General features: G+C 60.1%; 55 protein-coding genes (1 of these 55 only partly in view). 33 read left to right on the top strand and 22 right to left on the bottom strand.

The window, feature by feature from the left end; translation table 11 throughout:
* Both ACN0WV_RS15385 and ACN0WV_RS15380 read right to left on the bottom strand, forming a co-directional pair.
* Positions 1–549, bottom strand: partial view of a YVTN family beta-propeller repeat protein gene (locus tag ACN0WV_RS15385; RefSeq protein WP_417606947.1) — the 5' portion only. The gene continues 411 nt to the left of window position 1, outside the view; 549 of the gene's 960 nt are visible here — the first part of the coding sequence; the start codon lies at positions 547–549; the stop codon falls past the left edge of the window.
* A 59-nt stretch (positions 550–608) separates the two neighbouring features.
* Positions 609–1769, bottom strand: a complete 1161-nt coding sequence (locus ACN0WV_RS15380; RefSeq protein ID WP_417606945.1) for an ABC transporter substrate-binding protein — start codon at positions 1767–1769, stop codon at positions 609–611.
* 190 nt (positions 1770–1959) lie between these two features.
* Here ACN0WV_RS15380 and pedF point away from each other — a divergent pair, with 190 nt between their 5' ends.
* The 6 genes from pedF (at position 1960) to ACN0WV_RS15350 (ending at position 8188) form a co-directional block, all read left to right on the top strand.
* Complete coding sequence (gene pedF, locus ACN0WV_RS15375; protein WP_417606944.1) at positions 1960–2658, top strand: cytochrome c-550 PedF; 699 nt, start codon at positions 1960–1962, stop codon at positions 2656–2658.
* A 152-nt stretch (positions 2659–2810) separates the two neighbouring features.
* Complete coding sequence (locus ACN0WV_RS15370) at positions 2811–3689, top strand: substrate-binding periplasmic protein (protein WP_417606942.1); 879 nt, start codon at positions 2811–2813, stop codon at positions 3687–3689.
* A 75-nt stretch (positions 3690–3764) separates the two neighbouring features.
* Positions 3765–4295 carry a CoxG family protein gene (locus ACN0WV_RS15365; protein ID WP_417606941.1) on the top strand — a complete coding sequence of 177 codons (531 nt, stop codon included), beginning with the start codon at positions 3765–3767 and terminating at the stop codon, positions 4293–4295.
* Positions 4296–4340: 45 nt separating this feature from the next.
* Positions 4341–4826 carry a (2Fe-2S)-binding protein gene (locus ACN0WV_RS15360; RefSeq protein ID WP_417606940.1) on the top strand — a complete coding sequence of 162 codons (486 nt, stop codon included), beginning with the start codon at positions 4341–4343 and terminating at the stop codon, positions 4824–4826.
* Between the two features lie 87 nt (positions 4827–4913).
* Entirely contained in the window at positions 4914–7277 is a 2364-nt protein-coding gene (locus ACN0WV_RS15355; RefSeq protein WP_417606938.1) for a xanthine dehydrogenase family protein molybdopterin-binding subunit, read from the top strand.
* A 122-nt stretch (positions 7278–7399) separates the two neighbouring features.
* Complete coding sequence (locus ACN0WV_RS15350) at positions 7400–8188, top strand: FAD binding domain-containing protein (protein WP_417606936.1); 789 nt, start codon at positions 7400–7402, stop codon at positions 8186–8188.
* Between the two features lie 132 nt (positions 8189–8320).
* Here the strand turns inward: ACN0WV_RS15350 and ACN0WV_RS15345 are convergent, their stop codons facing one another.
* The 11 genes from ACN0WV_RS15345 to ACN0WV_RS15295 all read right to left on the bottom strand — a co-directional run bounded on the left by ACN0WV_RS15345 (position 8321) and on the right by ACN0WV_RS15295 (position 22179).
* Positions 8321–9190: an FAD:protein FMN transferase gene (locus ACN0WV_RS15345; protein ID WP_417606935.1), complete on the bottom strand. Its 870-nt coding sequence runs from the start codon at positions 9188–9190 to the stop codon at positions 8321–8323.
* Positions 9187–11298 carry a 4Fe-4S binding protein gene (locus ACN0WV_RS15340; RefSeq protein ID WP_417606933.1) on the bottom strand — a complete coding sequence of 704 codons (2112 nt, stop codon included), beginning with the start codon at positions 11296–11298 and terminating at the stop codon, positions 9187–9189. Before ACN0WV_RS15340 ends, ACN0WV_RS15345 begins: the two co-directional genes overlap by 4 nt.
* Positions 11299–11454: 156 nt before the next feature.
* Positions 11455–12921, bottom strand: coding sequence for a mannitol dehydrogenase family protein (locus tag ACN0WV_RS15335; protein ID WP_417606931.1), 1467 nt, complete (start codon positions 12919–12921; stop codon positions 11455–11457).
* Position 12922: 1 nt separating this feature from the next.
* Entirely contained in the window at positions 12923–13696 is a 774-nt protein-coding gene (locus ACN0WV_RS15330) for an L-iditol 2-dehydrogenase (RefSeq protein ID WP_084350240.1), read from the bottom strand.
* The gene (locus ACN0WV_RS15325; RefSeq protein WP_417606929.1) at positions 13693–14697 is read right to left on the bottom strand and encodes an ABC transporter ATP-binding protein; all 1005 of its coding nucleotides are present in this window, start codon (positions 14695–14697) and stop codon (positions 13693–13695) included. Before ACN0WV_RS15325 ends, ACN0WV_RS15330 begins: the two co-directional genes overlap by 4 nt.
* A gap of 10 nt (positions 14698–14707) precedes the next feature.
* Positions 14708–15538 carry a carbohydrate ABC transporter permease gene (locus ACN0WV_RS15320; RefSeq protein WP_084350238.1) on the bottom strand — a complete coding sequence of 277 codons (831 nt, stop codon included), beginning with the start codon at positions 15536–15538 and terminating at the stop codon, positions 14708–14710.
* Between the two features lie 14 nt (positions 15539–15552).
* Complete coding sequence (locus ACN0WV_RS15315; RefSeq protein ID WP_084350237.1) at positions 15553–16416, bottom strand: carbohydrate ABC transporter permease; 864 nt, start codon at positions 16414–16416, stop codon at positions 15553–15555.
* Between the two features lie 113 nt (positions 16417–16529).
* Entirely contained in the window at positions 16530–17831 is a 1302-nt protein-coding gene (locus tag ACN0WV_RS15310; protein WP_417606926.1) for an ABC transporter substrate-binding protein, read from the bottom strand.
* 111 nt (positions 17832–17942) lie between these two features.
* Positions 17943–18968, bottom strand: a complete 1026-nt coding sequence (locus ACN0WV_RS15305; protein WP_417606924.1) for a LacI family DNA-binding transcriptional regulator — start codon at positions 18966–18968, stop codon at positions 17943–17945.
* Positions 18969–19387: 419 nt separating this feature from the next.
* Complete coding sequence (locus ACN0WV_RS15300; RefSeq protein WP_417606922.1) at positions 19388–21016, bottom strand: peptidoglycan-binding domain-containing protein; 1629 nt, start codon at positions 21014–21016, stop codon at positions 19388–19390.
* A gap of 47 nt (positions 21017–21063) precedes the next feature.
* Positions 21064–22179, bottom strand: a complete 1116-nt coding sequence (locus ACN0WV_RS15295) for a hypothetical protein (RefSeq protein ID WP_417606920.1) — start codon at positions 22177–22179, stop codon at positions 21064–21066.
* Positions 22180–22244: 65 nt separating this feature from the next.
* Here ACN0WV_RS15295 and ACN0WV_RS15290 point away from each other — a divergent pair, with 65 nt between their 5' ends.
* A complete protein-coding gene (locus ACN0WV_RS15290; RefSeq protein WP_143514466.1) occupies positions 22245–22946 on the top strand; it encodes a HEAT repeat domain-containing protein in 702 nt (233 codons plus the stop codon).
* On the opposite strand, the gene ACN0WV_RS15285 is transcribed toward ACN0WV_RS15290, so the two are convergent.
* Positions 22947–24008, bottom strand: a complete 1062-nt coding sequence (locus ACN0WV_RS15285; RefSeq protein WP_417606919.1) for a hypothetical protein — start codon at positions 24006–24008, stop codon at positions 22947–22949.
* An 80-nt stretch (positions 24009–24088) separates the two neighbouring features.
* On the opposite strand from ACN0WV_RS15285, the gene ACN0WV_RS15280 reads away from it, so the two are divergent.
* Together ACN0WV_RS15280 and ACN0WV_RS15275 are read left to right on the top strand one after the other, a co-directional pair.
* Entirely contained in the window at positions 24089–24856 is a 768-nt protein-coding gene (locus tag ACN0WV_RS15280) for a hypothetical protein (RefSeq protein WP_417606917.1), read from the top strand.
* A gap of 145 nt (positions 24857–25001) precedes the next feature.
* Entirely contained in the window at positions 25002–25859 is an 858-nt protein-coding gene (locus tag ACN0WV_RS15275) for a hypothetical protein (RefSeq protein WP_417606916.1), read from the top strand.
* Between the two features lie 48 nt (positions 25860–25907).
* Here the strand turns inward: ACN0WV_RS15275 and ACN0WV_RS15270 are convergent, their stop codons facing one another.
* The gene (locus tag ACN0WV_RS15270; protein ID WP_084350228.1) at positions 25908–26372 is read right to left on the bottom strand and encodes an Lrp/AsnC family transcriptional regulator; all 465 of its coding nucleotides are present in this window, start codon (positions 26370–26372) and stop codon (positions 25908–25910) included.
* A 110-nt stretch (positions 26373–26482) separates the two neighbouring features.
* On the opposite strand from ACN0WV_RS15270, the gene ACN0WV_RS15265 reads away from it, so the two are divergent.
* The 16 genes from ACN0WV_RS15265 (at position 26483) to ACN0WV_RS15190 (ending at position 43565) form a co-directional block, all read left to right on the top strand.
* The gene (locus ACN0WV_RS15265; protein ID WP_417606914.1) at positions 26483–27943 is read left to right on the top strand and encodes an aminotransferase class V-fold PLP-dependent enzyme; all 1461 of its coding nucleotides are present in this window, start codon (positions 26483–26485) and stop codon (positions 27941–27943) included.
* The gene (locus ACN0WV_RS15260; RefSeq protein ID WP_417606912.1) at positions 27940–29277 is read left to right on the top strand and encodes an MFS transporter; all 1338 of its coding nucleotides are present in this window, start codon (positions 27940–27942) and stop codon (positions 29275–29277) included. The genes ACN0WV_RS15265 and ACN0WV_RS15260 overlap by 4 nt, the downstream gene beginning before the upstream one ends.
* A 39-nt stretch (positions 29278–29316) precedes the next feature.
* Positions 29317–30789: an NAD(P)-binding domain-containing protein gene (locus tag ACN0WV_RS15255; protein ID WP_417606910.1), complete on the top strand. Its 1473-nt coding sequence runs from the start codon at positions 29317–29319 to the stop codon at positions 30787–30789.
* The gene (locus ACN0WV_RS15250; protein WP_417606908.1) at positions 30786–31268 is read left to right on the top strand and encodes a hypothetical protein; all 483 of its coding nucleotides are present in this window, start codon (positions 30786–30788) and stop codon (positions 31266–31268) included. Before ACN0WV_RS15255 ends, ACN0WV_RS15250 begins: the two co-directional genes overlap by 4 nt.
* Entirely contained in the window at positions 31265–31852 is a 588-nt protein-coding gene (locus ACN0WV_RS15245; RefSeq protein ID WP_417606906.1) for a peroxidase-related enzyme, read from the top strand. The genes ACN0WV_RS15250 and ACN0WV_RS15245 overlap by 4 nt, the downstream gene beginning before the upstream one ends.
* Positions 31853–31931: 79 nt before the next feature.
* Complete coding sequence (locus ACN0WV_RS15240) at positions 31932–33068, top strand: NAD/NADP octopine/nopaline dehydrogenase family protein (protein WP_417606904.1); 1137 nt, start codon at positions 31932–31934, stop codon at positions 33066–33068.
* Positions 33069–33116: 48 nt separating this feature from the next.
* Positions 33117–34223: an ABC transporter substrate-binding protein gene (locus tag ACN0WV_RS15235; RefSeq protein ID WP_417606902.1), complete on the top strand. Its 1107-nt coding sequence runs from the start codon at positions 33117–33119 to the stop codon at positions 34221–34223.
* A gap of 93 nt (positions 34224–34316) precedes the next feature.
* Entirely contained in the window at positions 34317–35303 is a 987-nt protein-coding gene (locus tag ACN0WV_RS15230; protein ID WP_084350220.1) for an ABC transporter permease, read from the top strand.
* Positions 35300–36091: an ABC transporter permease gene (locus ACN0WV_RS15225; protein ID WP_084350219.1), complete on the top strand. Its 792-nt coding sequence runs from the start codon at positions 35300–35302 to the stop codon at positions 36089–36091. Before ACN0WV_RS15230 ends, ACN0WV_RS15225 begins: the two co-directional genes overlap by 4 nt.
* Positions 36088–37173, top strand: coding sequence for an ABC transporter ATP-binding protein (locus tag ACN0WV_RS15220; RefSeq protein WP_417606900.1), 1086 nt, complete (start codon positions 36088–36090; stop codon positions 37171–37173). The genes ACN0WV_RS15225 and ACN0WV_RS15220 overlap by 4 nt, the downstream gene beginning before the upstream one ends.
* A gap of 141 nt (positions 37174–37314) precedes the next feature.
* Positions 37315–38541 (top strand): glutathionylspermidine synthase family protein, encoded by a 1227-nt coding sequence (locus tag ACN0WV_RS15215; protein ID WP_417606898.1) that lies wholly within the window; start codon positions 37315–37317, stop codon positions 38539–38541.
* A 48-nt stretch (positions 38542–38589) separates the two neighbouring features.
* Positions 38590–39171 (top strand): DUF1190 domain-containing protein, encoded by a 582-nt coding sequence (locus ACN0WV_RS15210; RefSeq protein WP_417606896.1) that lies wholly within the window; start codon positions 38590–38592, stop codon positions 39169–39171.
* Between the two features lie 145 nt (positions 39172–39316).
* The gene (gene purM / locus ACN0WV_RS15205; RefSeq protein ID WP_417606894.1) at positions 39317–40363 is read left to right on the top strand and encodes a phosphoribosylformylglycinamidine cyclo-ligase; all 1047 of its coding nucleotides are present in this window, start codon (positions 39317–39319) and stop codon (positions 40361–40363) included.
* The gene (gene purN, locus ACN0WV_RS15200; protein WP_417606893.1) at positions 40360–40950 is read left to right on the top strand and encodes a phosphoribosylglycinamide formyltransferase; all 591 of its coding nucleotides are present in this window, start codon (positions 40360–40362) and stop codon (positions 40948–40950) included. The genes purM and purN overlap by 4 nt, the downstream gene beginning before the upstream one ends.
* A gap of 85 nt (positions 40951–41035) precedes the next feature.
* Entirely contained in the window at positions 41036–42193 is a 1158-nt protein-coding gene (gene rnd, locus ACN0WV_RS15195; protein ID WP_417606891.1) for a ribonuclease D, read from the top strand.
* Positions 42194–42416: 223 nt separating this feature from the next.
* Complete coding sequence (locus ACN0WV_RS15190) at positions 42417–43565, top strand: lytic murein transglycosylase (RefSeq protein ID WP_417606889.1); 1149 nt, start codon at positions 42417–42419, stop codon at positions 43563–43565.
* 98 nt (positions 43566–43663) lie between these two features.
* On the opposite strand, the gene ACN0WV_RS15185 is transcribed toward ACN0WV_RS15190, so the two are convergent.
* Positions 43664–44314, bottom strand: coding sequence for a DUF1638 domain-containing protein (locus tag ACN0WV_RS15185; protein ID WP_417606887.1), 651 nt, complete (start codon positions 44312–44314; stop codon positions 43664–43666).
* Positions 44315–44363: 49 nt separating this feature from the next.
* Positions 44364–45068: a corrinoid protein gene (locus ACN0WV_RS15180; protein ID WP_084350211.1), complete on the bottom strand. Its 705-nt coding sequence runs from the start codon at positions 45066–45068 to the stop codon at positions 44364–44366.
* 179 nt (positions 45069–45247) lie between these two features.
* Between ACN0WV_RS15180 and ACN0WV_RS15175 the strand changes: the two genes are divergently transcribed.
* A complete protein-coding gene (locus ACN0WV_RS15175; protein ID WP_417606885.1) occupies positions 45248–46333 on the top strand; it encodes a PA0069 family radical SAM protein in 1086 nt (361 codons plus the stop codon).
* Between the two features lie 86 nt (positions 46334–46419).
* On the opposite strand, the gene bmt is transcribed toward ACN0WV_RS15175, so the two are convergent.
* Positions 46420–47433 (bottom strand): betaine--homocysteine S-methyltransferase, encoded by a 1014-nt coding sequence (gene bmt / locus ACN0WV_RS15170; protein WP_417606883.1) that lies wholly within the window; start codon positions 47431–47433, stop codon positions 46420–46422.
* Between the two features lie 208 nt (positions 47434–47641).
* Entirely contained in the window at positions 47642–47956 is a 315-nt protein-coding gene (locus ACN0WV_RS15165) for a DUF1476 domain-containing protein (RefSeq protein ID WP_084350208.1), read from the bottom strand.
* A gap of 158 nt (positions 47957–48114) precedes the next feature.
* Here ACN0WV_RS15165 and purC point away from each other — a divergent pair, with 158 nt between their 5' ends.
* The 5 genes from purC to ACN0WV_RS15140 all read left to right on the top strand — a co-directional run bounded on the left by purC (position 48115) and on the right by ACN0WV_RS15140 (position 53029).
* A complete protein-coding gene (gene purC, locus ACN0WV_RS15160) occupies positions 48115–48876 on the top strand; it encodes a phosphoribosylaminoimidazolesuccinocarboxamide synthase (RefSeq protein ID WP_084350207.1) in 762 nt (253 codons plus the stop codon).
* 93 nt (positions 48877–48969) lie between these two features.
* Positions 48970–49200: a phosphoribosylformylglycinamidine synthase subunit PurS gene (purS, locus tag ACN0WV_RS15155; protein ID WP_417606881.1), complete on the top strand. Its 231-nt coding sequence runs from the start codon at positions 48970–48972 to the stop codon at positions 49198–49200.
* A gap of 13 nt (positions 49201–49213) precedes the next feature.
* Positions 49214–49882, top strand: a complete 669-nt coding sequence (gene purQ / locus ACN0WV_RS15150; protein ID WP_417606880.1) for a phosphoribosylformylglycinamidine synthase subunit PurQ — start codon at positions 49214–49216, stop codon at positions 49880–49882.
* Between the two features lie 37 nt (positions 49883–49919).
* Positions 49920–51689 carry a sensor histidine kinase gene (locus ACN0WV_RS15145; protein ID WP_417606878.1) on the top strand — a complete coding sequence of 590 codons (1770 nt, stop codon included), beginning with the start codon at positions 49920–49922 and terminating at the stop codon, positions 51687–51689.
* Positions 51690–51694: 5 nt separating this feature from the next.
* On the top strand, positions 51695–53029 hold the full coding sequence (locus tag ACN0WV_RS15140; protein WP_084350203.1) for a sigma-54-dependent transcriptional regulator: 1335 nt from the start codon (positions 51695–51697) through the stop codon (positions 53027–53029).
* 121 nt (positions 53030–53150) lie between these two features.
* Here the strand turns inward: ACN0WV_RS15140 and rocF are convergent, their stop codons facing one another.
* The 3 genes from rocF to ACN0WV_RS15125 are packed head-to-tail and all read right to left on the bottom strand — an operon-like array spanning position 53151 to position 55166.
* On the bottom strand, positions 53151–54077 hold the full coding sequence (gene rocF / locus ACN0WV_RS15135) for an arginase (protein WP_417606876.1): 927 nt from the start codon (positions 54075–54077) through the stop codon (positions 53151–53153).
* A 52-nt stretch (positions 54078–54129) separates the two neighbouring features.
* A complete protein-coding gene (locus ACN0WV_RS15130; RefSeq protein WP_084350202.1) occupies positions 54130–54591 on the bottom strand; it encodes a disulfide bond formation protein B in 462 nt (153 codons plus the stop codon).
* A complete protein-coding gene (locus ACN0WV_RS15125) occupies positions 54588–55166 on the bottom strand; it encodes a YqaA family protein (protein WP_084350323.1) in 579 nt (192 codons plus the stop codon). Before ACN0WV_RS15125 ends, ACN0WV_RS15130 begins: the two co-directional genes overlap by 4 nt.
* Positions 55167–55626: 460 nt before the next feature.
* Here ACN0WV_RS15125 and ACN0WV_RS15120 point away from each other — a divergent pair, with 460 nt between their 5' ends.
* Entirely contained in the window at positions 55627–56139 is a 513-nt protein-coding gene (locus ACN0WV_RS15120; RefSeq protein ID WP_417606875.1) for a YbjQ family protein, read from the top strand.
* Between the two features lie 10 nt (positions 56140–56149).
* Positions 56150–56461, top strand: a complete 312-nt coding sequence (locus ACN0WV_RS15115; protein ID WP_417606874.1) for a hypothetical protein — start codon at positions 56150–56152, stop codon at positions 56459–56461.
* The last annotated feature ends 398 nt before the right edge of the window (positions 56462–56859 follow it).

Below are 56859 nucleotides of genomic sequence, written 5' to 3'. Positions count from 1 at the left end.
GGATGTAAACTCGGCATGGCGAGGGCGCGAATCGACCAGAGTGTTGGCAAAGATCTTCTGGGTTTCCGTGTCGATCCAATGCGCCATATTGGTGGTTTCCGAAGTGGTGATGGCGATCTTGCCGTCTGGGGAGACGGCCATGCCCTCGGGCTCGATCCCGACGCTGATCTGGGCCACGACGGTTCGGGTTTCCACATCCACAACGGTCGAGATCGCGTCATCTTCGTTGGCAATATACAGATGCCGGTTGTCGGGATGCAGCGCAAATTGTTCGGGATCCTCGCCGGACGGAAGTTCGTGCAGCACTTCGCCGGTCTCCGGGTCCATGACCTGTACCGTGTCGCTGTCGCTGGCGCAGATGTAGACGACCTTGTGATCATGGCTGAAGATGATCCCGCGAGGCCGTGCGCCGGTGGGAATGGTGCGAGTCACTTCCAGCGTTTGCGTGTCGATGACGCTGATCGTGTCGTCGCGTTCATTGGTGACCCACATCTCGTCTGCGAGTGCGGGGGCGGACAGAACCAGTAGGGCAAGGGTGGTACGGATCATCGGATTGGCTTTCGTGTAATAGGTGAATTGGAACGTCGCGACGAAGCGCGGCGCTGCGATTACTGAAAGCGCGTGCAGCCGCTTTCGGGGGCATCAAGGCCCAGCGTGTCAAGTTCAGTACGCGGGTGTAGGAAACCGTCCAGCGGGGCGAGGGCGGCCTGTGCATGGGCATGGACCAGCGGTATGGGCTGCCGCAACTGCCCGTTCCAGGTGCGGAAGGTCAGCGGGCGCCCCTTGAACCCGGCAAGCTCGAACGCGTCCGACAGTATATAGGCGCGCAAGGCTGCGGGATCATCGGTGCCGGTGCGGGTCACGGCCTCGCCTATCGCGCGAAACGCGGCCCATGCGGCATAGTCGAGCGGGCGCATCGGACGCGCGGCCAGATCCTCGAAACGCGATTGCAATTGCGCAGCGCCCCATTGTTCCACGACCCGGTCCCACGCGACGGGACGCAGCCCTTCGGAACCTGCAACAGGGCGCGGTTCCCATGTGTTATAGGGGATATAGCGGGCAAAATCGCCGATCTCGTCGGCAAGCAGCAGGACATCGTGGCGGCCAAGGTCCTGGGTGAACAGCGGCATTTCCTGTGTGGCGTTGCGGCGCATGTCGGCGTCAAAGGCCCATTCTTTCGTGGCACCGATCTTCAGGCCGAATTTGCTGGCAGAACCGGTCAGCGCATCGGCAAAGGCCAGATCCTCGGCATGTGTGCCGTGGATCAGCGCCAACCCGGTCCAGCGCCGTGACAACAGAAACTGCATCAGCGCATCGGTGCGCATGTCAAGCGACGGGCCGGTATGAAACAGGTTGGGGCGGCACTCCTGACTGCGCAATTTGCGGTCAGGTGCCGAGGCGTTGAAAAGCAGTGCCTCGCTGGCTTCCGGCAGGTCAGCGACGCTCAGCAACGTGTCGGCGGGCGCGTCGAGGATCACAAAGGGGGTGGCGGCAAGTGCCGCGCGCATGGCATTGGCGAAATCACCGCCTTCCGGCACTTCCGTGATTTCCAGCGTATAGGTCTGGCCCAGAAACTGCCCAGTGGTCTGATTGTCCGCCAGGGCAAGCGATGCCCCATCAATGCCCAAGCGTTCCGGGCGCGGGTCGAGATTGGACAGGGTAGGTGGCTGCGGTACGACCTGGCGCAGGTAATGCACGGGAATCGTCAGCTCTGCCCAAGCGGGCAAGGCGGACAGCATCAATGCCGCGATGGCTGCGCGAAGACGCATGTCACAGATCCTCCTCCTAGTGTGTCGTGATCTGACGGTAGGTGGTTGCAGCGGCACAGCGCCATGCGACCTTGGTCTGATTTCGGGCGGTTCGGCGACGAAAGTCCAATATCGCCGCGTCGGAACCTGCGCTTAGAAACGGGGAGGACAGACGCGAACAGGCCCGCAATCGCGGGGGAGGAGAGATCGAATGACATATTTCAAAACGACACCCATTCTTGCCGCGCTGGCAGTGCTTGGCCTTGGCGGTCACGCGCTTGCGCATGGCGATGTGGCCCCTCAGGCGGTCGACACGACCGGCCTGCCGACGGTTGAGGGGGACTGGCTGACCGAAAACCCCTATCGCGCCGAGGCCGCAGGCGAAGAGGTCTGGACCAAGGCAATCGAGATCGGATCCTCCGGGTACAACCAGAACTGCGCGCGGTGTCACGGGCTGGAGGTGATCTCGGGCGGGCTGGCACCGGATCTGCGCTTTCTCGAGGCCGAGGAATATGGCGACGAGTGGTATGTCGAGCGGTTCCGCGAAGGCTATACGCAGAACGGTACCACGAAGATGCCGGCCTTTGGCGAATTGCTGGGGCAGGAAGCCGCATGGGCGATCCGCACCTATATCGAAACGCGGCCCGACGATGCCGCCATGGATGCGGCTTCGGACGATCTCAAGGCGATCCGGGACCAATTGACCGGCTGGGCAAGCGATCCGTCGGATGCCGATCCGGATACGGCGATCGCGCAATTGCAGGAAATCGCCTCGGGGATTGAAACCATGTCCGGCGCGCCCGTCGCTGACAGCGTGGCATTTCGTGCGGCCAAGCAAATCGACGGCACCGAAGCCTCCTATACCAAGGCGGCGGAGACATTGACGATCGGGTTGTCAGCCGCGCATTGACGGGCTGAAACTCAGCCGGGCGCCCGACGGTTTGCGGCGCCCGCATTGCCTTTGCATTGGATCATGCCGCGTGGCATGGTTGCATCGGATGGGGGATTTCCAAATTGCGTGACGGCTTGGTTGCAAAGGCAAGATCGGGGGCGAAGAGGCTCGTGACACTTGCGGCGCTTTGTCTGGCCGCGGGTGCGGCCAGTGCCGCTGATCCCTGTGCGGATTACATCCCGCAGCCGAAACCGCAAAACACCTCTCGGGACATTGTGGGCCGCGATATGGACCAGCTGATAGAGCAGGGGCATATGCTGTTCGCCGTCTATGAGGACAACCCGCCCTATAGCTGGGACGAGGGCGGCAAGCCGCGCGGCGTCGATGTGGATATCGCCCGTCTGATTGCGGATGATCTGGGTATCGAGGCGCGCTTCAACTTTGTCGCGGCGGGCGAGAACCTTCAGGCCGATCTGCGCAACAACATCTGGAAGGGCGGCATCGTCAGTGGCCGGATTTCCAACGTGATGATGCGCGTGCCATATGACAGCGCGTTCAAGTGCAGGGTAGAGCAGGTGACGTTTATCGGGCAATATGCCGGTGAGAGCATCGCCATCGCCTATGACAAGGCGAAATACCCCGATGGTGGTCCGCTGCCCGCCTATTTCCGGTTCGACACGGTCGCGGTTGAAAATGACTCGATCGCGGATTTCTACCTGTCCGGCTTTGCGGGCGGGCAACTGGCGCAGGGCGTTCGGCGGTATCCGACCATGGCCGCCGCGATGCAGGCATTGGCCGAGGGCGAGGTCATGGCGGCAATGGGGCCGCTGGGGCAACTGGAATTCGGGCGCACGAATGCGATTGCCATTCACCAACCCCCGCTGCCGGGCTTCGCCGTGTCGCGCTGGACGCTTGGAGTTGGCCTGCATTTCGCCTATCGCCCACTTGGCTACGCCGCCGATGATGCCATCCGCTATGCGCTGGAAGACGGCCGGATCGCGGACATCTACGCCTCCTACGGGCTTAGCTTTCAGCCGCCTGAAAGATAGCTCTACACCAATGGTCTAATATGCCCCGCTTCGGTCCTTGGCCTAGGCTGGGCGCAGCAAGAGGAAACCCTGATTATGAAACTCAGCGATTCACGAGATATTGCCGCCCCGCCAGAGGTTGTCTGGGCCGCATTGCTGGATGCCGAAGTGCTCAAGGAATGCGTTCCCGGCTGTCAGGAAATGACCGGCAGTCCGGAAGAGGGGTTCGAGGCGGTCGTGGTTCAGAAGGTCGGCCCGGTCAAGGCGACGTTCAAGGGCCAGGTCACGATGTCAGAGATGAATGCGCCCACAAGCCTGACGCTGAGCGGCGAAGGCAAGGGCGGTGCTGCTGGCTTTGCCAAGGGCGGGGCCGATGTGACACTGACGCCATCGGATGTGGGCACCACGCTCAGCTATGATGTCGAGGCGAAGGTCGGCGGCAAGTTGGCACAGTTGGGCAGCCGGATCATCGACGGGTTTGCCAAGAAGATGGCCGATCAGTTTTTCACCCGTTTTCAGGAAGTTGTTGAAGGGGCGGACAAGGCTGGCGAAGATGGTGCAGAGGACGGCGGCGAATCTGCTGCGGCCGGAGAAAAGAAAGGGTGGTTCAAACGGTTCGTTTCCTGATCCGTGCCACGCATCTGAATTGAACAATATGACGGGAGGAATTTGATGGCGAAGGTAGAGATGACGGTGAACGGCAAGTCCGTTTCCGGAGAGGTCGAAGGCCGCACGCTGCTGGTTGAGTTTATTCGCGGAAAGCTGGAACTGACCGGAACGCATATCGGCTGCGACACCAGCCAGTGCGGCGCATGTCTGGTGCATGTCAACGGGCAGGCGGTCAAGTCCTGCACGATGTTCGCAGCCGAGGCTGAGGGTGCCGAGGTCACCACGATCGAAGGCATCACTGGCAAGGACGGGTCGCTTACGGCTGTGCAACAGGCGTTTCAGGATTACCACGGGCTTCAGTGCGGTTTCTGCACGCCGGGTATGGTGATGTCGGCCACGGCGCTGCTGAAGGACAACCCCAAGCCCAGCGAAGCCGAGATACGCGAATATCTTAAAGGCAATATCTGCCGCTGCACGGGCTACCACAACATCGTCAAGGCGATCATGGCCGCATCCGGACAGGATGTGGGTGCTATCGCCGCCGAGTGATCATTGCGGCGGCGGGCCACGGCCCCGCCACCCGCGCTACATTGCAGGCAGGGTTTAACCCGGCCATCCCCAGGGAGGATAAAGAACATGCCGAAAGATCATGGCATCGGAGCCAGCAGCAAGCGCCGCGAAGACGTGCGCTTTCTGACAGGCACCGGCAATTATACGGACGATATCAATGCGCGTAATCAGGCCTATGTGCATTTCCTGCGCTCTGATGTGGCGCATGGCCGGATCACCAATATCGACACCACTGCCGCTTCGGAAATGCCGGGCGTGGTGCGCATCTTTACCGGTGCGGATTTCGAAGGGATCGGCAGCATTCCCTGCGGTTGGCAGGTGACGGACCGCTTTGGCGAGGTCATGCATGAGCCGCCGCACCCGGTTCTGGCACAGGGCAAGGTCCGCCATGTTGGTGACCCGATTGCCGCGATCGTTGCGGACACACTGGCAGAGGCCCGCGATGCGGCGGAAGCCATTGAACTCGACATCGAAGAACTGCCCGCCGTCGTGAACATGAAGGACGCGTTGAAGGACGGCGCGCCCAAAGTGCATGACGATCTGCCCGGCAACCTTTGCTATGACTGGGGCTTCGTCGAGGAAAACCGCGATGCGGTGGACAAGGCGATCAAGGAAGCCGCGCATGTCACCACGCTGGAGCTGGTCAACAACCGGCTTGTCGCCAACCCGATGGAACCGCGGGTCGCCTTGGGCGAGTACAACCGCGCCAATGACGAAAGCACGCTGTATACCACCAGCCAGAACCCGCATGTGATCCGGTTGCTGATGGGCGCGTTCGTGCTTGGCATCCCCGAACACAAGCTGCGCGTCGTGGCCCCCGATGTGGGCGGCGGCTTCGGCACCAAGATCTTCCACTACGCGGAAGAGGCATTCTGCACCTTTGCCGCCCGTCAACTGGCGCGGCCGGTCAAGTGGACCTCCACCCGGTCCGAGGCGTTCATGTCCGATGCGCATGGCCGCGACCACGTCACCAAGATTGAACTGGCGCTGGACAAGGATAACAACTTCGTTGCCCTGCGCACCGATACGCTTGCCAATATGGGTGCGTATCTATCCACTTTCGCGCCGTCGGTTCCGACATGGCTGCACGGCACGCTGATGGCGGGCAACTACAAGACGCCGCTGATCTATGTGAACGTCAAGGCCGTGTTCACCAACACCGTTCCGGTAGATGCCTATCGCGGCGCTGGCCGCCCCGAGGCGACTTATCAGCTGGAGCGGGTCGTGGATAAGGCGGCGCGCGAATTGGGTGTCGATCCGATTGCATTACGCCGCCAGAACTTCATCACCGAATTCCCCTATCAAACGCCAGTCGCCGTGGAATATGACACTGGCGACTACACTGCCACGATGGACAAGCTGGAAGAGATCGCCGACATCGCGGGCTTTGCCGCACGGCGCAAGGAAAGCGAAGCCAAGGGACGTCTGCGCGGTCTGGGTGTGAACTGCTATATCGAGGCTTGCGGCATCGCGCCGTCGAACCTTGTCGGTCAGTTGGGCGCGCGTGCGGGCCTGTACGAAAGTGCAACCGTTCGCGTGAACGCCACCGGTTCGATCTCTGTAATGACCGGCAGCCACAGCCACGGGCAGGGGCATGAAACTGCGTTCCCGCAGGTCGTGGCAGAGATGCTCGGCATTCCCGAAGATCAGATCGACATCGTGCATGGCGACACGGCGCGCGTGCCGATGGGCATGGGCACCTACGGATCGCGCTCGCTTGCAGTCGGCGGGTCGGCCATGGTCCGTGCGACCGAGAAGATCATCAACAAGGCCAAGAAGATCGCCTCGCATCTGATGGAAGCTTCCGAGGCGGATATCGAACTGAAAGACGGTCAGTTCACCGTTGCGGGCACTGACAAATCCGTTGCTTGGGGCGATGTTACGCTGGCCGCCTATGTGCCGCACAACTACCCGCTGGAAGACATTGAGCCCGGTTTGGAAGAGACGGCGTTCTACGATCCGTCGAACTTCACCTACCCCTCGGGCGCCTATGCCTGCGAGGTCGAGCTGGACCCGGAAACCGGTCGTGTTACCGTTGAACGCTTTTCCGCCGCGGATGACTTTGGCAATATCATCAACCCGATGATCGTGTCCGGTCAGGTTCATGGTGGGATCGCTCAGGGGGTTGGACAGGCCCTGATGGAAAGCTGCGTCTATGATGAAAACGGCCAGCTGCTTAGCGCGTCCTACATGGATTACGCGATGCCGCGCGCCGATGACGTGCCGTTCTATAGCGTTGATCATTCCTGCGTCACACCTTGCACCCACAATCCGCTGGGCGTGAAGGGCTGTGGTGAGGCCGGGGCCATCGGGTCGCCACCCGCGGTAATCAATGCCGTGGTGGACGCGATGCAATCGGGCGGGCATGATGTGACCCATATCGACATGCCGGCATCGCCTTCGCGGGTCTGGGCGGCGATGAACGGCTGAGATGACAGGATGGGAACGGGGGCGCTGCCCCCGACGCCTTGCGGCGGCATCCCATAGGTATATTTGAACCAGAGAAGCAGGGGACTGGCGCGCCGGGACATGCTTCGGGAGAGGAAGAGACAATGTACAATTTCGACGTTGTAACACCGAAAACTGTGGCCGACGCGGTCGCAGCGCTTGGTGAAGAAGACGCGCAGGCATTGGGGGGCGGGCAGACGTTGATCCCGACGCTGAAACAGCGGCTTGCCAGCCCGTCCAAGCTGGTCAGCCTGACCGGTATTGACGAAATCAAGGGCATCCGCACCGACGGAAGCGGCACCTTGTGCATCGGTGGGGGCACCACGCACGGGGCCATCGCGAGCGAGGGCTCGGCCTATCCGGCGCTGGCTGCCCTGGCAGGAAATATCGGCGATCCGGCGGTGCGCAACCGTGGCACGATTGGTGGATCGCTGGCCAATAACGACCCGTCAGCCTGCTACCCGGCAGCGGTTTTGGCCTCTGGTGCGACCATCGTCACGAACACCCGTGAGATCGCCGCTGATGACTATTTCCAGGGCATGTTCACCACCGCGCTGGAAGAAGCCGAGATCATCACCGAAGTCCGCTTTCCGGTGCCTGAGAAGGCGTATTACCAGAAATTCGAGCAGCCTGCCTCGCGGTTCTCGCTGGTGGGTGTCTTCGTTGCCAAATATGCCGACGGTGTTCGGGTTGCGGTGACAGGCGCGTCGAATGACGGTGTGTTCCGCTGGACAGAGGCGGAAACCGCGTTGTCGTCGAATTTCTCCGCAGATGCCTTGGACGGGTTGGCGGCGTCGGCTGACGACATGATCGCGGACATGCATGGCAGCGCGGCATACCGAGCGCATCTGATTGGTGTGCTGACCAAACGCGCGGTTGCCGCCGCTGGCTGAGCGCCAAGATCGCATTGGAGAGGGGCTCCCGGTTTTCTGGCCGGGGGTCTTTTTTGTGGGCATCGGAATTTGAGTATTTTTGCCAAGAAGAAGCTGGGGGCGGGCTTTCCGCTCGGGCCGGTCGTGTGTGTGTCACAATGTGAGAAGGTCGCCTGAATTGTCCAAGGCGGTGATGCGGGTCAGCTTTGCAGAGCGTTTTAGAGTGCCGAGTTGGTCGCGCGTCATGAATACGGCGGCGGTCGACAGCGCATCGGCCCGTGTTGCGCTGTGATCCTCGACGCTGATTGTCGACCAGAGGGCGGGGCGACCGTCCGGCGACAGAATGTGGCTGCCGGTCGCCAAGAGCATGGTGCCGGGGCTGGATGTGGCGATGGCCGTCCCGTGGAGGGCGCGTGTGGCGACCGGCCCATGCGCCGGATCGGAGACTGCCAGACGCCAAGGGCCACCAAGCGCGGCAAATTCGCCGATATTGATCAGGGCCTGGGTGGCCCCCCGTTTTGCAAGGCCTGTGCGGATCAAATCGGTGGCGAAGCCTTGGGCGATGCCGTTGAAGGTCAGCATCTGACCGGGGGCGAGGCGCAGACGGTTGCCGGTCTTTGTCACGCGATCCCAGCCGACAAGCGCGCGGGCCGGACCAAGATCGAGGCCCTGGGCGTCGGCCTGCCAAAGTGGCTGTATTGTCGGATCGAACAGCGTGTTCGAGAGGCGATGCGCGTCGTCGCACTGCGCGACCAATTGTTGGAACGCTGGGGGCATGTCAAGCCAGCCGCGCGCGTTCAGGAGGCTCAGCGCCGAGCTGGGGCGGTAGAGGCTGAACAGCGCCTCGATCTTTTCAAGAGAGGCCGGGATCTCTGCCAGGGCGGGACCTGTCAATGCCGATGGACCGTGCAAGGTGACCGAGACCTCGGCCCCCAGCGCGCGGCCCTGCCAGCTTGACGCTTTTGCAAGGCCGGGCGCACAGGCGAAGGCCGCCGAGAGGGTGAGGAATCGGCGGCGTTTCATTGGGCGGGCACCTCGTTGGGATGGCCTGTCGCGCGTGGTTTGCGGGTGGCTGAGCGCCCCTTGAGGATCAGGGGCACACATTGCGCGGGGTCATCGTGGATCGTTACGCAATCAAGGCATTGGAAACACTCGGAGTAAGCGATCTCACCTTGTTTCGAGATGGCGCCATAGGCACATTTGACGCGGCACAATTGACAGGGTGATCCGCATTCGACGCGGCGCGGGATCCAGCGGCGCATGCGCAACGCTCCGCCGATGGCCATGAGCGCGCCCAATGGGCAGACATAGCGACAAAACCCTTTGAAGACGATCATGCCGAGGAACAGCCAGAACAATGCATAGCCCGCATAGTACCATTCGCGGATAAAGAATGTGGTGATGGCGGTCTTGAACGGCTCGACCTCGACCGCCTTGTCGAGTGCTGAGGGCAGCAGCAGTGTCACCCCGATCAGCGCCAGAAGGACAAGGTATTTCAGGCCCTTGAGGGGGCGGTCCAGCCAGTCCGGCACATCATATTGCGGCAGGCGCAACAGGCGGCCGATGTGATGCGCAAATTCCTGCAACGCGCCGAACGGACAGAGCCAGCCGCAAAACAGCCCGCGCCCCCACAGAAAAAAGCCCAGAATGGCGGCACCCCAGATCACCAGCGAGAACGGATCGTAGAGAAGAAAACCAAGACTGCCGCCCTCGATGATGCTGCGCAATGTGCCAAGCGGGGTGACGATGGACAATTGCCCCTGTCCCCACCAGCCGATGAAGCCAAGCACAATGGCCAGAATGCTCAACCGGATCGGAGTGTAGTGGCGCAGCGCTGCGAACGCGCTTTGGCGGAAGGCTAGGACGGCAAGAAGCGCGGCAAGAAAAACGGACAGAAGGATCAGATCGGATTGGCGGTTGTGGATCGCCTCGCGCCAGGGGGCCAGACGCGTGACGGCACCGGGGCGGTCGTAAAATCGCGCGTCGGTGACATGGGTGGTGTCCAGCGAGACCGAGCCCATTTCGGGCTGAAAGAAGCCATGTTCGCGCACCGCCTGCACCTTCAGCACCCAGTCCTGCGTGGGATCGAACCCAAGTCTTCGGTCCGTCCGCAAGATCATCGCGACACCGTCCTGAAGCGCGTCCGGAACCTGATCCGACAGGCTGACCAAAAGATCGGCGTCGCGCATCGCCACCGGAAAGCTGCCCTGTTCGGCACCGATCCAGTCCGGCGCGGTGTTGCGCACGAAATCGTCCGAGACCAGCCCGTGGCGCGCAGTCTCGATCAGCAGGATGGGTTCGTCATCGGGCGAGATCGCCATGAAATCCTGCAAGTCCCGAAAGCTGTCCTCGGTCAGCAAGGCGCGGGCGATGGAGGGCGGTCCCAGATCGGCAATCCACAGGTTCAAATAGGCGTCGTTCGGGGCATCCTGCGCCTCGGGGTCGTCATCTTCCCAAAGCGTGTCTGCGAATGCCGCGTCAACTTCGGCATTCGTGACATGAAAATTCTGTATCAGCCCTTGGTCAAACAGATCCTGCCAGCTCAGATCCTCGGAATAGTCGGGATCGGGAAAGGCGGGCGGGCCGGAACTGATGCCTTGCATCTTTTCGCGCGCCACCTGAAGCGTGGCGGCCAGCAGGCTTTCATGGGCAATGCGAACCGACGCGGTTGCCTTGGTCACGCCGTCGAGATAGACCAACTGCCCACCGCCGCCGCCCGCGCCATAGGGGGTGCCGACGACCAGAGCCTCGGATATCGAATGGCCGCGATATTGCTCGAAGAACTGGTGGAACGGGGCCTCGCCCAGACCGCTGATAAAGATCGGTTCGTTATGCGAGATCAGCCGCACATCGACAAAACGCCCGTCGAGATCCAGCACCACCAGCATGTTGATCGGTGCGCCGGAAAAGCCGGGCAGGGGCGCCATGGGCTGTGTCTCGAACACATAGCCCGCATCCGCGCCGCCAGAGTTCAGCAATTGCCAGACGCCCTTGTCGTTCAGCTGTTCGCCAAGTGACATGGGCGGCACGATCATTTCAGCGATTGTGTCGCGGGGCAGGGGATCGGCGGCCGAAGGCAGGGCCAGACTGACCCAGAGACAAACTGCCAAGAACGTGCGGATCACTCCCATAACCCGAAACCTAAAGGGTGCGGGCAGGGCACCCAATTCGACCAAGGTATAGAGGGCGGGCCCGCGCCACAGGGCGGGGGTCCATGCGCGTCACTGATGGTTTGAAAATCGCGACTGGTTAGGGCACCGGAATACGACCGGCGTCCTAAACCATGTTCAGGCGTTCAGATAGGTGCGCAGAGTTGCCTCTGTGCCCTCATCATGGAGCATTCGCAGCCAGCGTGCGAAGCTATCGGCGAAGGTCGCGTTGTCGCCAAGGTCGCCATAGAGGTCACGCTGTTCCAGCCAGGCCTGCGGGTTGTCCCGCGCGTCCAGTGCAGCCGCGTTCAGCTTGTCCCAAAGCGGATCGTTGGGCGCGATTGTGCTGCCATCCTCGCGCGTGCCGGTACACATCCGCGCCCAAAGCGCCTCTGTCAGGGCCAGCCCCTCAATCGGGCTGTCCGTGGCCAGCGCATCGCGCAGCGTCGGCAGAATAAAGCCGGTATGACGGGACGACCCGTCAAAGGCCACGCGGCGGACGGTATCCACAATCTCGGGGTTGGAAAAACGGCTGCTGATCAGATCAACATACGCGGTGGGTGTCATGCCGGGAACGGGTTGCACCTGCGGCACGATCTCTGTGCCCGCAACCTTGCGGAAAAACGCACCGATCAGGGGATGTGCCATACAGCCCGAGATGAACTCGACCGACAGGATTTCACCAGGGTTGGAGATCACCTGATGCCCGCCATTGAGGATGCGGATCTTCATCGCCTCATAGGCATGCACGTCATCGGTAAATGTGGCACCGGCCTTGTCCCAGTCGGGACGGCCCGCGCAGAACGCATCCTCGATGACCCATTGACGAAAGTTCTCGTGGGTGACGGGGGCGGCGTCGTCGATGCCGAACTCCCTGACCAGCGCCAATTCGTTTGGGCCGGTGGCGGGGACGATGCAATCGACCATGGAGTCGGGGAAGGTGCAGTTTGCATCAATCCAGTCGGCGAGATCCGCATCTGACAGGCGCGCCAGCGAAACAACGGTCTGACGCAGGATCGCGCCGTTGCCTTGCAGATTGTCGCAGCTTTGGCCGGTCAACGGCCCGGTGCCATTGTCGCGGCGCAGTTTCAGCGCGGCGATCATCGCGCCAAAGGCGGTGAGCGGCGTGTCAGGGTTGGCGGCATCGTGTTTGATATCGGGGTGATTGGCGTCGAACCCTTTGGTTGCCGCGTCGATATAGTACCCACCTTCGGTCACGGTCAGGGCGACGATGCGGATTTCGGGATCGGTCATCCGCTCGATCAGAGGGCCGTTACCATCTTCGACAGGCACGAAATCGATCATCGACCCCACGACTTCGGCAGAGCGTCCCTTGGGGTCAAGCTCTATCAGCGTGGACATGTAATCCTGCGCGGCCAGCCGTTTGCGCTGCGCCTCGTCACCGGCGCGCACGCCTGCGCCGATGATGGCCCAGTCCTGCGCCAGACCCTGTTGCATCAGGCGGTGCAGATACCAGGCCTGATGGCCACGGTGGAAATTGCCAAGCCCGATATGCACGATCCCCGGCGTCAATGCGCTGCGGTCATAGGTCGGGCGCAAGACGCTTTCCGGCAGGTTATTGAGGGTATCGTTGGACAGTTTCATATCAGCTCATCCATTGTCCGCCGTCGACGTTATACGTCTGCGACACGATGTAATCGGAGTCGGCGGAGGCGAGAAAGACCGCCATCCCGGTGAGGTCGGCAGGCACGGCAAAGCGGCCCGCAGGGACGCTGGCGGCGACCTCGGCCTTTTTCTGGCCGGGCTTCTTGCCTTCGAGCTTTGCAAACATCGCGTCCACATGTTCCCAATGATCACCGTCAACCACACCGGGCGCTATGGCATTCACGTTGATGCCGTGCCTGATCAGGTTCAGCCCGGCAGATTGCGTCATCGAGATCACCGCCGCCTTGGTCGAGCAATAGACCAACACCAGAGGTTCGCCCCGGCGTCCGGCCTGACTGGCCATGTTGATGATCTTGCCACCGTGACCCTGTTTGATCATCTGGCGCGCGGCTGCCTGCATGGTGAACAACGTGCCCGCGACATTCACCGCATAGAGCTTGTCGTAACTCGCGCGGGTGATGTCGACAGTCTCTGCCGCGTCGAAAAGCGCGGCGTTGTTGATCGCGATGTCCAGCTTGCCCGCCTTCGCGACAACCGTTTCGATGGCGGTGTCGATGCTGTCCTGACTGGTGACATCCAGTTGCACGGCATAGGCGGCCGCGCCGATCTGGTTCGCGGCCTTGGTTGCCGCGTCCAGATTGATGTCCGCGATGGCGACGGTTGCGCCCTCGCGGACATAGGCTTCGGCAAAGCCCAGCCCGATACCGCGGGCAGAGCCGGTGATGAGGGCGGATTTTCCGTCTAGCCGTTTCATTGGATCCGCAACCCTTGCGCATCAAATCTGTGGATCTGCTCGGGCTGCGGCGTCAGGTAGATTGTGTCGCCGTAATGCAGATCGACCTCGCCGCCGGCGCGCACTGTCAACGGCTCTGCAAAGCCGTCGATATTGACGTGGAAGAACGTGTCGCTGCCCAGATGTTCGGACACGCCCACCGTTCCTTTCCACTCACCGCTTTGCGTGGACACTTCGAAATGCTCAGGCCGCACGCCGATCGTCGTGGCGTTGTGCTTGGCGGCTTCGGCCCCTTCCATCAGGTTCATCTTGGGGCTGCCGATAAAGCCCGCGACGAACTTGTTGCGCGGGTTGCGATACAGTTCCAGCGGAGAGCCCACCTGTTCGATCACGCCGGCCTGAAGCACGACGATCTTGTCGGCCATCGTCATCGCCTCGACCTGATCATGGGTCACATAGATCATCGTGGTATCGAGTTTTTTGTGCAATTCAGAGATCTCCATCCGCATCCCGACACGCAGGGCGGCGTCGAGATTGGACAGCGGTTCGTCGAACAGGAATGCTGAAGGTTCCCGCACAATGGCGCGGCCGATGGCGACCCGTTGGCGCTGTCCCCCCGAAAGTTGTCCGGGCCGACGGTCAAGGTAGTCGGTCAGGTTCAGCGCCTTGGCAGCCGCACTGATCCGCTTGTCCTGTTCTTCTTTCGACATCCCCGCCATTTTCATCGGGAAGGCGATGTTCTTGCGCACCGACATGTGCGGATACAAGGCATAGCTTTGGAATACCATGGCCAGCCCGCGTTTCGCGGGGGGCAGGCCAGTGGCATCCTTGCCGTCGATCTCGATCGTGCCGGAGGTCGTGTCCTCCAGCCCCGCGATCAGGCGGAGCAGGGTGGACTTGCCGCAGCCGGAAGGCCCGACAAACACCACGAACTCTCCATCGTTGATTTCAAGGTCCAGCGGCGGAATGACGGTCACGTCACCAAAGGATTTCTTGACCTGTTTTAGCTGAATGCGTCCCATTAATCTCTCCTCACTTCACAGCGCCGAAGGTCAAGCCCCGGACAAGTTGTTTCTGGCTGAACCAGCCAAGGATCAGGATCGGAGCGATGGCCATTGTGGAGGCGGCGCTCAGTTTTGCGTAAAACAGACCCTCGGGGCTGGAATAGCTGGCGATGAAGGCGGTCAACGGGGCGGCTTTTGCGGCCGTCAGGTTGAGCGTCCAGAACGCCTCGTTCCAGGCAAGGATGAAGTTCAGCAGCATCGTCGATGCGATCCCCGGCACGGCCATCGGTGTCAGGATGTGGATGATCTCTTCCTTCAGCGTGGCACCGTCCATCCGCGAGGCTTCCAAGATCTCGACCGGAATTTCGCGGAAATAGGTGTAAAGCATCCACACGATGATCGGCAGGTTGATCAGCATCATCACGATGACAAGGCCGGTGCGGGTATCAAGGATGCCCAGTTTGATGAAGATCAGGTAGATCGGGTAGAGAACGCCCACCGCCGGCAACATCTTGGTCGAGAGCATCCAGAGCAGGATGTCCTTGGTGCGTTTGGACGGAACGAAGGCCATGGACCAGGCGGCGGGAACCGCGATGATCAGACCAAGGATGGTCGATCCGCCTGCGATCACGACAGAGTTCCACAAGAAGCGCATGTAGTTGGAGCGTTCTTGCACAACGGTGTAGTTTTCCAGCGTCCAGTCAAAGAACAGGAAGACGGGCGGATCGCTGATTGCCTGCGCTTCGGTCTTGAAGCTGGTCAGGATTGTCCAGAGGATCGGAAAGAAGATCAGGATCCCGATGGACCACGCAATGGCGGTATTCAGCGCTTTGCGATTGTTTGTAACGGCACGTGCCATAATCTTGCTCCTCCCTAGTCCAGGTTTTTGCCGACGATGCGCATCAGGAAGATGGCAACGATATTGGCAAGAATGATCGCATAGACACCGCCCGCAGAGCCCAGACCGATATTCTGGCTTTCCAGAACACGCTGGAAGATCAGGTAGGACAGGGTTCTGGTGCCGAAGGCGCCGCCGGTGGTCACGAAGATCTCTGCAAAGATCGACAGCAGAAAGATCGTCTGGATCAGAACCACGATGGTGATGGCCCGCGCCAGGTGCGGCAGGATCATGTAGATAAAGCGGCTGTGGAACGGCGCGCCATCCATCTCGGCCGCCTCCAGCTGTTCGCTGTCCAGCGACTGAACGGCGGTCAGCAGGATCAGCGTCGCGAAGGGCAGCCATTGCCAGCTGACAATCAGGATCAGCGATTGCATCGAAGCCTGACTGAGCCATTCAACCGGGGCTGCGCCGAAAAACTTCCAGATATGTGCAAAAAGCCCGTTCACAGGGTCCATGAACATGTTTTTCCAGACAAGCGCGGAAACAGTTGGCATGACAAAGAAGGGGGCGATGACGAGGATGCGGACGACGCCCTGTCCCCACATCGGCTGATCAAGCAAAAGCGCCAGAATGACGCCCAACACGATGGTGATGAAAAGCACACCGCCGACGATGATCAGTGTCGTCTGAACGCTTGGCCAGAATGAGCTGGAATTGATGAAACGGACATAGTTGTCAAACCCGGCCCATCCCAGATCTCCACCGCGCAGCGGCAGATAGTTCCGGAACGAAAACCATAAGGTCATGATCAAAGGCACCAGCATCCAGCCCAAAAGCAGGATGACGGCTGGTGCCAACATGAACCGTGCAGCGGATCGTGATTGTTGGGTCGCCATGGACACACCTCCCCCGTTGACGGAAAAACCGCCACAGATGATTGGTCAAAAATGAAAGCTGATCACTGGTGTCGGAGGGCCGCCGAACGGGCCGCCCTCCGGAACGATGACGCTTAGTAGCCGGCGGCTTCCATTGCGTCTGTCGTCAGGGCCTGCGCCTTTTCAAGCGCTTCATCGACGCTTTGCTGTCCTGCCAGAGCGGCCGAGAATTCCTGCCCGACTTCGGTTGCGATGCCCGCGAATTCCGGGATGGCCGCAAACTGGATGCCGATATAGGGAACCGGATCAACTGTAGGGTTCTGCGGATCGGCCGACTGGATGCTCTCAAGTGTCATGGCTGCGAACGGAACGTCCTTGTAGTTCTCGTTCTCATAGAGCGAGGTCCGCGTGCCCGGAGGAACGTTGGCCCAACCTTCGTTTGCCGCGACAAGCTCGATATACTCTTTCGAGGTTGCCCATTCCACGAACTCTTTCGCGGCGGCTTCTTTCTGGGTGCCGGCAGGGATGCCAAGCGCCCAGGCCCAAAGCCAGTTGGAATTCTTGCCCAGGCCCGTATTCGGCGCCAGCGCAAAGCCAACCTTGTCAGCAACGGTCGAATCCTCGGGGTTGGTCACGAAAGAGGCCGCAACCGTCGCGTCGATCCAAATGCCGCACTTGCCCTGTTGGAACAGCGACAGGTTTTCGTTGAAACCATTGGTCGATGCGCCCGGAGGGCCCGCGTCATTCATCAGGTTGACATAAAAGGTCAGGGTCTCTTTCCACGCGGGCTGGTCGAATTGGGGCGTCCAGTTTTCGTCAAACCAACGGGCGCCGAAAGCGTTCGATGTCGCCGTGAGGAACGCCATGTTCTCGCCCCAGCCGGCCTTGCCGCGCAGACAGATGCCGTAGATCTCGTTTTCCTTGTCGGTCATCTTGCGCGCGGCATCCGCCACAAATTCCCATGTCGGGGCATCGGGCATTTCCAGCCCGGCCATTTCCATAAGGTCGGTGCGGTACATGATCATCGAGCTTTCGCCGTAGAACGGTGCGGCATATAACGTGCCGTCAACGCTCAGACCGCCGCGCATGGCAGGCAGAATATCGTCGGCGTCCCATTCCTCGGACATATCGTCCATGGCGACCAGCCAGCCGTTTCTGGCCCAGATCGGCGTTTCGTACATGCCGATCGTCATCACGTCAAAAGCACCGCCCTTGGTGGAAATATCGGTGGTGACGCGCTGACGCAGAACGTTTTCTTCGAGCGTGACCCATTCGACCGTGTGTCCGGTCTTTTCGGTGAAGTCATCGGTTAAACCTTGCATGCGGATCATGTCACCGTTGTTGACGGTGGCGATGGTCAACTCTTCCGCGAAGGCAGCGGTCGTTGCGACCGATACGAGCGCAGACGCAGCAAATAATGCGTTCTTCAATTTCATTCCGGATCCTCCCTAGATCTGTCTGGTGCAGTGGCACGAATTAACCGAGCGTCAAGCCTCGAGTCAACAAAAACTTTACTCCCGTAAAGTTTTTTGGGCCAGATACTCTCTTTATGCGGAGGTTCGTAAGACAAGTTTCCCGTCAAGTAGATTCTCAAATCTTGAATGCGTTTGCTTGCCCTCTTGAATCAAATCAAAAAGAATCTTGACGCTTTGATCGGCGATTGCAGAGTAATCCTGCGAGACGGTTGTCAGCGGAGGGCAAGTGTACCGGGACCAGGGATGGTCGTCATGCCCGGCAATCCGAAGTGCGCATTCAGGACCATGCCCGACCCGCAAGCCCTTTTGATAGGCGGCAGCCATCAATCCGATTGCCAGGCGGTCATTGCTGCACAAGACGGTGTTGGACGGCAAAGAGCGCTCTTCGATCAGGCGCATGCCGCCTTCGAAGCCGATCCTTTCGAAATCCCAGTTCGTCCCCTCGACCTTGATTATCTGAGGCGTCAGTCCGAGCCGCTCCATCGACTGGACATAGGCTTCGCGTCGCTTGTTGGCGTTCGGGTTCAGCGGTGGCATCTCGAAGAAACAGGGCGGCTCTCCGGTGCGGCACAGGTAGTCGACGATCAAGCCGATACTCTTGAAATTATCATTGCCTACAAAGGCTTTGCCAACGGCGACGTTGCTGTCAAAAACAACGGTCGGCACTTCATCTGCGAACCGTTTGACAGCTTCGAAATCTGATCTTCGGCCAAGGGGCGCAAGCAAAGCACCGGCCGGACGCAGGGATTGCATCGTTGCAAGAGCGTTGTTTTCAGCCTCTTGGTCACCATGCGCGCTGAACACCGTGGGCCAATAGCCCGCGTCAATGCAATGTCTTTCAAGCCGTCGCGCGACTTCGGCAAAAAACGGGTCCGCCAGGTAGGGAACCAGTATGCCGATGGTCTTGGTCAGCTTGCGGTTCTGATTGATCGCGAAAATGTTTGGCTTGTAATCGTACGTCTTGAGCGCTGTTTCAATCTTTTGTCGGGTGGTCTTTCGGACGCTTTCCGGATCGTTGAAATATTTCGACAGGGTCGGACGCGAAATGTTGCTGACCTTGGCGAGTTCGTCCATATTCTTGATCTTAGATCCGGTCACTGGGTTTGCCCTCATGTCATTCTGCGCCCTAGCCATCACTTGTATCGTGGAATTTTGAGAAACTTAACGCCAAACAACAAACTTGACGCCCGTAAATACATGACACTAGGTCTGTAGCGTGTCATCAGTCAAGAAAGATTGTGAGATATCAACGAGCGGGCACCGAAGCGGTAGCGCGCGAAGCATCGGCATGCTGCCAGAGTGCCGTGCGATCAGCGTCTAGAATTTGTACGATTATTCGGCGTTGGCAGCGTCGTTGGTGATGATGCTCAGCGTAAAGGCCCGGAAAAACAACGCAAGCCCGCCGATTTTATCACAAAACGGGCAGGCTTGGTCCAGCAGGTCGAGGTTTGAAAGCCTGCCATGCTTTGCACGTTATTCAAGTCAACGGCGGCGCTTGGCAGGCATCATGTTGGATGTCAGAACTTGATTTTCGCAGGTTTGGCCGCCTCAACGCCATCGGCGAAAATACTGCCATCAAACAGGAATATGCTGACTTCGTTGATCAGGTCATTGTCATCCGCAGATCCGAAGACGATGCGCGAGAAATGTCCGCAGCTTTTGGCGAGGCTGGCCAGAGATGCGTTGTCGCCGGACATGATGCGTGCCGTCAGTTCGGCCTTGCCGCCCGAGGTCAGGTTCGCAAGAGACATGCAATCCGACGAACCGACCATCTGGTTGGGGGCGTCCAGAAGGGCTGCATAGCGATCGGCCATCATCTCGCGCAGGCTGTCCTGCGGCATCGGTTGGGTGAAAGTCAGATGACGGCTCATCGCGCCGACCTTGATTTCCCCGTCAGGAATTTCTTCGGTTTTGACGGCGACCAGATCCTGCATTGCATCGCTTCCTGCGGAGCAATGCGTGACGCCGCTGACCTCTTCACAATTCGTAAGGCCCTCGAAGGCCAACTGCTGTTTCGCTTCGCTCAAGCTGCTGCCGGTGCTGACGTCGAGGATGGAAAACCGCTCTGCTTCAGGGGCCGCGGCTGGTGCGGCAGCACCTTTGGGCATCTGAACGGTAGGTTTGAAGCCAACTGCCTGTGCGGCAGATGTAGCACCTGCTGCAACCGCGACTGCCGCGGTTTGCAGTGAGGGAAAGCTTGACTGAGCAGCCCCGAAAGTTGGCGCGACAGAACCTTCCGTCTTTGGCGTGGCTGCAGAAGCCGTAGAGATTGACGGGAACGCCGGCTGGGGCGCGGCAGCCTGTGTGGTTGCGGATTGCGGCGCGGCAGCCGAAGGCATTGTCGGAAAGGCACCACCTTGAGGTGTGGCAGCAGCCATCTGTCCCTGAGGCTGCGGTGCCTGCGGAAAGCCAGGTGCTGCGACCGCGGGCTGCTGCGTGCCGGTTCCCAGTGTCGGGAAGGCGTTATGCGGTGCGGCTGCCGGTTGACTGGCTGCCTGCGGCGCGGTGCCGGCGGGCATAGCCGGGAAGGCCGGGGACGCGCCTGCGGCCTGTTGGCCAAACGGCACTGCTGCGGGCGCGGGATAGCCCGTTTGCGGCTGGGATTGCTGGAAAGCGGTCTGTGGTTGCGGATAGGCTTGCGGCTGCTGGGCGGCCATCGCGTAACCCGCGCTTGGTCCGGCCGTCGCGATCAAGGGTTGGCTGGACCGTTGAATCAGAATGCCAGCTTCGGACGAGGTCAACCTGCCGGTCATCGGTGCGCCGAGACTCGCCTGAAAGCTGGAAACCGCATTCCGTGTCATTTTTCCATACAAGCCATCCGGGGTGCCCGCGTTGTAACCCAGCGCGTTGAGCCGGGTTTGATAATCGCGCACTTCGGTGCGGGTGGTCGCAAAGGTCGCGATGGTAGAGCGGGGGCCAGAGCTACTTTTTTTGGTCACGGTCTTTTTCTTATAGACCGTTCTGGGAGCGGATTTCCGCTGATTTTTGTTGGCATGGTTGATGATCGCCGCCCCCACGCCACCGACGATAACGCCTTTCAGAAAGTCATTTCCGGCCGAAGCCCGTTCCGGCGCGGTCACAAGACCTGCGGAAACAAGTGCAAGAACGGCAGCCGAAGCGATGGGTTTGCGTGATGAAAAATGCATTGGGTCTATCCTTTCTACAACGGAATTGTCTGGCAGAACAATTCTTTCTATTCAGTGTTTTGAGGCTCCTGAGTTTGAGCAGGTCCTTGGGCCGGGATCGTCTGCGGCGCTTGAAGGGACAACAGCCATCGTGCCATCTCGACATCGCCGCGTGCGCCAAAAAGCGCGATTACATCAGTCAAGTTACCATGATTTTGCGCCATTCCTTCAATCAGAGCAACACAAGATGCGGGAAAGGGCTCATATGTCCGGTTCCCACTGCGTTTTCGTTCACCAATTTGTGCGGCGCGGAATTCGTTCTTGTTGCCGAGGACAAAGCGCAAATAGTCGAAAGAGGGTGTCATTTGAGGCGCTAGAAAAGTGATATAGCGGCACAACGTATCATCGCGCGCGCTGGATTCAACCTGTGCGCTGCTCCAGGGGTTTCCCAAAGCAACCGCCAATGCATCCATGAAATTGAATTGTGGGATGGACAGGTAATTATGCGGCATTTGTGGCGGACGTCTGGCAGCGACATTGCGAACCGGCTGAATGCGCATCGTGTTGTTGTGCTCGCGGTGTGCGGCAAGAGTGGCCGGATCATATGGTTCATCACCAAAAATCATGCCTTTCTGGCTGAGTGTCTGGATGTCGGAAATGGAATATTGCGCGCCCAATCGATCGATGACGTCATATGTGGCAGGAGGTCTGCCAGGGTATAGTTTGTTAAGATCAAGCCCAAGATCGGCAAAAACCGCTATCACATTCGCAGGTGCGCCGGTGACGAGGTCGTGCAGCAACACGCAGGTCTGGCTATCGTTGCCATATTGTCCGCACGTCACCTCCTGGTCCATATCAAACGGTTTGAGCGCTTGCAGATAGCCATGCAATGTGGTGATGGCCTGCGTTTTGGAGGTCAGCTGCTGCCAATAGGCGGCATGGATGATGTTGTAAAAGATTGCACCCGTATCCAGCCGCTCTGGAGTGACCAGGCCGTTTTGCAGATAGAAATTCGCGTTCTCGTAATCTGCGCGGGTCAAAAACTCGACAAAGGCGCGTTCGGTCGACTCGTCATTCGCGGCACCTTGCGAGGGCAGGGCTGATGCGATCCCCCATGCAAAGACGCAGCAGCTTCGTTTGAGTGCGGTGTAAAAATCAGCCCAAATTTTGTAATCCAATGCCATCGAAAACCTTGTCATGAATCGAGAAGTCTTGATTTATTACCCCAATTCTAGCACCAAATTCCCTCATGGATAGTAGAATCGAAAGGATGGTCGAGATGGTAAAGTGCCTTGGTTTGCGTCTGTTTTCGACCGTTCGGCATGCTGGCACCTGCGGGATTATCGCCCTGGCAGTTGGGCTGGGAAACGGTGCCGCCGCTCAGACATCGCAAAATACGACGCAAAGCTTTGAAGAGTTTCAGGCAAGCGTTTCCGCAGGTGCGCAGCGGATCGCCAAGTATCAGGAAGTGCTGCAAAATCCAGACGCTCGCATCCAGTACGAGGCTGTGCGTCTGCTGTTGAAATCCGGCGATCCGGCGCTGGTGCGGATCGCCAAGGAGCACGCGCTTTTTTCGACCAACCCGGTGCTGCGCAACTCGGCGATCCTCGCGATTTTCGAGGCCGGAGGAAATTTGCGGATCGAGGTTACGGCGACGGATGAATCGTCTGCCAACGTTCTTAAATGGGTGTCGGATGCCGGTGGCACGCATGACGGCAAGAAAGGCAACCACATCTTCAACATCGGGGCCAAGGCCGAAAATTGCTGGATGTCGGGGCAGGAACGCTATGCGATTTGCGAGTTGACCGTGTCCGGCACCAGTGTGCAGTTCAAGTCGAACCGTGGAAAAGGATCCCAGGCGTCGCTGGCGTTGGGGCCTGACGGTGTGCTGCGCGGTGTCATCTTTGCCGAAGGCGGGCAGGCGAACGCCGCCATCGACCTCAAGGAATAGTCATTCTACGGTCAGCCCATCGATCCGCAGCGCGTTTCTGTCCGCGAACCACATCGACTGGATGGTTATGCGCACACGGCGGGCAAAGATACCGCCGGTCTGATAGGCGAAGACGCCGTTGGGCGGCATGTCGCGCTGACCCAGACTACGCCAGAACGGTCGGCCCGGCGCGCCTGCATCAACCTCGAACAACACGGTTTTGGGCGGACTTTGATCGGGCGCTGCACCGGGGTCGCTTAGCAGATTTATCGCAGCTAATGGGACCGGAGACGCAGGGTCGAGCGTGATTTCGATCTGCACGGGCTCGTTGCTCCACGGCGACACAAAGGCCTGTGACAAAAGCCCCGGCTCAAGGCTCGCAGCACCGGTACCACCCGCCGCGCCGGTCCAGCCGGTGACACGGAACCCCTGTTCGCCATCGGCCCCATCCGGCGGCGGTAGGTCGTCGGGATGCCGGGCGGACAGCCCGCCGCCAAGCTGCGGGCCAACCCGGCGCAGGATTTCGTCCATGCGGAAAAATCGCGCCTCGCGCCCGCTGATCGCCGCCTGGGCGATGCCCACGACGCGCCCATCAACCTCCAGCACGGAACCACTATTGCCCTGATAGATCTGTCCATCCGCTAGGTTGTCAGTCGTGCGGACAATGACCATTTCGGGCGTCACCGCAAAAATCTGCGCATCGGCCCGGTCCTGAATGCCTTCGGGGCTAAGCCGCACAATCTCTCCCCGTGTGCGGGTTTCCAGCAGGCTGCGCAGGTCGCGGTCAAAACTGTCCCATTGGTCGTGACAATAGGCGGTGACGCCACCCTCGACATAGGCGATGGCGATGTCATTGGCCGTGTCGCGCAGAAACGCCGTGCCGGACCCGACGACCCTTTGCAGCGGCAATTCCAGTGAAAAGCGATCATTTGCAGCGACATGTGATGGCAGGACCGCAAAACAGTTGCCCCGATGCTGAAACAGCATGGCATGTCCAACGTCGCGGTCCACCAATGCCAATTGAGTGGCCAATGCCGGGGCCGAAGCCATCAGCGTGGTCGAAAAGATCATCAATTTACGCATCAAAGAGCTTGCCAGAAACATCTCATCCCCGTCACTATTGCTTTTGGGGAAGACTACACGATCCGGGGGGCGTGCCAACAATGTCATTGATCCATAGCAGTTTGATCTCAATAGCGACGGTTGTCGCCGTCGTCGTACCAGCCCTTCCTGCTCTTGCCGACCCGGCCCTGAGGCTTCGCGGCGAACGGGTGCATGAGGAATTGCGCAGCGACGCGCTGATCAATGGCAACTGGCTGGTCGGCGCGCATACCGCGGCACCGCGGAACGCCGAGGGACCAAGACTTTACAGCTATATCCCCGGTGGCGCGGACTGGCAGGGACAAACGCTTTGCGCACGGGCGACGGACAAGGAGGGCCGGTATTCGGCACTGTTCGAGTATCATGTCCCCGTGGCGTGGGGCGGCGGGCTGGTCGATCTCGAATACGAAACCGAGTACGAGGCGTTTGTCAGCGCCAGTGACGAAAGCAATAACGGGATCGCGTTGCACAGAGGCGATTGTCGGCTGGTCACAGACGATTTTCTGCCCGTGCTGTGGAATGCGGCGGAAACGCCCGAAACCGATGGCGAGGGGCGGATGACGCTGATCCTGAACCTGAATGCAGGGCGCGCGGACAGTCTGATCCCGCACGCCGTCCTGTCGCCGCTCGACGGCGCGGCGGGGGGCGACATGCCCATCCGGTGTGATCCGACATCCGAGGCCGGCGTCGGTTTCAACTACCAATGTCGTATTCAGGTGCCGGCCGATCAGGCCGGGGTGCTGACGGTGGGCATTACGCGTCTGCGCTATGGCAAGGCCGCGCCACCGAGAATGGCAAACATCCACCTTTATACGCCAGAAATACCCTGAAATGTCGAACATGGACGAGACCCGCCCGGCTGACAGGGACACGAAAATTCCCGCCAGTCCGTTTTTCGGTCTCTTGCGAGTGAGCAGGGGCCTGACACTGCTGCGGACGCCAGGTGCGGGGATATTGCCGTGGCTGTTGGTCGGCATGCTGGCTCTGGTCATTGCCTATTACGTCTGGCCGCGTCCCAAATCGTTCTTTCTGGATCTGACTACAGATTATCTTCGCGTGCAAACGGACTCGGATACGCAGATCGTTTGGGAATTGCCCAGCCTGCGGATTTGTCTGCCACGCCATGCGTTGACCGAGGCGCAGGACTTCGGCGACACCGTGGACGCGTCAACGGCAAGCTGCAACGGGGTGGCCTATCTCGAACTCCAGCGGGATTTTGTCGAACTGGACTGGCCGCCGGGGCTGAATCTGGAACTGCGTTCCGGGGAAAACCGCGCTGTCGATGTGGTGGTGCGGTTCGATGAGAATGATGCAGATCTGACCCCGGTTATGATCGGCGATGTCGAGATCGTCAGCGAAACACTGCTCAGGATCCCTGCAAGCACGTTCAGCGAGTTTGGCGGACTTGGTTTGACGGGGCAGTTGGTGGTCGGACAGAAAGCCGACAACGGTACAGTCAAGCTTTTGCGTTCCGGAAAATTCGAAACGCGTGAAAAGTTCTGGTTGCGCAATGACGCGCGTCTGGTGGATAGCGGCGCGCTTTCTTTGGGCGATGTGGTGTCGGTCGAACGCATGAACCCCGACGCGCCGCTTTCTGCATATGCATTCCTGACGCTCGACACACACGGCGACGGTATGCGTCTGATCGTTTCCACCGAAGAAGCCTTCAGCCGTTTGCGGCTGGAACGGGCGCGGGCGAAAGCGGCCTTTCTGGAACCAAGCTGGGCGCAGAGGCTGGCGCGCGATCCGCTGGCGGTCGGTTTCGCCTCCTTGCTTAGCCTGTTTGGCGCCACGCTTGCCGTGATGAATGCGCTTCTCAGGAAGAGGCCGTAATTTCAGAATATTACAGACGGTTTTTAATGCTGGCGGCGGCGCGCTGTTTCATGTCAACGGTATGGGCCGCTGTTCGGCGATGGCTTCCATCGCGAAATACGAGGTGACGGTCTCAAGCTCGATCTGTTCGATCAGACGCTTGTAGACCTCGTCAAAACTGGTCATGTCGCGCGTCACGATTTTCAGAAGGTAATCGTATTCGCCGCCGATCCGAAAAAAGTCGATCACTTCGGGGATGGTGGTGACCTGTTGGCGAAACTCTTTCAGCCAGCTTGCGGAATGATGGCGCGTCTTGACCATGACGAACACCACCAGCCCCATGCCCAGCTGCTTGCGGTCCAGCACGACAGTGCGGTTTTGCAGGACGCCGGACGCCTCCAGCGTCTTGAGCCTGCGCCAGCACGCGTTTTGGGACAATCCGATACGATCGCTCAGCGCACGCTGGGACTGCGCGGAATCACGTTGCAGTTCTTGCAGGATGAGGCGATCAATATGATCCAACTTTTGCGTCATTCTTCGTTCATATGATAGAATAATTGTTCTATCAAGGTGAATATCAGTAACAAAATCTACAGGTAAGGTGTCATATTGGATCGGTCTTACCAACCAATGACGGAGCCGGAATGTCCCTTCTTGATGAGTTCAGAAATTCGCTGACAGGCCCGGATCTTGTGCGCCGCATTCAGGAGGGGCTGATCGGTGATGGCATTACGATCGAAGGACCGTTCGGCCCCCGCCCGTTGCTTTATGCCGACTATGTCGCCTCGGGCCGGGCGCTGGCGCAGGTCGAGGATTTCATACGCGACCGGGTGCTGCCCTATTACGCCAACAGCCATACACAAGCCTCCTATTGCGGTGCCTTTACGACACGGCTGCGCGAATCCGCGCGCGCCGAAATTGCCCGTCTGACCGGTGCGGGCGAAGACACAAGCGTGGTGTTCACCGGATCCGGCTCTACCGCCGGGATCAACCGGATTGCCGGGCTATTGGATATCGCCGGGATCACCGCGCGTGGCGGTCGGGCCGTGTTGATCGTCGGTCCTTACGAACATCACTCCAACCTGCTGCCATGGCGTGAAAGCGGTGCTGAGGTCATAGAGATTTCCGAGGTGTCGTCAGGTGGCCCGGATATGGATGAACTGACAGCGGTGCTTGAAGCCGCGCAGGGGGCGGATCTGTTGGCTGGCTCGTTCTCTGCGGCGTCCAACGTCACCGGAATCGTGACAGATGTCGATGCGGTGACACGATTGCTGAAATCGTATGGCGCGCTGGCGCTGTGGGATTACGGATGTGCTGCACCGTATACGCGGATGGACATGTGCGCCGGAACTGACGCAGCCAAGGATGCCATCGTCTTTTCACCGCACAAGTTTCCCGGCGGGCCGGGGGCATCGGGCGTGATGATCCTGCGGGATGCCATCGCCCGACAGTTCCGCCCAACCTTGCCGGGGGGCGGCACGGTCAGTTTCGTCTCGCCGTGGGGGCATGTCTATTCCTCGCGGCTTAGCGACCGTGAGGAAGGTGGCACGCCCAACGTCGTCGGAGATATCCGCGTGGCGCTGGCGCTGATGGTGAAAGAAGCGCTGGGGCAAGACTGGCTGGACAAACGTCAGGCTGAATTGCGCGCGCGCGCCCTGGCACGCTGGTCGCAAAACCCGCGGCTCGAAATTCTGGGCCAGCCCGACGCGACTGCATTGCCGATTTTCAGCTTTCGCGTGCGCGACGGTGCAGGTGGATACGTCCACCACCAGTTTTTTACCCGACTGCTCAGCGACCTTTACGGCGTCCAGGCGCGGGGGGGCTGTGCGTGTGCCGGGCCTTATGCGCATCGGTTGCTGGGCCTTGACCAGGCCCGGTCCGATACGATGCAGGCCGCGATCGCGCGCGGAGAAGAACTTGAGAAGCCGGGCTGGGTACGTTTGAACCTTTCGGCGCTGCTGTCAGATGACAAGGTGGATGCGATTATTTCAGCGGTGGACAAACTTGCGCTGGACGCGCCAGACTATGCGGACCAATACCGGGCTGACCCGAGAACCGCCCGATTCACACCAGATAGCTCCGTGAAAGAAACGCTCGCATCGTGACAAGCCCACTTTCCAGTCCCGCCTTCCGCCGCCTGTTCGCGGCGCAGATCTGTTCGCTTGTCGGCGTCGGGCTGCTGACCGTGGCATTGTCGCTGGCCGCGTACCGGATCGGCGGGATTGCCGCAGGCGGCAAGGTCTTGGGCCTGCTGCTGGCGCTGAAGATGGTGGCTTATGTGCTGCTTGCACCGTTGGCCGAAACGCTTTTGGTGAATGTCTCGCGCAAACGGGCCATGGTGGGCTTGGATCTGGGGCGGATGCTGATCCTGCTGCCAATGGTTTTTGTCACGGAAACATGGCACGTTGCCGGGTTGGCTTTTGTTTTTTTCGTGCTGGCCGCCGGGTTCACGCCGTTGTTCCAATCGGTGATCCCGGATGTCTTGCCGGAAGAGGAAACCTATACCCGCGCGCTGGCCTGGTCGCGGATTGCCTATACGCTGGAGGCCGTGCTGAGCCCGGTGATTGCCGCCGCGGTCCTGAATCTGGTGACCGGCGAGGCACTTTTTGTTGCGGCTGCGCTGGCTTTTCTGGGGTCGGTCGTTGCTCTGCTGATGGCAAAGTTCCCGGCGCGCGGCGAGGCCGCCCGCAAAGGGCCGTTCCTCAAACGCGCGCTGCGCGGGATGTGGATTTACGGGCGCACGCCGCGCTTGCGCGGCCTTTTCCTGCTGAATTTTGCACTGTCATTGGCAATGGCTTGGGTGCTGGTCAATTCAGTCGTCTACGCAGGTGCGCGCCTGAACGATGCTGAGCGTTTCTATCCGATCCTGATGGCCTTTTACGGGGTCGGTGCCGGCCTTGGTGCCGTCTTCGTGCCCCGCCTTCTGATCCGATATTCCGAGCGTTCCGCGATGCTTGCGGGCGCGTTTGGGTTTGCCGCTGCGGCCGCCGCTTTCGCGCTGCTGCCATCGCCGCCGCTCGCCGTTATGGCGGTCGCGTGGATCGCATTCGGCGCGGCATCCTCGCTGGTGCTGACACCCGGCGGGCTGGTCATCACCCGGTCCGCGTCGCAAACCGACCGGGCCGCGGTCTTCGCCGCGCAGTTCTCGCTTAGCCATGCCGGCTGGCTTGTCGCCTATCCGCTGGCGGGCTGGCTGGCGGGAACAGTTTCGCTGGAACCGGCGCTGCTGATCCTGTCGGGGCTCTGCGCGCTGGTGGCCATGATGGCGATGCGCGTCTGGCCCGCACATGATCCGCTGGAGCGCCTGCACAGCCATCCCGAACTTCCCGACGATCACCCGCATCTGCGCAATGTGCCGGCCTCCGGCCCGCAACATCGCCACGTCCATGCCTTTCGGATTGATGAATTTCATCCGATTTGGGCCCGGACCGCTAACTGATGCTGATTAGAAACACATAAATCTCGTAGGATGATTCCCATGCAAACCACGGATTCAAGTCCAATTGACGCGCAGGGCTTGCCTGTACTTGAGGCACGGCTGCGAGAAGACCTCGAATTTCTGTGCGTCCCAGGCAAGGACTGGGTGCCGCATCAGGACGGTGTCTCGGATGTGGTCATCATCGGGGGCGGCATGTGCGGCATGGTCGCTTGGCTGGCGCTGAAAACAGCCGGCATTCACAACGTCCGCGTCCTTGACCGGGCAGAGCCCGGCCGTGAAGGCCCGTGGCTGAACTACGCGCGGATGGAGACCTTGCGTTCGCCCAAAGTGTTGACCGGCCCCGCCTATGGGCATGGCGCATTGACCTTTCAGGCGTGGTTTCGTGCACAATTCGGCACGAAGGACTGGGACGCGCTGGACAAGATCCCCCGGCCAATGTGGATGGACTACCTTCGTTGGTACAGGCAGGTGCTTGATATACCTGTCGAAAATGGTGTTTCAGTTGATAAGGTCGATCCCGAAGACGATCTGATCCGCTTGTCGGTATCCGGTGCGAAGACCGAAACGATCCTGACCCGAAAGCTGATCTTTGCAACCGGGCGTGACGGCACGGGCGGGCCGAATATTCCGGGCTTTATCAAGGATTTGCCGCGTCATCTTTGGGCGCATAGCGCCGACGCGATCGACTTTGACGCTCTCAAGGGCAAGCGAGTCGCGGTGATCGGTGTCGGAGCCTCTGCCGTGGATAATGCCGCCGAGGCGCTGGAACACGGCGCGGCGGAGGTCCGTCATCTGGTGCGGCGCAAGGAAATGCCGACAATCAACAAGATGATGGGCATCGGCAGTTTCGGGTTCACCGCAGGCTACGCAGCCCTTCCCGATGAATGGCGCTGGCGGTTCATGCAGTACAGCTTTGCCACGCAGACACCGCCTCCGCACGGGTCCACAAAACGTGTCAGCCGCCATCCGAACGCCTATTTCCACTTCGGCAAGGCCACCACACGGATCGAGCAGCGCGGCAATTGCGCGGTCGTGCATTTTGCTGACGGCACGGCCTACGAGGCGGATTTCGTGATCCTTGGCACCGGGTTTGTCATCGACCCGATGGCCCGGACAGAATTTGGCGAAACCGCAGACGACATCCTGTTGTGGCAGGACGTCTACACGCCACCAGAGGGCGAAGAATCCGGCGATCTCGGGCACTTTCCCTATCTCAACGACGACTTCACCTTCCGCGAAAAGCATCCCGGAACAGCGCCTTGGCTGAACAAGGTCTACTGCTTCAACTACGGCGCGTCGGCCAGTCTGGGCAAGATCAGCGGTGATATTCCGGGTATCAGTGAAGGTGCCGCATGGTTGTCCCGCGCGGTGGCTGCAACGCTCTATGCCGAGGATGTGACGACCCATTGGCAAGCGATGCAGGACTATGACACGCCAGAGTTGAAAGGTGACGAATGGGAGCCGACAGAGCTTGAGGTTGGGGCGCAAACGCGAGAAGGTCAGATAGCATGACCCATAATGACTCGACAGTTCTGAAAATCGCCGGTGTGACAAACGGCAGCGCCGTGGCAGACGCGACGGCCACCCGTGCCAATATCATCGAAATGACGCAATCCGCTGAGAACGCCGTTCTGCGCCCCGAGGATTGCGGTGCATTCGATCACGCCACCCGTGCCGCATTGGCCGCGCGCGTGGCGCGGCTGTCTGCGGATGAGGCTTTGGCGCAGCACTACCTGTCCGGTGCCGGGGATCATGCCGTTTTGGCTGACCCGTCAGAGACAGGCGCAAGCCAAGGGCTGGGCACGGTTGTGGCCTTTGTCGACAAAGTCGCCAACCAGACCCGCGACATCGCACCAGAGGATATCGCAGGGCTTCAGGCAGAAGGCATCGCAGACGCCGATATTGTGCGGCTCTGCGAGTTGGTCGCATTTCTGGCCTATCAGATCCGGGTGATCGCCGGGCTGCGCTTGATGCAGGGAGAGCTGACATGAGCCGCGTCGTCCACAAATTCACCCGCACCGTGCCACATTGGCAGCCGCGTGTGACACCGGTCAAGCTGGCCGAGGCCACGCAGGCACAGCTCGATGCGCTTCAGGTCACGCCCTCCAACACCAAGGTTTCGGATTATGTGCTGACATTGGCCCATGATGTCGAAAGCCTGAAAGTCCGCTCGCCGCTGTTCAACGCCATCATGTACGACTCCGGCGGGATGAGCCGGGCAGAGCGAGAACTGGGCGCATTGGCGGCGTCGATGGTCAATCGCTGCATCTACTGTGCCGCCGTCCATGCCGATCGCCATGCCAAGCTTGAGAAAGACACAGCCGTCACTGATACGCTTTTTGCAAAAGGTGAAGATGCTGATCTAAATGACAGGAATCGCGCGATTTTTGACTTTGCGCGCAAGGCGGCAGAGGCACCGCCCGCCGCGGGTGACGCGGAGATGCAGGCGCTGCGCGCGGCTGGGCTGAGCGAGGAAGAGATCCTCGACCTGATCCTTTCGTCGGCGCTGTTCGGCTGGGCCAACCGGCTGATGCATGTGCTGGGCGATCCGGTGCGGCAGGAGGCCAAGGCGTGAGTGGTCAGCATTTTCCTGTTTAGTGGAATTGTGTCCGCCATATTGACGCGCCAGCCTCTCTGCGCATAGCATGAGTCGCATGACGGTAACCGAAAGTGAGAGACTGATGACCACGACCAAAGCCAGAGTTGGAATTGCAGGCGCAGGCTCTATCGCCTTTGGCAGCGCAGCCTTGCTGCACGAGCAGGGGCATGACCCGATGCTCTGGTCGCCTTCCGGTGCCGGAACAGAGGCGCTGAAAGCGGCACCCTTGCATGCCAGTGGCGCTGTCGAGGCAGAGTTTTCACCGCGCGTTGCTGGCAGCGCACAGCAACTGGCCGAGGAAAACGATGCGGTTCTGATAGCGCTGCCCGGCTATGGCCACAAGACCGTGCTGGACGCTTTGGCACCGCATATCCGCGACGGGCAGCATGTCATCATCTCGTCGCATGCCTCGCTTGGGGCCGTTTATCTGATGCAGTTGCTGGCAAAGCGTGGCGTGACTGCGCCGATCACTGCCTGGGGCACCACAGTTGTCACCGGGCGGCGGCAGGAAGGGGCGGCGGTGAAGGTCAACACGCTGCGCGCCCGTGTGGATTTGTGCACCGTCCCGGAAACCGCAGCCGACGATGCGTTGGCTGTTTGCCAAAACCTGTTCGGAGACCGGTTCCAGCCGCGTGACGGGCTTCTGGCGATTTCATTGTCGAACCTGAACCCGCAGAACCACCTGGGCATCGCGCTTGGCAATATCACACGGATGGAGCGCGGTGAGACATGGAGCCAGGGCCAGAACGTCACCCCCAAAGTGGGCCGCCTGCTGGAACAACTGGATCTTGAGCGGCTGGCGATTGCGGAAAAGCTGGGGCTTAGCGTCCGGACAATCTATGAACATTTCCATCTGAGCTTTCACGTGCCTGTTGCTTCGATTTCCGAGATGAACCAGCAGATGCATGCGCAGGGAAATGGCGGCACAGGTCCGGCCACCGCCGACAGCCGCTATGTCACCGAAGACGTGCCTTACGGGCTGCAACTGACGGCAGTGCTGGGGCGGCTCGCAGGCTGTCCCGCAAAGCTGCATGAGGCAGGTATCGAGATATTCTCGGCCATGTATGGCCGCGATTTTGCCCGCGAGAATACGCTGTTGAACGCGCTGGAGCTTGACCGCTCCAGTCTGGACGATCTGCGACAGGCCGCCCGTACCGGTCTGCTGCAAGACGCACCGGAAACGGTGTCCTGAACATCAAGAGATACGGACAAAACCAAGACCAACAAGGAGACGCCCGATATGTCTAAACTTATTTTTAACCGCCGCCGGTTCCTCGGCACCGCCGCAATGACCGGTGCGGCCCTTGCCAGCCCCGCCTATCTGCGCCGCGCGCATGCGCAGGGCGGCGAGGTCAATATCTGGACCTATAACGACTTCGTGCCCGAGGCGTTCAAGGAACAGTTCGAAGCCGAGACCGGCATCAAGGTCAACGTGCGTCTGGTCGATGACCAGGGCAAACAGTTCAACCTGCTTGCTGCCGAACAACCCAACCCGAGCGTCGACATCATGACCGTCGCCGGCCACCGGTTCCTGCAATTCATCGAAAGTGATTTGCTCGCACCGATGGATACCGATCGTCTGAGCAATTGGGACAAGATCAACCCGACCTTCTCGGAAAGCGACTGGTCGACGATCAATGGCAACAAGTGGGGCGTTCCGATCCTGTCCGGGATGGAGGTGCTGTCCTACAACACCGATCTGGTCACCGCCGAGGAAGCGCAGACCTGGGACACGCTGTTCTCCGAGAAATACAAGGGCCAGACCGCCTATATCATTCAGGACATGCTGTCGATCGTGATGCTGATGAAGGGCTATGACGGCAACTTCATCGAATATGCCGACGATCACGAAAAGGCTGCCGAGATCATGGCAGAGATCCAGCAGTTCATGATCGAAAAGAAGCCCTTGGTGCGTAAATATTACGACAGCGGTGCCGAGATCCAGCAGATGTTCGTCAATCAGGACATCGCTCTTGGGCATAGCTGGAATGGCCCGGCAGCAGCCCTGATCAACGACGGCTTCCCGCTGGCCATGAGCATCCCGCAGGAAGGCTCTTACGGGTTTGTCTATACGCTGAACGTCGCCAATAACGCGCCCAATGCCGACAATGCCTATACGTTCCTCGATGCAATGTTGTCGTCGCCCGAGATTGGCGCGGCGATGACCAAAGCATCCGGTTTCATCTCTACCTACAAGGATTCCGCTCAGTATCTGTCGGATCTGGAGAAGAAATCGACCTCCTTCCCGGAAGAGCAGCTTGCCAACCTGCAATTCTTCCGCGCCGAGGAAAACGAGCTGAAATACGGTCTCATGGACCCCGCGGTCGAGGCCATCAAGGCCGCTTGATCGCGTCAACAGAGAATTGCCCTTGTCCGCCCAATCTGGCGGGCAGGGCACCACAAACCTTCACACCAGATCTTCTTGAAAGAGGACCCCCGTATGAGCAATGAGGCAGCCTCGCGCGCCACCCAGGATGTCGACGCGCATACCGGGGTCGGGCGCACCTTCTGGGGGCGTCTGTCCAACTGGTCACCTTATCGCGCGCTGATGGGGTTGGTCACGGCGTCTCCTCGCCGGCAGTTCCTGATCCTTGCAATCTTTCCGCTGCTCTGGGTGCTGACCCAGCATCTTGGCCCGATGTTGCAGATGGTCAGGGTCAGCCTGACAGACGCCTATCCGGTGGCCCCCGGCGTAGAGCAGCATTTCACACTGGACAACTATGCGCGCTTCTTCGGAGATCAGATCTTCTGGCAGCCGTTTTTCCGCACATTGATCTTCGCGGGCGGGTTCACTTTCTGCACACTGATCCTGACCTATCCGGTCGCCTATTTTCTGGCCCGGCATGTCAGCCGCAAGAACCAGATGCTGTTTCTTTTGCTGCTGCTGATCCCGTTCTGGGTGGGCGAGATCGTGCGCACCTATGCGATCATGATCCTGCTGGGCAATACCGGAGCGCTGAACCTTGTGCTCAAGACATTGGGACTGATCGACCGGCCGATCCCGTTCATGTATACCAGCTTTTCCATGGGGGTGGGCATCGTCTACCTGACCGCGCTTTATATGCTGTTGCCGCTGTATTCCGCGCTGGAGAAACTGCCGCGCAGCTATAACGAGGCCGCCGCCGATCTGGGGGCAGGGGCATGGACCCGGTTCCGCCGGGTCACGCTGCCGCTGACGATCGAGGGGATTTCGTCGGGCTGTACGCTGGTCTTCCTGATCTCGACGGGGTTCTACGCCACGCCGGTTCTTCTGGGCGGGCCGTCGACCACCACCTTTGCCGAAACCATTGCCGGCTTCTTCCATGTGGCGGGGGATCAGTGGCCCACCGGTGCGGCATTTGCCACGATCATGTTCTTTGCGGCGCTGGTCCTGACGGCCGTATTCCAGAAACTGATGAACGCCCTGCGCAAGGGAGATACCAAATGAACCGCGGCAACCGCATTCTGCTATCCTGCGTCTATTGGGCCTTCGTGCTCTATGTTTTTGTGCCGCTGATCCTGATGATCCTGATGGGCTTCAAGGACAGCAAATTCATCGGCTTCCCGATCAAGTCATGGACGCTTGACTGGTATACCGGGGTTTTCGCCGATGCCGAGATCCTCTCGACCCTTGGCTATTCCGCCGCCATCGCCGTGCTGGCCACGCTGATTTCCGTGGCTGTCGGGACTTGGATCGCCGTGTTGCTTGAGGGGCGCAAATTCTGGGGCCGGACGGCCATTTTCGGGATGACCGTTCTGCCGGCGCTGGTGCCAGGTATCATCTCGGCCATCGCGTTCCGTATCTATGCCCGTTATCTGGGGATAGAACCCGGAATGGGCGCCATTGTCTGGGCGCATGCCGTGCATAACGTGCCTTTCGTGGTGCTTGTCGTCATGGCGCGGCTGTCCACCTTGCCGAAAAGCCAACTGGAGGCTGCGCGCGACCTTGGTGCCGATCCGATCATTGCCTTTCTGCGCATCACGCTGCCCTATCTTGTGCCGGCCATTCTGGGGGCCAGCATCTTCTGTCTTCTGCTCAGCTTTGACGATTTTGTCCGCTCCTTCTTCCTTGGCGGCTACGAGCCGACCCTGCCGGTGCTGATCTTCGCAAAGCTGAAATCGGGCATGTCGCCTGAAATCAATGCCATCGCCACCGTGGCGCTTGTCCTGACCGCCGCCATCGGCATCTGGGCAGAGCGTTTCACCCGCCGCATGAACAAGGACACCAAAGCATGACCGATCAAACACCCCTTGTCCGCATCGAGGGCGTCTCGAAACATTTCGGCGACACCGTGGCGCTGGACGATCTGACGCTGGACATTGCGCGCGGCGAGTTCGTGACCTTCCTCGGGCCGTCGGGCTGCGGGAAATCCACGACCCTGCGTATCCTGGGCGGGTTCGAACGTCCGACCACCGGACGGATTATTCTGGACGGTCAGGACGTGACGACGCAGCCGCCCGAAAAGCGGCAGGTGAACATGGTGTTTCAGGATTATGCGCTGTTTCCGCATATGACGGTGGGGCAGAACATCTCTTTCGGGCTGGAACTGAAGGGGATGGACAAGACATCCATCAAGCGGCGCTCTGACGAGATCATGTCGTTCCTTGAACTGGACGCTTTTGGCGATCGTTATCCGGCGCAACTGTCCGGCGGGCAACGGCAGCGCGTGGCGCTGGCCCGCGCTCTGGCCCCCGATCCGGCGCTGTTGTTGCTGGACGAACCTTTGGGCGCGCTGGATGCCAAGCTGCGCGGGCAGGTGCAACAAGAGCTGAAATCGATCCAGCGCCGCACCAACAAGACCTTCTTCTTCGTGACCCACGATCAGGAAGAGGCGCTGACCATGTCCGACCGTATCGTGGTTATGAACAAGGGCCGGGTTGAACAGGACGGCACGCCGGAGGATCTGTATTTCCACCCTGCAAGCCGTTTCGTGGCCGAATTCATCGGCGAGACCAACCTGCTTTCGGGTGAAATGCGCGGGCATGACGGCGATGCCGTGGTGATGGACTGGTTCGGCCAGAAGTTGCGCGGACATGCCCCCGCTGGCGCGCCGCCGGAAGGCGCACCGATTACGGCATCGGTCCGGCTTGAAAAGCTGGGATTCCACGCCACCCGTCCCGAAACCGGAAACGCCGTGCAGGGCAAGGTGGTCGGCAAGACCTTCCTCGGCAGCCGCATGGCGGTGGATCTGATGGTCGAAGAAGCACAAGGTGCCACATTGCGCGCCTTTGTCGATGCCGAGACCGGTCAGACCGTCGGGGCCGATCCGATCTGGATCGGCTGGGACAGCGACAGCATGGCGGTCTTGCGCGACTAAGCGCAGAAGTCTTGCATGTCTCGTCAGCGGCGGCCCGTAAAACGGACCGCCGTCAGACAGTTGCCCGGTTTACGGCAAACCGGCGGTGGCCGCTCGATGCGAATCCGCTTAGACCCCAAGTGTAAGCTTGGGAGAAGCCAGATGCAGAAAGTTGACTTGGCCGAGCGGCCTGACTGGCGCGACCATGCAAAGGAAGTCGGCTTTACCTTTGCCGATATGCATGGCGAGCCCTATTGGGACGAAACCTCGGCCTATGCGTTCTCGCTTGAACAGATCGAAACCGATCTGGAGGATCCCGCGACCGAGCTTCATGCCATGTGCCGCGAGGCGGTGGCGCATATTCTCGATAGCGAAGACCTGATGGAGCGTTTGGCCATTCCCGAGGCGCATCGCGATCTTGTGGCGGATAGCTGGCGGCGCGGGGATCCCGAAATCTACGGCAGGTTCGATTTTGCCTATGATGGGAAAGGCCCGGCGAAGCTGCTGGAATATAACGCGGACACGCCGACCTCGCTTTACGAAAGTGCGGCGTTTCAGTGGCAATGGCTGGAAGATCAGCTTGCCGCCGGTGTCCTGCCTGAGGGGACAGACCAGTTCAACGGCATCCACGAAGCGCTGGTGGCCCGGTTCGGCGCCGTCTTTGAAGCCGAGAGCGATCTGCATTTTACCGCCGTCGGTGGCAACCCGGAGGATTACGGCACCGTCGAAGCGATGGGTTGGGCAGCGCGTGAGGCGGGCCTGGGCGCGCATTATTGCGACCTGGACAAGATCGCGCTTAGCGATGACGGGCAGTTTCTCGACGATCAGGATCGCCGCATCGCCGTGCTGTTCAAGCTTTATCCGTGGGAAGACCTGCTGCGCGATGACTATGCCAGTCACATCGCCGGATCGGGCTGCCTGTTCCTTGAGCCTGCGTGGAAGTCGCTTTTGTCCAACAAGGGGCTTCTACCGGTGCTGTGGCAGATGTTTGAAGGGCATCCAAACCTTCTGCCTGCCTTCTTCGAGCAGGATGTCAGCGATGCATTGGCCGGGCGGGGCGCTGCGGCACCCGAAGTGGCATCCGCCTTCGGGCGGGCTGAGGCGAAACTGACCGCCGGGTATGTGCGCAAGCCGATCCTGTCGCGGGAAGGCGCTTCGGTCGAGATCGTGCAGGATGGCGAGACCGTCGAGCGGTCGCAGAACCCCGACTATGCAGAGCATCCGCGCATTGTTCAGGCCTATGCGCCCTTGCCGCAATTTGACGGGTTTCGTCCGGTGGTGGGCGCGTGGGTTGTCGGTGACACCTGCGTGGGGATCGGAATGCGCGAGGACAAATCCCGGATCACGCAGGATCTGTCGCGCTTCAAGCCGCATTACATTCTTGCGTGATTTGCGCTACCTCTCGAACGGACAACTGATCAAGACACAGGACCGCACATGACCAAACGTTCCAATCGGGTCGCCATCGCCATCCTGGGCGCTGCGGCCTTTACCCTTGCGGGGTGCCGCGAAGAGCAAGTCGATGCCGCGGCCTATCCCGATCTGCAAAGCTGTACCGATGAGGCCACCCGTGGCGGCATGTTCACGGTTCAGGATTGCGAAGCGGCCATTGCCGAGGCAGAGACGCTGCATGTCGAATCCGCGCCGCGCTATGACAGTTTGCAGGTCTGCGAGGAGCAGCACGGCGAAGGTGCCTGCGGAACCGAGGCCAGCGCCCAGCAGGGGGGATCGGGGGGCATTTTCATGCCGCTGCTCGCCGGGTATCTGATCGGCAACATGCTGGGCGGGCGCACCGGGATGGCGGCGTCACAACCGCTTTACAAGACCAAGGATGGCAAGTTCACCAACGCGGCGCGGTCCAGCACGTTTTCCTCCAACCGGGGGGCCGCAAAACTGAACACGGCGCAATTCACCCGCCCGGCGGCGACCGCCGGAAAAACGCCCATGTCGCGCGCCACCGCAACGTCCCGCGGCGGCTTTGGCAGAACCGGTTCGGGGCGCACCGGCTTTGGTGGCTAGGCAGTGATCATCGCCAAGTCGGTATCGTGACAGACCGTAGCGGCAAGCCTTGCGCAATCGCCGGTTCAGGCGCGCGTCGCCGGTTTGCGATTGAGATTGCCCGGTCAATCCAGTAAGGCGCGCGCAGGCGACGTGGAGAGCAGCGATGAGCGACGGCAAGAACGGCATCACCTATGCGGATGCAGGTGTGGATATCGACGCGGGTAACGCATTGGTGGACCGGATCAAACCGGCGGCCGCGCGGACCAAACGGCCCGGCGTTATGTCGGGGCTTGGCGGATTTGGCGCGCTGTTCGACCTTAAGGGGGCAGGGTACAGCGATCCGGTTCTGGTGGCCGCGACGGATGGTGTGGGCACCAAGCTGCGGATCGCGATTGATACCGGTCATGTCTCGGGAGTGGGGATTGATCTGGTCGCAATGTGCGTCAACGACCTTGTTTGTCAGGGCGCAGAGCCGCTGTTCTTTCTAGATTATTTCGCGACCGGAAAGCTGGACACGCACACCGCCGCGCAGGTCATCGAAGGCATTGCCGAAGGCTGTGCGCAGTCCGGTGCCGCGCTGATCGGCGGCGAGACGGCCGAGATGCCGGGCATGTATCCGGCCGGCGATTTCGACCTTGCCGGCTTTGCCGTGGGCGCGATGGAGCGTGGACAGGACCTGCCGGCAGGCGTGGCCGAGGGCGACGTTCTGCTGGGCCTTGCAAGTGACGGCGTGCATTCCAATGGCTACAGTCTTGTGCGCAAGCTGGTCGAGGTTTCGGGCCTTGACTGGAATGCCGATTGCCCCTGGCAGGATGGCACGCTCGGCGCGGCTTTGTTGACGCCGACGCGGCTTTATGTGCGTCAGGTGCTGGAGGCGGTGCGCGCCGGTGGCGTGCACGCCCTGGCGCATATCACCGGCGGTGGGCTGACCGAAAACCTGCCGCGCGTACTGCCCGAAGGTCTCGGGGCCGAGATTGACCTGAACAGCTGGGATCTGCCCCCGGTCTTTGGCTGGATGGCCGAAACCGGCGGGATGGCAGAGGCCGAATTGCTCAAGACCTTCAACTGCGGCATCGGGATGATCGCCGTGGTGGCACCAGACCGTGCCGATGCGCTGACCACGATCCTCAGCAACGCCGGTGAGACCGTCACGCGACTTGGCACCGTCACAGCCCATCAGGGCGTCGCCTATTCCGGCTCCCTTCGGTGAAGCGAGTCGCCATCCTGATTTCGGGCGGCGGATCAAACATGCTGCGCCTGGTCGAGGATATGACCGGGGATCATCCGGCGCGCCCCTGTCTGGTGCTGGCCAATGATCCGGACGCAGGAGGGTTGGCAAAGGCCGCAGCCCTTGGCGTGCCGACCGCCGCCATCGACCACCGCGCCTTCAAGGGTGACCGCGCCGCATTCGAGGCAGCGCTTCAGGCCCGGCTGGAAGCGGCAGCCCCCGATATTCTTTGCCTTGCCGGATTCATGCGCGTTCTGACCGCGCCTTTCGTGAACGGATGGAAAGGGCGGATGCTGAACATCCACCCGTCACTTCTGCCGAAATATCGCGGTTTGCACACCCATGCCCGTGCGCTTGAAGCAGGTGATACCGAACATGGCTGCACCGTACACGAGGTCACGGCAGAGCTTGACGACGGCCCGATCCTTGGTCAGGCGCGTGTGCCGGTAAAGGCTGGCGATACACCCGATGATCTCGCTGCGCGGGTGCTTACCATGGAGCACCGTCTTTATCCGGCGGTCCTGCGCCATTTTGCCGGTAATGACCGAACGCCTCTCCTGCTGGGCTGACCCGCTGGCAATCCGTCTGAATCCCCGCTAACGTCAACGAAATGTGCGGACAAACCGCCATCCTTGCAGGAAGCTGAAGACACGAATGCAGACACTGACGACGACGCAGGCGCTTGCGGAATTTTGCGCCAAAGCCCGGCAAATGCCCTATGTCACGGTTGACACGGAATTTCTGCGGGAACGGACATATTACTCGAAACTCTGTCTGATCCAGTTGGCCTATCCCGGTGATAGCGATGATGACGCCGTACTTGTCGATCCGCTTGCAGGCGATCTGTCGCTGGAGCCGCTTTACGAACTTTTCCGCGATACCTCTGTCGTCAAGGTGTTCCACGCTGCGCGTCAGGATCTGGAAATCTTCTACGTCGATGCCGGCGTCATTCCCAAGCCGCTTTTCGACACGCAGGTGGCGGCGATGGTTTGCGGTTTCGGCGATCAGGTCGGGTACGAGACGCTGGTGCGCAAGATCGCCAAACAGCCGCTCGACAAATCCTCGCGCTTCACGGATTGGTCGCACCGGCCGCTGTCCGACGCGCAAAAGACCTATGCGCTGGCGGATGTCACACATCTGCGCGACATCTATGAATATCTGGCCGAAAAGTTGGAGCAGACAAACCGCCATCACTGGCTGGCCGAGGAGCTGGGCACGCTGACCAGCCCCGACACATATGTGACGCAGCCCGAAGACGCCTGGAAACGGATAAAGACCCGGTCCAACTCGCCGCGCTTTCTGGCCATCGTGCGGGAACTGGCGACCTTCCGCGAGGCCTATGCACAGGGGCGCGACGTGCCGCGCAACCGGGTCATCAAGGATGACGCGCTGGTGGAACTGGCCTCGACCAAACCCACGAATATGGCAGAGCTTGGGCGTTCGCGCCTGCTGCTGCGCGAGGCCCGCAAGGGCGATATTGCCGATGGAATTTTGAAGGCCATTGCCGACGGGATGAACTGTCCAAAGGAAAACCTGCCGGAACCCGATCGCAGCCGCGAAAAGATGCAGGTGAACCCCGCTTTGGCAGATCTGCTGCGGGTTCTGTTGAAGGCCAAATCAGAAAGCTCTGGCGTTGCGTCAAAACTGATCGCGCCCGCTGCGGATCTGGATGGTCTTGCAGCCGGTCTGCGTGACATTGCGGCGCTGAACGGGTGGCGCCGAGAGGTGTTTGGCGACGATGCCCTGAAACTCTGCGAGGGCCGGATTGCACTGGCGGCCAAAGGCTGTTCCGTCAGGGTCATAGAACTCTGATCGGCTTTGCGGGCTGAAGCGGCGCGTGACCTGTACATGGCAACCTATGCGCTGTGGATATTGTAAAGCGCTCAGATCGTTATCGTGCCTTTCCCTGCCTCAAGCAGTGACGTCGGTTTAGCGATATGTCGCTCGGGTTTCGCCTGTTGGGTCGCGGTGGTGAAATCCCGCTTTTAGCCCGGTGCGGCCTGCGCTAGGCTTTGGCAAAATGAATGGTGGTCAGATGATACGCTCTACGCGAAGAACGGTTCTTTTTGGTCTGGGGGCGATTGGCCTTTCCGCCTGTGGCAACAGCGTCGGCCTGCGCGGCCCCAGCGGCGCGGCGGGCCTGCCTGCCGATCTGCGGCCGGTGCCCAATCCGGGCTATGAGGCTTGGGTGAACAGCTTTCGGGCACGCGCGGAACGGCAGGGCATCACGCGCGCCACGCTTGATGCGGGCTTTCGCGGCGCGGGGTATCTTCCGGGTGTCGTCACGCGGGATCGCGACCAGACCGAATTCAGCCGGACGCTTGAGGATTATCTGGCCATCGCTGCCTCGGACGAGCGTGTGTCCAAGGGGCGCGCCGCCTTTGCCAGACACCGCGCGACCCTTTCAGCCGTCGAATCGCGCTATGGTGTGTCAGCCGAAATCGTCACCGCCATCTGGGGGCTGGAGAGCTTTTATGGCGAGCGGCGCGGCGATGTGCCGGTCATCTCGGCCACCTCAACGCTGGCCTTTGACGGGCGGCGCGGTGCGTTCTTTGAAAAGCAGTTGATTGCGGCCCTCAAAATTCTTCAGAACGGCGATGTGGCGGCCTCCAATCTCAAGGGCTCATGGGCCGGCGCGATGGGACATACGCAGTTCATTCCCACCTCGTATGAGGCTTTTGCCGTCGATTTTACCGGCGACGGGCGCCGCGACATCTGGTCGGAAGACCCGTCAGATTCGCTCGCCTCGACAGCGGCGTATCTTTCAAAGAACGGCTGGACGCGCGGTGTGAAATGGGGCGGCGAGGTTGGCAATGGCGCGCCGTCGGGCCGGATCATCCAGCCTCAGCCGGGTGGGCCGCGCTTTGCCGTGACGTCCAATTTCGGGGTGATCAAACGCTATAACAACTCTGACAGCTATGCGATCGGGGTGGGCCATCTTGCCGACCGTATCGCGGGGGGCGGTCCAATTCGTGCCAGCTTCCCGCCTGACAGGTTTGGCCTGACCAAGGATGACCGTATTCGGCTGCAACAACGGCTTACGTCCCGCGGTTTTGACGCGGGCGGCGCGGATGGCGTGATCGGGTCCAACAGCCGCAAGGCAATCGCCGCCTATCAGAGCAGTATCGGCGTGTCCGCCACGGGTGATCCCTCACCGGAACTGCTTCGCGCGCTTGGCGCGTAAAGGGCAGGCGTGATGTTGGCGTGGGCGCGGGGTGTCAGGGCGTGAAACTTGCCGTGCAGCCGCGTTTGTCGCCTGTGATTGGCTGAAACAGTCCCGCGCTAAGCCTCTGCCCAGTCGGTCAGCGTCGTGGCAAGGTCGCCGTAGCCGGTGCCGCGGCGCTCAAACGCCAGACCCAACCTTCGGGCGCAGTCGCGGGCGGTTTCGGTCAGGGCGGGGTCGTCGGTTTGCGCCAGATAGACCAGTTTTTCGTAATGGCCGAAATAGGTGTCGCGCAGCTGCGGATAGCGATCAAGGCCAAGCGGTCGCCAGACGAAAGCTTCAAACTGTCGCGCCAGAAAGTCGGTCAGATAGAAGGCGGTGAACTCATCCTCGGCACGGGCAGCAAACACCTCGTTACCCTCAAAGAAGCTGTAGCAATGGGGGCCCGCGATCATCTCGACCCCCATCTGCGCGCAGGCTTCCTGAAGCTGCCCGCCGGTGCCGCAATCGGCATAGGCGATCTGGATCGTGGCATAGTCCTTGCGGTGGCGCGCGACGGCGTCCCGCACTGCATCGGTGATCTGATCGGGATGATTGTGCAGGATCGCGGGCAGGCATTGCAGGTCAACATGATCCCAGCGGTTGAGCCGCACCAATGCCAGAATTTCACGGGCCAATGCGCCGCAGGCGATAATCAGCACGCGACCCTTGCCAGAGGCCTCCAATCCGGTCTCTGTCAGGGTCTCGTCGCTGGGGAGCTTTGCTGTCATCTGTAATACAGTCCCGGCCCGACCCCGGCAGGGACGGGCCAAACAGGGATTATCCCGCAGCCATCTGGTTGTGCTTGCGGGCGATGAACTCTTTCGCGGTCTCAACCGCAACGGCAGCATCCCGGCAATAGGCGTCGGCCCCGATCGCGCGGCCGAACTCCTCGTTCAGAGGCGCGCCGCCCACCAGCACGATATAGTCGTCGCGGATGCCTTGCTCGACCATCGTATCGATCACGACCTTCATGTATGGCATGGTCGTGGTCAGCAGCGCTGACATGCCGACAATATCCGCACCTTCGGATTTCGCCGTGTCGATATAGGCATCCACGGCGTTGTTGATGCCCAGATCCACCACCTCGAAGCCCGCGCCTTCCATCATCATGCCGACAAGGTTCTTGCCGATGTCGTGGATGTCGCCCTTGACCGTGCCGATCACCATCTTGCCGACGCGCGGCGCGCCCGTTTCGATCAGCAGCGGTTTCAGGATCGCCATCCCGCCCTTCATCGCATTGGCGGCCAGCAGCACTTCGGGGACGAACAGGATGCCGTCGCGGAAGTCGCGCCCGACAATGGTCATGCCACCGACCAGCGCCTCTGTCAGGATGCGGTAGGGCTCCCAGTTCCGCTCCAGCAGGATGTTCACACCTTCCTCGATCTCTTCCTTGAGACCGTCATACAGGTCGTCGAACATCTGTTGCACCAGATCATTGTCGTCGAGTTCCGACAGGATGATTTCGTCTTCTTCTTCCGACATGGGATTTTCCTTTTCGTATGGGCAGGCCCCAAAGCCGTACCGGTTCAATTTCGTATGTCAGCTTATTGTGGTTGTGTGACTTGGCGTTTTCCGACCTGCATCGGCTTACAACCGACCTGAGGCCGCGTTTCAACGCGACTGTGATTGCCAGTGTTCTCCATCTGTTCTAGTTTGACGTCATGGATTGCCGACGCCCACTGATCGCAGCCGAACAACGTCCGGGACGTGCCGCGCTGAGCCGCGCCACCGGGCGCTATGAACGGCATGTCCGCGAGGCCGTGTCCGACGGTTGGGATATTCCTGAAGACCTGCCGGTTATCCGCACCCAGGTCAGCGAAGAGCGGCCGCGCAGCGTGATCACCTATAACCGCTCGCCCGATCTGCCGTTCGACCGGTCGATCAATCCCTATCGGGGCTGCGAACATGGCTGCATCTACTGTTTTGCGCGTCCGACCCATGCCTATCTGGGCCTGTCGCCGGGGCTGGATTTCGAGACGCGGTTGGTGGCGCGCCCCGAAGCCCCGGACGTGCTGGCACGAGAATTGCGGGCAAAGCGCTATCGTGTGGCGCCGATTGCGATCGGTACGAATACCGACCCGTATCAGCCGATCGAAAAGTCCTATGGCATCATGCGTGCCTGTCTGGAAGTGTTGCGCGCGTATCGCCACCCCGTAGCCATTGTCACCAAAGGGGCGCTGGTGGAACGGGACATGGATATTCTGGCCGACATGGCGGCGGACGGGCTGGCGCGGGTGGGCATTTCCGTGACCACTCTGGACGCCAAACTGTCGCGGTTGATGGAACCGCGCGTGCCCGCCCCGAAGCGTCGCCTTGCAACCATTCGCAGGCTGACGCAGGCAGGCATCCCGGTGCGCCTGATGGTCTCGCCGGTCGTGCCCGCGCTGACAGATCCCGAACTGGAGAGCATTCTGGACGCAGGGGCCGAGGCTGGCGCCGATGCGGCCAGTTGGATCATGTTGCGCCTGCCGCAAGAGGTGTCGCCGCTGTGGCAGGAATGGCTGGCCGCGCATTTTCCGGACCGCGCGGGCCGTATCATGGCGCGGCTGCGCGAGATGCATGGTGGCAAAGACTACGATGCCAGCTGGGGCAAGCGGATGCGCGGTGAAGGTGCCTATGCAGACATAATTTCCCGCCGGTTCGCCGTGGCTGCCCGACGATTGGGGCTGGATCGGAAAACGCCGGCGCTGCGCTGTGATTTGTTTTGTCCGCCGAAACGGGCGGGCGATCAGCTGAGCTTGTTCTGAGGCGATCTGTTGGGCCATGTCTGTTCCGGCGCACTGTCCAAAACGGGCAGGGCGGTCCTTTTGCAATCTGGGTTGTGGTCGCGGTGTCAGCCGCGGGCGCGGCGGCGTCGCGGACGCGCGGCGGGTTTGTCGGCACCCGTCCCGTCATTGTCGGACGAGAATCCACCCAGCTTTTCGGTGATGATCTCCAGCGATGGGCGTTGACCCCTGGGCCGGGTCTCCAACGCCTCGCGCATGGCGCGCAGATGTTCCGGCATCGTGCCGCAGCAGCCGCCGATGATCCGCGCACCGCAGTCTCGGGCCAGAATGGCATATTCCGCCATCAGGTCAGGGGTGCCATCATAGTGGATGTGACCCTCAATGAATTTAGGGATGCCGGCATTGCCCTTGGCGATGATCGGCCGCTCTGTCCCCTGGGCTGAAAAGCCAAGCACGGTGCGCAGCAGATCCGACGCGCCGACACCGCAATTTGCCCCGAACCCGATGGGCGGGTTGGGCAGGCTTTCGACCAATTGCACCATATCGGCAGAGGTCAGGCCCATCATCGTGCGTCCCGCCGTGTCAAAGCTCATCGTGCCGCACCAATCCATCTCGGCATTGGCAAAGCCTTCGGCCGCGGCGCGAAATTCCTCGGGGGCCGAGATTGTCTCCAGCCACAGCACATCCGCGCCACCTGCTTTCAATCCCTTGGCCGTTTCCTCGAACATCGCGACAGCTTCGGCATGGCCAAGGTCGCCGACAGGCTTCATGATCGCGCCGGTGGGGCCGACCGACCCGGCCACGATCACCGTGCGGCCCGCCTGATCGGCAATCTCGCGGCCGATTTCGGCGGAAATGCGCGACAGCTCGAAGGCGCGGTCTTCGGCCTTGTGCAGCTTCAACCGCGATGCATTGGCCCCGAAGCTGTTGGTCAGAAAGATGTCGCTGCCCGCATCCACCGCACCTTTGTACAGGCTGACGATCTTCGCGCGTTCATCGACATTCCAGAATTCGGGCGGCTCGCCGGACTCGAGGCCCATGTTGAACAGGTTGGTGCCCGTCGCCCCATCTGTCATCAGCCAGTCACGTTCGGAAAGAAGCTTTGTCAGCGGATTGGTCATTGAACAGGGCACTCGTGTGTCAGGACGTTTGTGCCCATGTCCCACATTGCCTGTCCGGACGCAAATTCATAATGTTCATCTTCATTATGAGAATTTGCGCAAAGCCGTATCGGAGCGGCGGCAAGCGCCAACAAAAAAAGCGCCCCGAACCGATCTGTCGGCAGGGCGCTTTGTCTGAGATCACGGATATGCAGATCGTGAGAACCTGTCAGAGTTCTTTCATCAACTGGCCTTTGGCCACAATCAGCAGGTCGGCCATCTTGGTGCGGATCTCGTCAGCGGTGGCGATATCGCCCAGATCGCCAGACACCTTGCGCACCACGTCCTCATGCCCGGCTTCCTCGAAATCCGATTTGATGACTTCGCGCGCATAGGCGTTGGCGTCGTCGCCCGTCTTGCCCAGCAACTCCGCCGCCCACAGGCCCAGAAGCTTGTTGCGCCGTGCCTCGGCGCGGAATTTCATTTCTTCGTCATGCGCAAACTTGTTCTCAAAGGCACTTTCGCGGTCGTCAAAGGCGGTCATTGGCGCTGCTCCCTGGTGGAAATCCGGTTTCATCTGATATGCGTGACAGAACGCCCAAGAGCAAGAGGCTTGAGCCGCGCTTGCGACAATGCCGCCCATGCACTAAGAGAGCGCTGTGCGGCGGGGACTCGGCCCCGCACGGCGAAGAAAGAGAAAAAATGGCGCGGCGCAAGAAAATCTACGAAGGCAAGGCAAAGATCCTGTATGAAGGCCCCGAGCCCGGCACAATCGTGCAGTATTTCAAGGATGACGCGACCGCCTTCAACGCGCAGAAAAAAGACGTGATCGACGGCAAGGGTGTTCTGAACAACCGGCTGAGCGAATATTTCATGACCGGTCTGAACAATATCGGCGTGCCCACCCATTTCATTCGCCGGCTGAACATGCGCGAGCAACTTGTGCGGTCCTGCGAAATTATTCCGCTGGAGATCATCGTGCGCAACTTTGCCGCCGGCAGCTTCTCCAAGCGGCTGGGGATCGAAGAAGGCACATCTCTGCCGCGTCCGATCGTCGAATATTGCTACAAGGATGACAAGCTGGGCGATCCGCTGGTCACCGAGGAACATATCGCGGCCTTCGGCTGGGCCAGCCAGCAGGATATGGACGATATTCTCAGCCTCGCGCTGCGGGTCAACGACTTCATGTCGGGCGTGATGATGGCCGTCGGCATCAAGCTGGTGGATTTCAAGATCGAGATCGGCCGCGTCTATGATGGCGATTTTCAGCGTCTGATCATTGCCGACGAGATCAGCCCGGACAGCTGCCGCCTTTGGGACATCGAAACCGGGCAAAAGCTGGACAAGGACGTGTTCCGCCGTGATCTGGGGTCCTTGACCGACGCCTATACTGAAGTCGCGCGCCGTCTTGGTGTCATGCCCAAGAACGCTACGCAGATCACCAGACCGACCCTTATCAACTAAACCTTTCCGCGCATGAAGGCGCGGGTGAAACCGATTGAAAATATTAGGAAAAGGGCAGGGCGTTGGCCGTGCCTCAGCCGACCGGAGAGTAAGATGAAGGCACGGGTTCATGTGATGCTGAAAGACGGGGTCCTTGATCCGCAGGGCGAGGCGGTGCGCCACGCGCTTGGGTCGCTGGGCTTTGATGGTGTTGGCGGTGTACGGCAGGGCAAGGTGATTGAACTGGACCTGGCCGAGGGCACCACCGAAGAAACCGTGCGCGAGATGTGCGACAAGCTGCTCGCCAATACGGTCATCGAACGCTACGACATCGAATTGGCCTGAGGAGGGCCCGGACATGCGCGCTGCCGTCATCGTCTTCCCCGGCTCGAATTGCGACCGGGACATGGCCACCGCCCTGACTGCGGCGGGGCTGGATGTCACAATGGTCTGGCACAAGGACACCGAGTTGCCCGCGGGGCTGGATCTGGTGGCATTGCCGGGCGGGTTCTCCTTTGGTGACTATCTGCGCTGCGGTGCGATTGCTGCCAATTCGCCGATCTGCCGGTCGGTGAAAGCGCATGCAGAGCGCGGCGGCTTTGTGCTGGGCGTCTGCAACGGCTTTCAGATCCTCGCCGAGACCGGGCTGCTGCCGGGGGCGCTGTTGCGCAATGCCGGGCTGAAATATATCTGCCGAACGACGCCTCTGAATGTTGCGACCGAAAACAGCATCTATACCTCTGCCTATACGAAAGGCGCGCTGATCAACATTCCGATTGCGCATCACGATGGCAACTACACCGCCGATCCCGAGACCATCGCGCGTCTGCAAGATGAGGATCGCGTGGCCTTCACATATGCCGAAAACCCCAACGGCTCGGCACAGGATATTGCGGGCGTGCTGTCTGCCAACCGCCGTGTGCTGGGCATGATGCCGCATCCGGAACGGGCGGCGGATGCGCGCCATGGCGGGACCGATGGTGCGCCGTTTTTCGCTCATCTGACGCAAGCGCTCGCCAGCGCCTGACTTGAGGATTTCGCGCCATCAGCCTAGGCTGGTGGCCATGGTTACGCGCGCCCTCAAACCACAAAGCAAACGTCGCTCTGCCCCGCTTGGCTGGCGGGTGCGAATCGCGCTTGTCACTCTGTTTTTGTTGGCGGCGGTCACGGTGTATTTCACCAACCGGCTGCTGACCGATCGCTTTACCGAAACCACCCGCAACCGGGCAGAATTGCGACTGGCGCTTTATTCGGGGAACCTGCTGTCGGAACTGCGTCGGAACGCCATTGTGCCTCAGCTTCTGGCGCGCGATCCGGCGCTGATAGGCGCGCTGAATTCAAACGATTTTTCGCAATCGACGCAGCGGCTGATTTCTTTTGTCGATGAAATTGGTGCTGCGTCCCTGATGCTGCTGGATCGCGACGGGCGCACTGTGGCCGCGACGGATCGTAACAGATTAGGGTCCAATCATCGCACGGCCAGCTATTTTGTCGAGGGGATGCGGTCCAACCAAACCGTGTTCACCACGCTGCCGCGTGAAAGCGGTGGCTATGTCTTCACCTATTCACGCCGGGTTGAAAGCGACGGCAACACGGTCGGCGTGATCCTGGTAGAGGTCGATCTGGCCAAGTTCGAACGCGCTTGGGCGGGGATCTCTGACGCGGTGCTGGTCACCGACAGCGAGGGCACGATCATTCTGGCGACAGAGCCGCGCTGGCGGGGATTGACGGAACCCGAGGCCCTTGCAAAACAACCGGCCGACGGTGCCATCGAGCGGGCGATCAAGATCACCGATGGCTGGAGAGGCGATTCCGCCGACGCGTATATTCTGGGCGAAGCGGTGATGCGCACCGAAAACCGGATCAGCTTTCGCGGATGGCGCATGGCCAGCTTTACGACCTACACTTCCGTGCGCGAAAGAGTGAACGGCGTTCTGGCGCTGGAAATCATGGGTTTTGCCATTTTGCTTGCACTGGCCTTCTATGTGCTTAGCCGCAAGACGGCGCTGCGCATGGCGCTGTTCCAGCGCGAATCGGCGGAACTGCGGCAGCTTAACCTGCGGCTTCAGCGCGAGATTGCAGAGCGTGAAAAGGTTCAGGAAAACCTGGCCGTGGCCGAGCAGACTCTGGCGCAAAGTTCCAAGCTGGCAGCGCTTGGCGAAATGTCCGCCGCCGTCAGCCATGAGTTGAACCAGCCATTGGCGGCGATGAAGACCTATCTGGCAGGCGCACGGCTTTTGCTGCGCCGCGAGCGCCCCGAAGAAGCGATGTCAAGCTTCCACCGTATCGACGACCTGATCGAACGGATGGGCGCGATCACCCGGCAATTGAAATCCTATGCCCGCAAGGGCCAGCAAGAGCTGAGCCCCGTGGATTTGCGGGATGCGCTGGCCTCGGCGCTGTCGATGATGGAGCCGCAGTTGAAGCTGCGGCAGGTCAAGATCACCCGCATCCTGCCAGACGATCCGGTGCTGGTGATGGGCGATAGAATGCGGATTGAACAGGTTATGGTGAACCTGTTACGCAACGCGCTGGATGCCACAAAGGGCGAGGATGATGCAGAGGTCGATATTCTGCTTTCTTCGGGCCGATCAGCGACTCTGACGGTGCGTGACAACGGTCACGGGATCGAAGATCTCGATGAATTGTTCGAGCCGTTTTACACGACCAAGCAACCCGGTGACGGTGTCGGCTTGGGACTTGCGATTTCTTCAGGTATCGTAGCGGATCTGGGCGGCCGGCTGACCGCACGAAATTCTGATGCAGGGGGGGCAGTGTTCGAGATGCAATTGCCTATATTAGACCAAACACATGAAACACAGGCCGCGGAGTAGAACGGATGTCCAAGGCAATGAAGATCGCCATCGTCGATGACGAACAGGATATGCGACAGTCGATCAGCCAATGGCTGGCGCTGTCGGGCTATGACACTGAAACTTTCGGCAGCGCCGAAGATGCGTTGAGCAAGCTGGGGGCGGACTATCCCGGCATTGTCATCTCTGACATCAAGATGCCCGGCATGGACGGGTTGCAACTGCTGAAGAAACTGATGAGCACGGACAGCGCCTTGCCGGTCATCATGATCACCGGCCATGGCGATGTGCCGATCGCTGTCGAGGCGATGCGGGTAGGGGCGTTCGATTTTCTTGAAAAGCCGTTCAACCCGGACAAGATGACAGAGCTTGCCAAGAAGGCCACTAATGAACGTCGGCTGACACTGGACAACCGCGCGCTGCGCAAGGAACTGTCGGATGGTGGCCAGCTGATGAAAAAGCTGATCGGCGCTTCCCCGGTAATGGAGCGTTTGCGCGAGGATATTCTGGATCTTGGTCAGGCTGATGGTCATGTGCTGATCGACGGTGAAACCGGGACCGGCAAGACGCTGATTGCCCACGCGCTGCATGCGGTCGGCTCTCGTGCCGGCAAGCGATTTGTGCTGTTGCCCTGCGCCGCCTATGACGAGGACGCCTTGATCCGGCGGCTGTTCGGTCCGGCGCAGCTCGAAGATTCGGAACTGCCCGCGATGGAACAGGCGCGCGGCGGAACTCTTGTGCTGGAAGATATCGAAACGCTGGGCGACACGGCACAGGCACGGCTGCTGAGCGCCATAAATGAACAGGGATCACCACCAGAGACGCGGATCGTCGCGATCTCTAACCTTCAGAATGAAGGCCGCACCTGCGAGGATGCGCTGAAATCGGGGTTGTTCTACCGGCTTGCGGCGCTGCGCATCACCGTTCCGCCCTTGCGTCAGCGCGGCGAGGATATACTGACCCTGTTCAATCGTCTGAGCGAACAGTTTGCCGATGAATATGGCTGTGACGCGCCGGAAATCTCGGCACAGGAGGCGGCGCAACTGCTTCAGGCGCCGTGGCCCGGAAATGTCCGGCAGCTTATCAATCTGGCCGAACGGGCGGTGCTGCAATCGCGGCGCGCATCGGGCACCATTTCGTCGCTGCTGATGAACGACCATGACGACATGCAGCCGGTGATGACAACCGAAGGCAAGCCGCTGAAAGAATATGTCGAGGCGTTCGAACGGATGTTGATCGACAATACGATGCGCCGTCACAAAGGCTCGATCGCCAGCGTCATGGAAGAGCTGTGCCTGCCACGCCGCACGCTGAACGAGAAGATGGCCAAATATCAGCTACAGAGATCCGATTACCTGTAGCTAGGCCGTACGATATTTCGGATAGAAAAAGGGGCTGGGACAGCCCCTTTTTCATGTCGGCTGCCTAAGTCTGGACGATGAATGACACATGATGGCGGATGACTTGCGTTGTTTGGCGATGTCACAGCAGGCGCGTGGTTGGACGGTCGAACACGCGGCGGCCAAGCGCAGAGGCGGCAAGATCTACCATCAACTGCGCCGTGCGTCCGCGTTCGTCCAGTGCTGGGTTCAGCTCCACCAGATCCAGAGAGGTCATCAACCCGCTGTCATGCAGCATTTCCATGACCAGATGTGCCTCTCTCACGGTTGCCCCGCCGGGAACGGTTGTGCCGACGGCAGGGGCCACAGCCGGATCCAGAAAATCGACATCCAGCGAGACATGCAACGCGCCATTCGCGCGCGATACTTCGTCAAGGAAGGCCGAGAGCGGCTTGGCGATCCCGTGTTCATCAATATCGCGCATATCATGGCGGCGGATGTCGCTTGCCTGAAGTGCCTCTTTTTCCGCCGCATCGACGGAACGCAGGCCGATGATGCAGATGTTGCGTTCCTCAAGCGGATGCGCCACGTCCGGCATGCCGGGAAAGCCTGCACGTCCGGTCAGATAGCCCAGCGGCGTGCCGTGCATATTGCCGGAGGATGTGGTGTCAGGCGTGTGAAAATCCGAATGCGCATCCAGCCAGAGTACAAATTGCGGGCGACCTTCCGCCGCCGCATGTTCCGCTACCCCCTGGACAGAGCCCAGCGACAGGCTGTGATCGCCGCCCAGAAAGATCGGTACGCTGTCGGCCATCGCCGCCCTTGCCGCGCGCGACAGGGCATGTGTCCAGCCCGCTGTCTCGGTATAGGCGTGGATGTGGGGCGGAACATCGCCGCCGGGCACGTCGTCCGGGCTCAGGTTTCCCATATCGGTTACATCGTGGCCCAGATCAGCCAGTGCTTCGGCCAGACGTGCGGTACGCATTGCATCCGGCCCCATCAGGCAGCCTCGTCCAACACGTCCGCTATCGACAGGGGCACCGATCAATCGGCAATGGATCTTTGTCATCATATCCTCCGTTTAGGCTGTAGCGGCCGGCATCTAAGAGGCGTGATGGACGCTATCGGTTTGCGCGAAACGCCGCGAGCCATAGCGCGACAAGAATCAGGGACGCGACAGCGTTCCAGCTTGCCATCGACAGGCCCAGCATCTCCCAGGGCACCTCGTCGCAGCGCACCATCGGGGCGGCCATGATCTGATCGAGCAGGGCATCGGTGGACAGACCGCCAACCGGACCAGAGGTGCAGGTATCAGGCCCCGGCCACCAGCCGCGTTCAACCCCGGTGTGGTAGATTCCCACGCCGGCGGTTGTCGCAGCTGCCGCAGCCCCCACCAGTGTCAGCAACCGCCAGCCGAATGCCAGCGCAACAACCGCGATCACAACCGCCGCCGCATGCGGATACCGTTGCGTGATACACAGCTTGCACGGTGGCATGTCGCCCAGATACTGAAAACCGAAGGCCCCCAGCAACAGCAGCGCGGAGCCAAGTCCGGCAAGGATTGTCAGTGTTTTGCAATTCATAGATATTTCACCACCAGAAACCCACCCAGAAGCAACACGACAAAGGCCGTAAAGACAAGACCCAGACGCCGTTCGATGAAATCACGAATTGGTGCGCCGAAGACTCGCAAAAGCCCTGCCACGATAAAGAACCGCAATCCGCGCGCCAGCACAGAGGTCGCGATGAACGTCGCCAGCGGCATGCCGGTCCAGCCCGACATGATGGTGATGACCTTGTAGGGAAAGGGCGTGATGCCTGCGATCAGGACCGCCCAAAAGCCGAAATCGTTGAACCGCGTGTTGAATGCAGAAATTGCATCCGCCTTGCCCAGCGATTGCAGAATCGGCAGGCCGAGTTGCTCGTAGAACAGCGCGCCGATGGCATAGCCCAGCAACCCGCCGATGACGGAACTGACCATGGCGATCAGCGCAATCAGCCAGGCGCGGCTGGGACGCGCCAGGATCATCGGGATCATCAGAACATCGGGCGGAATCGGAAAGACAGAGCTTTCGATAAAGGCCACGAAGGCCAGCACCCAAAGCGCGTGCGGATGCTCTGCGAGGCCAAGCATCCAATCATAAAATCGACGAAGCATCGCGAAAATCTCTTGGTTTTTGTTGTCGGGCACAGATCATGCGCCGCTTTGCGGGTCAACATGCGACTTTGCCTCTGGACGAACGCGCCTTGCTTGGGTAGAGAACCCCACGTTGCCCAAGTGGCGGAATGGTAGACGCAGGGGATTCAAAAGCCTCTCAAGCTTGCATAACAACATCAACAATTAAGGGGCTTCGTGAGGGTATGCCTTCATTGGTAGACGAATGGTAGACAGACTCGCACAACAACCCAACTCGGCAACGTCACCAACAACCTCTATGGCCACCACTGGCTGCACCAGTCAGTCCTCAGTCAGATCATCCCCTTTGATCGCATGGACAAGGGCAAGATGTGTGCCAGAATGTATGACATGGAGTAACGCCCTTGGCGTGGCTCATCATTCTCGCTTGTAGCGAGCCTGCTAGGCTGAAACAGTTCCGCAAAAGCTCTTGAGGAAAAACATGGCCCAATGCATCACCTGTGGCAGTCGGATCGGTTTTTGGGAAGGTGACGAACATCGCCGATGCAAATCCTGCATCAAGAAAAACGTCTGGCCAGAAGACCACCCTAACTACTCTCAAGAGCAGGCAGAACGCGCTTCGATAATCGAGGAGCGACAAGACGCGATAGAAGCCATCCTTCTGACAACGGAAACAGCCCCGAACCTACCCATCACAGAGCGAATCGAGATTGTCACTGCTGAGTGCGCCTTTGGCATGAACGTCTTCAAGGATTTGTTCGCCGGGGTGCGGGACGTGGTAGGCGGGCGCTCTGAGGCTGTACAGAAGACCATGCGCGATGCTAGGCGAACTGCCCTTTACGAACTCAAGAGAGAAGCCCATGCTGTTGGGGCCAATGCCGTTGTAGGCGTGGATTTGGACTATGTCGAACTCAGCGCTGCCGGGAGTATGGTGATGCTGGTGGCATCTGGAACAGCAGTTAAGATAACTCACGATACAGAAGACACGGAATAAGGGGTTTAATATGTCAAAACCAGCAGCAGCAGCCTTTGCTATAACGGCTTCAATTTTAACAGCCTGTACAGCCCCTGATGATTATGCAGGAGAGGTTGTGAACTATAATGGCGAAATGGTTTTCATTGAAGGGCCACTAAATCAGCCTGATGGTTTTGGGGGTGATGCGCGTCCAACTCCAGCAATGCAGGCAAGCGCGGAAGACGTGTGTCAAGGGCCAGCAAGATTTGTCGGCTGGGATGATGAGCAGTATGGAGGCGATCCTGTAAATCCAATTTTATTTGAGACAATGGGCGTGACGTATAGGTTCCTTTGCCGCTGAAAGCTATAAAATCGGGCACTCGAAATGAGAAACTTCTCTGCTTGAAGAATACTGGATTCGGGGCATCAGTTTGAGACTTTATGTTCAGCACGCTGGCGGCAAGTGCAGCAAATACACTGAAGCAAGAGTTCCTGAAGAAGGAGAAGTATATAGGGGCGAAATTGTTAAAAAGGTAACCAAGCATAACCCTCCACGAAATGGATTTAACGCCTATGTTTGGCTTGAAAGAGTAAATGTTCGGGAATAATCTTCTTATCCGCAATCGAGGCTGGTTACGCTGTATGGCCAAAAACGTACTGATTGAATTTTATAGGAGAGATTTTGACCTGCCACTGAACTTTCATCCAGCCGCGACCGGAGCCCGGTTGGTGTTTACGCCATTTGGCGCAGGTTGAGCA

Origin of the sequence: Primorskyibacter flagellatus (genome assembly GCF_048268605.1) — a bacterium.
In the GTDB taxonomy this organism is placed as follows: Bacteria; Pseudomonadota; Alphaproteobacteria; order Rhodobacterales; family Rhodobacteraceae; genus Primorskyibacter; species Primorskyibacter flagellatus.
The sequence above is the reverse complement of the archived record's forward strand: the minus strand, read 5'-3'. Positions and strand labels throughout refer to the sequence as shown.

Coding starts and splice junctions, on each gene's coding strand:
- ACN0WV_RS15380 (WP_417606945.1), bottom strand. CDS start 1,769: ATGCGTCTTCGCGCAGCCATCGCGGCATTGATGCTGTCCGCCTTGCCC.
- pedF (WP_417606944.1), top strand. CDS start 1,960: ATGACATATTTCAAAACGACACCCATTCTTGCCGCGCTGGCAGTGCTT.
- ACN0WV_RS15365 (WP_417606941.1), top strand. CDS start 3,765: ATGAAACTCAGCGATTCACGAGATATTGCCGCCCCGCCAGAGGTTGTC.
- ACN0WV_RS15360 (WP_417606940.1), top strand. CDS start 4,341: ATGGCGAAGGTAGAGATGACGGTGAACGGCAAGTCCGTTTCCGGAGAG.
- ACN0WV_RS15355 (WP_417606938.1), top strand. CDS start 4,914: ATGCCGAAAGATCATGGCATCGGAGCCAGCAGCAAGCGCCGCGAAGAC.
- ACN0WV_RS15350 (WP_417606936.1), top strand. CDS start 7,400: ATGTACAATTTCGACGTTGTAACACCGAAAACTGTGGCCGACGCGGTC.
- ACN0WV_RS15345 (WP_417606935.1), bottom strand. CDS start 9,190: ATGAAACGCCGCCGATTCCTCACCCTCTCGGCGGCCTTCGCCTGTGCG.
- ACN0WV_RS15340 (WP_417606933.1), bottom strand. CDS start 11,298: ATGGGAGTGATCCGCACGTTCTTGGCAGTTTGTCTCTGGGTCAGTCTG.
- ACN0WV_RS15335 (WP_417606931.1), bottom strand. CDS start 12,921: ATGAAACTGTCCAACGATACCCTCAATAACCTGCCGGAAAGCGTCTTG.
- ACN0WV_RS15330 (WP_084350240.1), bottom strand. CDS start 13,696: ATGAAACGGCTAGACGGAAAATCCGCCCTCATCACCGGCTCTGCCCGC.
- ACN0WV_RS15325 (WP_417606929.1), bottom strand. CDS start 14,697: ATGGGACGCATTCAGCTAAAACAGGTCAAGAAATCCTTTGGTGACGTG.
- ACN0WV_RS15320 (WP_084350238.1), bottom strand. CDS start 15,538: ATGGCACGTGCCGTTACAAACAATCGCAAAGCGCTGAATACCGCCATT.
- ACN0WV_RS15315 (WP_084350237.1), bottom strand. CDS start 16,416: ATGGCGACCCAACAATCACGATCCGCTGCACGGTTCATGTTGGCACCA.
- ACN0WV_RS15310 (WP_417606926.1), bottom strand. CDS start 17,831: ATGAAATTGAAGAACGCATTATTTGCTGCGTCTGCGCTCGTATCGGTC.
- ACN0WV_RS15300 (WP_417606922.1), bottom strand. CDS start 21,016: ATGCATTTTTCATCACGCAAACCCATCGCTTCGGCTGCCGTTCTTGCA.
- ACN0WV_RS15295 (WP_417606920.1), bottom strand. CDS start 22,179: ATGGCATTGGATTACAAAATTTGGGCTGATTTTTACACCGCACTCAAA.
- ACN0WV_RS15290 (WP_143514466.1), top strand. CDS start 22,245: ATGGATAGTAGAATCGAAAGGATGGTCGAGATGGTAAAGTGCCTTGGT.
- ACN0WV_RS15285 (WP_417606919.1), bottom strand. CDS start 24,008: ATGCGTAAATTGATGATCTTTTCGACCACGCTGATGGCTTCGGCCCCG.
- ACN0WV_RS15280 (WP_417606917.1), top strand. CDS start 24,089: ATGTCATTGATCCATAGCAGTTTGATCTCAATAGCGACGGTTGTCGCC.
- ACN0WV_RS15275 (WP_417606916.1), top strand. CDS start 25,002: ATGCTGGCTCTGGTCATTGCCTATTACGTCTGGCCGCGTCCCAAATCG.
- ACN0WV_RS15270 (WP_084350228.1), bottom strand. CDS start 26,372: ATGACGCAAAAGTTGGATCATATTGATCGCCTCATCCTGCAAGAACTG.
- ACN0WV_RS15265 (WP_417606914.1), top strand. CDS start 26,483: ATGTCCCTTCTTGATGAGTTCAGAAATTCGCTGACAGGCCCGGATCTT.
- ACN0WV_RS15255 (WP_417606910.1), top strand. CDS start 29,317: ATGCAAACCACGGATTCAAGTCCAATTGACGCGCAGGGCTTGCCTGTA.
- ACN0WV_RS15250 (WP_417606908.1), top strand. CDS start 30,786: ATGACCCATAATGACTCGACAGTTCTGAAAATCGCCGGTGTGACAAAC.
- ACN0WV_RS15245 (WP_417606906.1), top strand. CDS start 31,265: ATGAGCCGCGTCGTCCACAAATTCACCCGCACCGTGCCACATTGGCAG.
- ACN0WV_RS15240 (WP_417606904.1), top strand. CDS start 31,932: ATGACGGTAACCGAAAGTGAGAGACTGATGACCACGACCAAAGCCAGA.
- ACN0WV_RS15235 (WP_417606902.1), top strand. CDS start 33,117: ATGTCTAAACTTATTTTTAACCGCCGCCGGTTCCTCGGCACCGCCGCA.
- ACN0WV_RS15230 (WP_084350220.1), top strand. CDS start 34,317: ATGAGCAATGAGGCAGCCTCGCGCGCCACCCAGGATGTCGACGCGCAT.
- ACN0WV_RS15225 (WP_084350219.1), top strand. CDS start 35,300: ATGAACCGCGGCAACCGCATTCTGCTATCCTGCGTCTATTGGGCCTTC.
- ACN0WV_RS15220 (WP_417606900.1), top strand. CDS start 36,088: ATGACCGATCAAACACCCCTTGTCCGCATCGAGGGCGTCTCGAAACAT.
- ACN0WV_RS15215 (WP_417606898.1), top strand. CDS start 37,315: ATGCAGAAAGTTGACTTGGCCGAGCGGCCTGACTGGCGCGACCATGCA.
- ACN0WV_RS15210 (WP_417606896.1), top strand. CDS start 38,590: ATGACCAAACGTTCCAATCGGGTCGCCATCGCCATCCTGGGCGCTGCG.
- purM (WP_417606894.1), top strand. CDS start 39,317: ATGAGCGACGGCAAGAACGGCATCACCTATGCGGATGCAGGTGTGGAT.
- rnd (WP_417606891.1), top strand. CDS start 41,036: ATGCAGACACTGACGACGACGCAGGCGCTTGCGGAATTTTGCGCCAAA.
- ACN0WV_RS15190 (WP_417606889.1), top strand. CDS start 42,417: ATGATACGCTCTACGCGAAGAACGGTTCTTTTTGGTCTGGGGGCGATT.
- ACN0WV_RS15185 (WP_417606887.1), bottom strand. CDS start 44,314: ATGACAGCAAAGCTCCCCAGCGACGAGACCCTGACAGAGACCGGATTG.
- ACN0WV_RS15180 (WP_084350211.1), bottom strand. CDS start 45,068: ATGTCGGAAGAAGAAGACGAAATCATCCTGTCGGAACTCGACGACAAT.
- ACN0WV_RS15175 (WP_417606885.1), top strand. CDS start 45,248: ATGGATTGCCGACGCCCACTGATCGCAGCCGAACAACGTCCGGGACGT.
- bmt (WP_417606883.1), bottom strand. CDS start 47,433: ATGACCAATCCGCTGACAAAGCTTCTTTCCGAACGTGACTGGCTGATG.
- ACN0WV_RS15165 (WP_084350208.1), bottom strand. CDS start 47,956: ATGACCGCCTTTGACGACCGCGAAAGTGCCTTTGAGAACAAGTTTGCG.
- purC (WP_084350207.1), top strand. CDS start 48,115: ATGGCGCGGCGCAAGAAAATCTACGAAGGCAAGGCAAAGATCCTGTAT.
- purS (WP_417606881.1), top strand. CDS start 48,970: ATGAAGGCACGGGTTCATGTGATGCTGAAAGACGGGGTCCTTGATCCG.
- purQ (WP_417606880.1), top strand. CDS start 49,214: ATGCGCGCTGCCGTCATCGTCTTCCCCGGCTCGAATTGCGACCGGGAC.
- ACN0WV_RS15145 (WP_417606878.1), top strand. CDS start 49,920: ATGGTTACGCGCGCCCTCAAACCACAAAGCAAACGTCGCTCTGCCCCG.
- ACN0WV_RS15140 (WP_084350203.1), top strand. CDS start 51,695: ATGTCCAAGGCAATGAAGATCGCCATCGTCGATGACGAACAGGATATG.
- rocF (WP_417606876.1), bottom strand. CDS start 54,077: ATGACAAAGATCCATTGCCGATTGATCGGTGCCCCTGTCGATAGCGGA.
- ACN0WV_RS15130 (WP_084350202.1), bottom strand. CDS start 54,591: ATGAATTGCAAAACACTGACAATCCTTGCCGGACTTGGCTCCGCGCTG.
- ACN0WV_RS15125 (WP_084350323.1), bottom strand. CDS start 55,166: ATGCTTCGTCGATTTTATGATTGGATGCTTGGCCTCGCAGAGCATCCG.
- ACN0WV_RS15120 (WP_417606875.1), top strand. CDS start 55,627: ATGGCCCAATGCATCACCTGTGGCAGTCGGATCGGTTTTTGGGAAGGT.
- ACN0WV_RS15115 (WP_417606874.1), top strand. CDS start 56,150: ATGTCAAAACCAGCAGCAGCAGCCTTTGCTATAACGGCTTCAATTTTA.